The sequence below is a fragment of the Methylobacterium hispanicum genome (genome assembly GCF_022179285.1).
In the GTDB taxonomy this organism is placed as follows: Bacteria; Pseudomonadota; Alphaproteobacteria; order Rhizobiales; family Beijerinckiaceae; genus Methylobacterium; species Methylobacterium hispanicum.
In genome coordinates, this window is sequence record NZ_BPQO01000006.1 from 1 (window position 1) to 50,977 (window position 50,977).

73 protein-coding genes and 2 pseudogenes (1 of these 75 cut by a window edge) are annotated in these 50,977 nt (G+C 67.7%); 16 read left to right on the forward strand and 59 right to left on the reverse strand.

Features of this window, described 5'->3' with window-relative positions; translation table 11 throughout:
* Nucleotides 1–157, forward strand: a pseudogene (locus tag MFF56_RS08270) (cytochrome o ubiquinol oxidase subunit IV); the annotation flags it as partial.
* A gap of 232 nt (nucleotides 158–389) precedes the next feature.
* On the opposite strand, the pseudogene MFF56_RS32095 reads toward MFF56_RS08270, so the two are convergent.
* Nucleotides 390–593, reverse strand: a pseudogene (locus MFF56_RS32095) (transposase); the annotation flags it as partial.
* Between the two features lie 472 nt (nucleotides 594–1,065).
* On the opposite strand from MFF56_RS32095, the gene MFF56_RS08280 reads away from it, so the two are divergent.
* The 3 genes from MFF56_RS08280 (at nucleotide 1,066) to MFF56_RS08290 (ending at nucleotide 2,531) form a co-directional block, all read left to right on the forward strand.
* The gene (locus tag MFF56_RS08280; RefSeq protein WP_238229928.1) at nucleotides 1,066–1,452 is read left to right on the forward strand and encodes a hypothetical protein; all 387 of its coding nucleotides are present in this window, start codon (nucleotides 1,066–1,068) and stop codon (nucleotides 1,450–1,452) included.
* Between the two features lie 516 nt (nucleotides 1,453–1,968).
* Nucleotides 1,969–2,232 carry a hypothetical protein gene (locus tag MFF56_RS08285; RefSeq protein ID WP_066923828.1) on the forward strand — a complete coding sequence of 88 codons (264 nt, stop codon included), beginning with the start codon at nucleotides 1,969–1,971 and terminating at the stop codon, nucleotides 2,230–2,232.
* Nucleotides 2,229–2,531 carry a hypothetical protein gene (locus MFF56_RS08290; protein ID WP_238229929.1) on the forward strand — a complete coding sequence of 101 codons (303 nt, stop codon included), beginning with the start codon at nucleotides 2,229–2,231 and terminating at the stop codon, nucleotides 2,529–2,531. Before MFF56_RS08285 ends, MFF56_RS08290 begins: the two co-directional genes overlap by 4 nt.
* Before the next feature lie 34 nt (nucleotides 2,532–2,565).
* Here the strand turns inward: MFF56_RS08290 and MFF56_RS08295 are convergent, their stop codons facing one another.
* The 20 genes from MFF56_RS08295 to MFF56_RS08390 form a co-directional block, all read right to left on the reverse strand.
* Complete coding sequence (locus MFF56_RS08295; RefSeq protein ID WP_066926203.1) at nucleotides 2,566–2,781, reverse strand: helix-turn-helix domain-containing protein; 216 nt, start codon at nucleotides 2,779–2,781, stop codon at nucleotides 2,566–2,568.
* Between the two features lie 225 nt (nucleotides 2,782–3,006).
* On the reverse strand, nucleotides 3,007–3,261 hold the full coding sequence (locus MFF56_RS08300) for a DUF6894 family protein (RefSeq protein WP_066926200.1): 255 nt from the start codon (nucleotides 3,259–3,261) through the stop codon (nucleotides 3,007–3,009).
* Between the two features lie 514 nt (nucleotides 3,262–3,775).
* Nucleotides 3,776–4,024 (reverse strand): DUF6894 family protein, encoded by a 249-nt coding sequence (locus tag MFF56_RS08305; protein ID WP_066926197.1) that lies wholly within the window; start codon nucleotides 4,022–4,024, stop codon nucleotides 3,776–3,778.
* Nucleotides 4,025–4,300: 276 nt separating this feature from the next.
* Entirely contained in the window at nucleotides 4,301–4,864 is a 564-nt protein-coding gene (locus MFF56_RS08310; protein WP_066926195.1) for a hypothetical protein, read from the reverse strand.
* Entirely contained in the window at nucleotides 4,861–5,169 is a 309-nt protein-coding gene (locus tag MFF56_RS08315; RefSeq protein ID WP_156453953.1) for a hypothetical protein, read from the reverse strand. The genes MFF56_RS08310 and MFF56_RS08315 overlap by 4 nt, the downstream gene beginning before the upstream one ends.
* Nucleotides 5,170–5,197: 28 nt before the next feature.
* Nucleotides 5,198–5,413, reverse strand: a complete 216-nt coding sequence (locus MFF56_RS08320; RefSeq protein WP_066926189.1) for a hypothetical protein — start codon at nucleotides 5,411–5,413, stop codon at nucleotides 5,198–5,200.
* Between the two features lie 2 nt (nucleotides 5,414–5,415).
* Entirely contained in the window at nucleotides 5,416–5,637 is a 222-nt protein-coding gene (locus tag MFF56_RS08325; RefSeq protein WP_066926184.1) for a peptidoglycan-binding protein, read from the reverse strand.
* Nucleotides 5,634–6,173: a hypothetical protein gene (locus MFF56_RS08330; RefSeq protein ID WP_066926181.1), complete on the reverse strand. Its 540-nt coding sequence runs from the start codon at nucleotides 6,171–6,173 to the stop codon at nucleotides 5,634–5,636. The genes MFF56_RS08325 and MFF56_RS08330 overlap by 4 nt, the downstream gene beginning before the upstream one ends.
* A 64-nt stretch (nucleotides 6,174–6,237) precedes the next feature.
* Entirely contained in the window at nucleotides 6,238–6,384 is a 147-nt protein-coding gene (locus MFF56_RS08335; RefSeq protein ID WP_156453952.1) for a hypothetical protein, read from the reverse strand.
* The gene (locus tag MFF56_RS08340; protein ID WP_066926179.1) at nucleotides 6,381–7,079 is read right to left on the reverse strand and encodes an NlpC/P60 family protein; all 699 of its coding nucleotides are present in this window, start codon (nucleotides 7,077–7,079) and stop codon (nucleotides 6,381–6,383) included. Before MFF56_RS08340 ends, MFF56_RS08335 begins: the two co-directional genes overlap by 4 nt.
* 36 nt (nucleotides 7,080–7,115) lie before the next feature.
* A complete protein-coding gene (locus tag MFF56_RS08345; RefSeq protein ID WP_066926176.1) occupies nucleotides 7,116–7,463 on the reverse strand; it encodes a hypothetical protein in 348 nt (115 codons plus the stop codon).
* Nucleotide 7,464: 1 nt separating this feature from the next.
* Nucleotides 7,465–7,980: a hypothetical protein gene (locus MFF56_RS08350; RefSeq protein WP_238229930.1), complete on the reverse strand. Its 516-nt coding sequence runs from the start codon at nucleotides 7,978–7,980 to the stop codon at nucleotides 7,465–7,467.
* 11 nt (nucleotides 7,981–7,991) lie between these two features.
* Complete coding sequence (locus MFF56_RS08355) at nucleotides 7,992–8,588, reverse strand: hypothetical protein (RefSeq protein ID WP_238229931.1); 597 nt, start codon at nucleotides 8,586–8,588, stop codon at nucleotides 7,992–7,994.
* Entirely contained in the window at nucleotides 8,585–9,199 is a 615-nt protein-coding gene (locus MFF56_RS08360) for a hypothetical protein (RefSeq protein ID WP_156453589.1), read from the reverse strand. Before MFF56_RS08360 ends, MFF56_RS08355 begins: the two co-directional genes overlap by 4 nt.
* Nucleotides 9,192–9,563 (reverse strand): hypothetical protein, encoded by a 372-nt coding sequence (locus tag MFF56_RS08365; protein ID WP_066920424.1) that lies wholly within the window; start codon nucleotides 9,561–9,563, stop codon nucleotides 9,192–9,194. Before MFF56_RS08365 ends, MFF56_RS08360 begins: the two co-directional genes overlap by 8 nt.
* A 2-nt stretch (nucleotides 9,564–9,565) precedes the next feature.
* Nucleotides 9,566–10,615 (reverse strand): phage late control D family protein, encoded by a 1,050-nt coding sequence (locus tag MFF56_RS08370; protein ID WP_066920426.1) that lies wholly within the window; start codon nucleotides 10,613–10,615, stop codon nucleotides 9,566–9,568.
* A gap of 7 nt (nucleotides 10,616–10,622) precedes the next feature.
* The gene (locus MFF56_RS08375; protein WP_066920428.1) at nucleotides 10,623–10,856 is read right to left on the reverse strand and encodes a tail protein X; all 234 of its coding nucleotides are present in this window, start codon (nucleotides 10,854–10,856) and stop codon (nucleotides 10,623–10,625) included.
* A 4-nt stretch (nucleotides 10,857–10,860) separates the two neighbouring features.
* Nucleotides 10,861–11,307, reverse strand: coding sequence for a phage tail protein (locus MFF56_RS08380; RefSeq protein WP_066920431.1), 447 nt, complete (start codon nucleotides 11,305–11,307; stop codon nucleotides 10,861–10,863).
* A 3-nt stretch (nucleotides 11,308–11,310) separates the two neighbouring features.
* Entirely contained in the window at nucleotides 11,311–13,800 is a 2,490-nt protein-coding gene (locus MFF56_RS08385; RefSeq protein WP_066920433.1) for a phage tail tape measure protein, read from the reverse strand.
* A gap of 107 nt (nucleotides 13,801–13,907) precedes the next feature.
* The gene (locus MFF56_RS08390; protein ID WP_066920435.1) at nucleotides 13,908–14,213 is read right to left on the reverse strand and encodes a hypothetical protein; all 306 of its coding nucleotides are present in this window, start codon (nucleotides 14,211–14,213) and stop codon (nucleotides 13,908–13,910) included.
* A 32-nt stretch (nucleotides 14,214–14,245) separates the two neighbouring features.
* Here MFF56_RS08390 and MFF56_RS08395 point away from each other — a divergent pair, with 32 nt between their 5' ends.
* Nucleotides 14,246–14,548 carry a hypothetical protein gene (locus MFF56_RS08395; protein WP_066920437.1) on the forward strand — a complete coding sequence of 101 codons (303 nt, stop codon included), beginning with the start codon at nucleotides 14,246–14,248 and terminating at the stop codon, nucleotides 14,546–14,548.
* Between the two features lie 23 nt (nucleotides 14,549–14,571).
* On the opposite strand, the gene MFF56_RS08400 is transcribed toward MFF56_RS08395, so the two are convergent.
* Both MFF56_RS08400 and MFF56_RS08405 read right to left on the reverse strand, forming a co-directional pair.
* Entirely contained in the window at nucleotides 14,572–15,102 is a 531-nt protein-coding gene (locus MFF56_RS08400) for a phage major tail tube protein (protein ID WP_066920439.1), read from the reverse strand.
* 49 nt (nucleotides 15,103–15,151) lie between these two features.
* Nucleotides 15,152–16,435, reverse strand: a complete 1,284-nt coding sequence (locus MFF56_RS08405; RefSeq protein ID WP_066920441.1) for a phage tail sheath protein — start codon at nucleotides 16,433–16,435, stop codon at nucleotides 15,152–15,154.
* Nucleotides 16,436–16,750: 315 nt separating this feature from the next.
* On the opposite strand from MFF56_RS08405, the gene MFF56_RS08410 reads away from it, so the two are divergent.
* Nucleotides 16,751–17,446: a hypothetical protein gene (locus MFF56_RS08410; protein ID WP_156453590.1), complete on the forward strand. Its 696-nt coding sequence runs from the start codon at nucleotides 16,751–16,753 to the stop codon at nucleotides 17,444–17,446.
* A gap of 48 nt (nucleotides 17,447–17,494) precedes the next feature.
* Here the strand turns inward: MFF56_RS08410 and MFF56_RS08415 are convergent, their stop codons facing one another.
* The 27 genes from MFF56_RS08415 to MFF56_RS08545 all read right to left on the reverse strand — a co-directional run bounded on the left by MFF56_RS08415 (nucleotide 17,495) and on the right by MFF56_RS08545 (nucleotide 36,950).
* Nucleotides 17,495–17,944 carry a DUF4376 domain-containing protein gene (locus MFF56_RS08415; RefSeq protein WP_238229932.1) on the reverse strand — a complete coding sequence of 150 codons (450 nt, stop codon included), beginning with the start codon at nucleotides 17,942–17,944 and terminating at the stop codon, nucleotides 17,495–17,497.
* 1 nt (nucleotide 17,945) lies between these two features.
* Nucleotides 17,946–19,835 carry a hypothetical protein gene (locus MFF56_RS08420; protein WP_238229933.1) on the reverse strand — a complete coding sequence of 630 codons (1,890 nt, stop codon included), beginning with the start codon at nucleotides 19,833–19,835 and terminating at the stop codon, nucleotides 17,946–17,948.
* Between the two features lie 4 nt (nucleotides 19,836–19,839).
* Nucleotides 19,840–20,577, reverse strand: coding sequence for a hypothetical protein (locus tag MFF56_RS08425; RefSeq protein WP_066919526.1), 738 nt, complete (start codon nucleotides 20,575–20,577; stop codon nucleotides 19,840–19,842).
* An 11-nt stretch (nucleotides 20,578–20,588) separates the two neighbouring features.
* Nucleotides 20,589–20,930: a hypothetical protein gene (locus tag MFF56_RS08430; protein ID WP_066919528.1), complete on the reverse strand. Its 342-nt coding sequence runs from the start codon at nucleotides 20,928–20,930 to the stop codon at nucleotides 20,589–20,591.
* 7 nt (nucleotides 20,931–20,937) lie between these two features.
* On the reverse strand, nucleotides 20,938–21,519 hold the full coding sequence (locus tag MFF56_RS08435) for a phage tail-collar fiber domain-containing protein (protein WP_066919530.1): 582 nt from the start codon (nucleotides 21,517–21,519) through the stop codon (nucleotides 20,938–20,940).
* A gap of 10 nt (nucleotides 21,520–21,529) precedes the next feature.
* Entirely contained in the window at nucleotides 21,530–22,195 is a 666-nt protein-coding gene (locus MFF56_RS08440) for a phage tail protein I (protein WP_066919532.1), read from the reverse strand.
* Complete coding sequence (locus MFF56_RS08445) at nucleotides 22,195–23,286, reverse strand: baseplate J/gp47 family protein (protein WP_066919534.1); 1,092 nt, start codon at nucleotides 23,284–23,286, stop codon at nucleotides 22,195–22,197. Before MFF56_RS08445 ends, MFF56_RS08440 begins: the two co-directional genes overlap by 1 nt.
* Before the next feature lie 16 nt (nucleotides 23,287–23,302).
* On the reverse strand, nucleotides 23,303–23,719 hold the full coding sequence (locus MFF56_RS08450) for a GPW/gp25 family protein (RefSeq protein WP_197430468.1): 417 nt from the start codon (nucleotides 23,717–23,719) through the stop codon (nucleotides 23,303–23,305).
* 4 nt (nucleotides 23,720–23,723) lie between these two features.
* Nucleotides 23,724–23,918, reverse strand: coding sequence for a hypothetical protein (locus MFF56_RS08455; RefSeq protein WP_066919536.1), 195 nt, complete (start codon nucleotides 23,916–23,918; stop codon nucleotides 23,724–23,726).
* A gap of 14 nt (nucleotides 23,919–23,932) precedes the next feature.
* A complete protein-coding gene (locus tag MFF56_RS08460; RefSeq protein ID WP_066919538.1) occupies nucleotides 23,933–24,586 on the reverse strand; it encodes a phage baseplate assembly protein V in 654 nt (217 codons plus the stop codon).
* Entirely contained in the window at nucleotides 24,583–25,377 is a 795-nt protein-coding gene (locus tag MFF56_RS08465; protein ID WP_066919540.1) for a hypothetical protein, read from the reverse strand. Before MFF56_RS08465 ends, MFF56_RS08460 begins: the two co-directional genes overlap by 4 nt.
* On the reverse strand, nucleotides 25,374–25,787 hold the full coding sequence (locus MFF56_RS08470) for a hypothetical protein (protein ID WP_066919542.1): 414 nt from the start codon (nucleotides 25,785–25,787) through the stop codon (nucleotides 25,374–25,376). Before MFF56_RS08470 ends, MFF56_RS08465 begins: the two co-directional genes overlap by 4 nt.
* Nucleotides 25,787–26,089 carry a hypothetical protein gene (locus MFF56_RS08475; protein ID WP_066919544.1) on the reverse strand — a complete coding sequence of 101 codons (303 nt, stop codon included), beginning with the start codon at nucleotides 26,087–26,089 and terminating at the stop codon, nucleotides 25,787–25,789. Before MFF56_RS08475 ends, MFF56_RS08470 begins: the two co-directional genes overlap by 1 nt.
* Before the next feature lie 11 nt (nucleotides 26,090–26,100).
* Entirely contained in the window at nucleotides 26,101–27,132 is a 1,032-nt protein-coding gene (locus MFF56_RS08480; protein WP_066919546.1) for a major capsid protein, read from the reverse strand.
* 3 nt (nucleotides 27,133–27,135) lie between these two features.
* Nucleotides 27,136–27,516 carry a head decoration protein gene (locus tag MFF56_RS08485; RefSeq protein ID WP_066919548.1) on the reverse strand — a complete coding sequence of 127 codons (381 nt, stop codon included), beginning with the start codon at nucleotides 27,514–27,516 and terminating at the stop codon, nucleotides 27,136–27,138.
* A gap of 13 nt (nucleotides 27,517–27,529) precedes the next feature.
* The gene (locus MFF56_RS08490; protein WP_238229934.1) at nucleotides 27,530–28,057 is read right to left on the reverse strand and encodes a hypothetical protein; all 528 of its coding nucleotides are present in this window, start codon (nucleotides 28,055–28,057) and stop codon (nucleotides 27,530–27,532) included.
* Nucleotides 28,058–28,186: 129 nt separating this feature from the next.
* The gene (locus tag MFF56_RS08495; RefSeq protein WP_066919552.1) at nucleotides 28,187–29,089 is read right to left on the reverse strand and encodes a S49 family peptidase; all 903 of its coding nucleotides are present in this window, start codon (nucleotides 29,087–29,089) and stop codon (nucleotides 28,187–28,189) included.
* Nucleotides 29,086–30,615 carry a phage portal protein gene (locus MFF56_RS08500; RefSeq protein ID WP_156453539.1) on the reverse strand — a complete coding sequence of 510 codons (1,530 nt, stop codon included), beginning with the start codon at nucleotides 30,613–30,615 and terminating at the stop codon, nucleotides 29,086–29,088. The genes MFF56_RS08495 and MFF56_RS08500 overlap by 4 nt, the downstream gene beginning before the upstream one ends.
* 4 nt (nucleotides 30,616–30,619) lie before the next feature.
* Entirely contained in the window at nucleotides 30,620–30,868 is a 249-nt protein-coding gene (locus MFF56_RS08505; RefSeq protein WP_066919554.1) for a hypothetical protein, read from the reverse strand.
* Nucleotides 30,869–30,870: 2 nt separating this feature from the next.
* Nucleotides 30,871–32,742: a phage terminase large subunit family protein gene (locus tag MFF56_RS08510; protein WP_238229935.1), complete on the reverse strand. Its 1,872-nt coding sequence runs from the start codon at nucleotides 32,740–32,742 to the stop codon at nucleotides 30,871–30,873.
* Nucleotides 32,726–33,304 (reverse strand): hypothetical protein, encoded by a 579-nt coding sequence (locus MFF56_RS08515; protein WP_066924892.1) that lies wholly within the window; start codon nucleotides 33,302–33,304, stop codon nucleotides 32,726–32,728. Before MFF56_RS08515 ends, MFF56_RS08510 begins: the two co-directional genes overlap by 17 nt.
* Nucleotides 33,305–33,403: 99 nt before the next feature.
* Nucleotides 33,404–33,766 (reverse strand): hypothetical protein, encoded by a 363-nt coding sequence (locus MFF56_RS08520; RefSeq protein WP_066924894.1) that lies wholly within the window; start codon nucleotides 33,764–33,766, stop codon nucleotides 33,404–33,406.
* Nucleotides 33,763–34,203 carry a hypothetical protein gene (locus tag MFF56_RS08525; protein WP_066924896.1) on the reverse strand — a complete coding sequence of 147 codons (441 nt, stop codon included), beginning with the start codon at nucleotides 34,201–34,203 and terminating at the stop codon, nucleotides 33,763–33,765. Before MFF56_RS08525 ends, MFF56_RS08520 begins: the two co-directional genes overlap by 4 nt.
* Nucleotides 34,204–34,346: 143 nt before the next feature.
* Nucleotides 34,347–34,568 (reverse strand): hypothetical protein, encoded by a 222-nt coding sequence (locus MFF56_RS08530; RefSeq protein ID WP_066924898.1) that lies wholly within the window; start codon nucleotides 34,566–34,568, stop codon nucleotides 34,347–34,349.
* A gap of 2 nt (nucleotides 34,569–34,570) precedes the next feature.
* The gene (locus MFF56_RS08535) at nucleotides 34,571–35,176 is read right to left on the reverse strand and encodes a hypothetical protein (protein WP_066924900.1); all 606 of its coding nucleotides are present in this window, start codon (nucleotides 35,174–35,176) and stop codon (nucleotides 34,571–34,573) included.
* A 74-nt stretch (nucleotides 35,177–35,250) separates the two neighbouring features.
* Nucleotides 35,251–35,541, reverse strand: a complete 291-nt coding sequence (locus MFF56_RS08540) for a hypothetical protein (RefSeq protein ID WP_066924902.1) — start codon at nucleotides 35,539–35,541, stop codon at nucleotides 35,251–35,253.
* A gap of 446 nt (nucleotides 35,542–35,987) precedes the next feature.
* Nucleotides 35,988–36,950, reverse strand: coding sequence for a calcium-binding protein (locus MFF56_RS08545; protein ID WP_197430680.1), 963 nt, complete (start codon nucleotides 36,948–36,950; stop codon nucleotides 35,988–35,990).
* 1,076 nt (nucleotides 36,951–38,026) lie between these two features.
* Between MFF56_RS08545 and MFF56_RS08550 the strand changes: the two genes are divergently transcribed.
* Complete coding sequence (locus tag MFF56_RS08550; RefSeq protein ID WP_197430681.1) at nucleotides 38,027–40,654, forward strand: Ig-like domain-containing protein; 2,628 nt, start codon at nucleotides 38,027–38,029, stop codon at nucleotides 40,652–40,654.
* A 69-nt stretch (nucleotides 40,655–40,723) separates the two neighbouring features.
* Here the strand turns inward: MFF56_RS08550 and nusG are convergent, their stop codons facing one another.
* From nusG to MFF56_RS08585, 7 genes are all read right to left on the reverse strand, one after another.
* Complete coding sequence (nusG, locus tag MFF56_RS08555; RefSeq protein WP_238229936.1) at nucleotides 40,724–41,179, reverse strand: transcription termination/antitermination protein NusG; 456 nt, start codon at nucleotides 41,177–41,179, stop codon at nucleotides 40,724–40,726.
* A gap of 268 nt (nucleotides 41,180–41,447) precedes the next feature.
* Nucleotides 41,448–42,404: a DUF7146 domain-containing protein gene (locus tag MFF56_RS08560; protein ID WP_066924910.1), complete on the reverse strand. Its 957-nt coding sequence runs from the start codon at nucleotides 42,402–42,404 to the stop codon at nucleotides 41,448–41,450.
* On the reverse strand, nucleotides 42,385–43,863 hold the full coding sequence (locus tag MFF56_RS08565) for a DEAD/DEAH box helicase (protein ID WP_066924912.1): 1,479 nt from the start codon (nucleotides 43,861–43,863) through the stop codon (nucleotides 42,385–42,387). Before MFF56_RS08565 ends, MFF56_RS08560 begins: the two co-directional genes overlap by 20 nt.
* A complete protein-coding gene (locus MFF56_RS08570) occupies nucleotides 43,860–44,486 on the reverse strand; it encodes a helix-turn-helix domain-containing protein (protein WP_082773223.1) in 627 nt (208 codons plus the stop codon). The genes MFF56_RS08565 and MFF56_RS08570 overlap by 4 nt, the downstream gene beginning before the upstream one ends.
* Entirely contained in the window at nucleotides 44,483–44,746 is a 264-nt protein-coding gene (locus tag MFF56_RS08575) for a hypothetical protein (RefSeq protein ID WP_066924914.1), read from the reverse strand. Before MFF56_RS08575 ends, MFF56_RS08570 begins: the two co-directional genes overlap by 4 nt.
* 86 nt (nucleotides 44,747–44,832) lie before the next feature.
* A complete protein-coding gene (locus tag MFF56_RS08580; RefSeq protein ID WP_066924916.1) occupies nucleotides 44,833–45,165 on the reverse strand; it encodes a hypothetical protein in 333 nt (110 codons plus the stop codon).
* A 3-nt stretch (nucleotides 45,166–45,168) separates the two neighbouring features.
* Nucleotides 45,169–45,531, reverse strand: coding sequence for a hypothetical protein (locus tag MFF56_RS08585; protein ID WP_156453885.1), 363 nt, complete (start codon nucleotides 45,529–45,531; stop codon nucleotides 45,169–45,171).
* Nucleotides 45,532–45,727: 196 nt separating this feature from the next.
* On the opposite strand from MFF56_RS08585, the gene MFF56_RS08590 reads away from it, so the two are divergent.
* On the forward strand, nucleotides 45,728–46,012 hold the full coding sequence (locus MFF56_RS08590; protein ID WP_066924922.1) for a hypothetical protein: 285 nt from the start codon (nucleotides 45,728–45,730) through the stop codon (nucleotides 46,010–46,012).
* Between the two features lie 5 nt (nucleotides 46,013–46,017).
* On the opposite strand, the gene MFF56_RS08595 is transcribed toward MFF56_RS08590, so the two are convergent.
* A complete protein-coding gene (locus MFF56_RS08595) occupies nucleotides 46,018–46,248 on the reverse strand; it encodes a helix-turn-helix domain-containing protein (protein WP_066924925.1) in 231 nt (76 codons plus the stop codon).
* Between MFF56_RS08595 and MFF56_RS08600 the strand changes: the two genes are divergently transcribed.
* On the forward strand, nucleotides 46,247–46,492 hold the full coding sequence (locus tag MFF56_RS08600; protein ID WP_066924927.1) for a hypothetical protein: 246 nt from the start codon (nucleotides 46,247–46,249) through the stop codon (nucleotides 46,490–46,492). The two genes, MFF56_RS08595 and MFF56_RS08600, sit on opposite strands and share 2 nt — an antisense overlap.
* A 454-nt stretch (nucleotides 46,493–46,946) precedes the next feature.
* On the opposite strand, the gene MFF56_RS08605 is transcribed toward MFF56_RS08600, so the two are convergent.
* Nucleotides 46,947–47,189: a transcriptional regulator gene (locus tag MFF56_RS08605; RefSeq protein WP_082773224.1), complete on the reverse strand. Its 243-nt coding sequence runs from the start codon at nucleotides 47,187–47,189 to the stop codon at nucleotides 46,947–46,949.
* 80 nt (nucleotides 47,190–47,269) lie between these two features.
* Between MFF56_RS08605 and MFF56_RS08610 the strand changes: the two genes are divergently transcribed.
* The 7 genes from MFF56_RS08610 to MFF56_RS08640 all read left to right on the forward strand — a co-directional run.
* On the forward strand, nucleotides 47,270–48,046 hold the full coding sequence (locus tag MFF56_RS08610) for an XRE family transcriptional regulator (RefSeq protein ID WP_197430683.1): 777 nt from the start codon (nucleotides 47,270–47,272) through the stop codon (nucleotides 48,044–48,046).
* Nucleotides 48,047–48,194: 148 nt separating this feature from the next.
* Nucleotides 48,195–49,037 carry a phage antirepressor KilAC domain-containing protein gene (locus MFF56_RS08615; protein ID WP_082773226.1) on the forward strand — a complete coding sequence of 281 codons (843 nt, stop codon included), beginning with the start codon at nucleotides 48,195–48,197 and terminating at the stop codon, nucleotides 49,035–49,037.
* A gap of 137 nt (nucleotides 49,038–49,174) precedes the next feature.
* Nucleotides 49,175–50,023 (forward strand): hypothetical protein, encoded by an 849-nt coding sequence (locus MFF56_RS08620; protein ID WP_156453886.1) that lies wholly within the window; start codon nucleotides 49,175–49,177, stop codon nucleotides 50,021–50,023.
* On the forward strand, nucleotides 50,020–50,469 hold the full coding sequence (locus MFF56_RS08625; protein WP_066924933.1) for a hypothetical protein: 450 nt from the start codon (nucleotides 50,020–50,022) through the stop codon (nucleotides 50,467–50,469). The genes MFF56_RS08620 and MFF56_RS08625 overlap by 4 nt, the downstream gene beginning before the upstream one ends.
* Nucleotides 50,466–50,753 carry a hypothetical protein gene (locus MFF56_RS08630; protein WP_238229937.1) on the forward strand — a complete coding sequence of 96 codons (288 nt, stop codon included), beginning with the start codon at nucleotides 50,466–50,468 and terminating at the stop codon, nucleotides 50,751–50,753. The genes MFF56_RS08625 and MFF56_RS08630 overlap by 4 nt, the downstream gene beginning before the upstream one ends.
* The gene (locus tag MFF56_RS08635; RefSeq protein WP_066924399.1) at nucleotides 50,750–50,950 is read left to right on the forward strand and encodes a hypothetical protein; all 201 of its coding nucleotides are present in this window, start codon (nucleotides 50,750–50,752) and stop codon (nucleotides 50,948–50,950) included. The genes MFF56_RS08630 and MFF56_RS08635 overlap by 4 nt, the downstream gene beginning before the upstream one ends.
* Nucleotides 50,947–50,977, forward strand: partial view of a hypothetical protein gene (locus MFF56_RS08640; protein ID WP_066924398.1) — the beginning only. The gene runs 674 nt beyond the window's last position; the window shows 31 of its 705 coding nt (coding positions 1–31); it begins with the start codon at nucleotides 50,947–50,949; its stop codon lies off the right edge, out of view. The genes MFF56_RS08635 and MFF56_RS08640 overlap by 4 nt, the downstream gene beginning before the upstream one ends.

Consider the following 50,977-nt stretch of genomic DNA (forward strand, 5'->3'; position numbering starts at 1 on the left):
CTTCCTGCATCTCGGCAGCGGGCCGGACCAGACCAACAACGTCATGGCCCTGGCCTTCGGCCTGCTCATCGTCGCCCTGGTGCTGGTCGGCTCGCTCTGGATCATGGCCCACCTCAACGGGACCATGATGCCGATGAGCCCGCGCCTGGGGGGCTGAGGCCGCGATGCGGGCACGCCCATGAGCGCCACCCCATGAGCGCCACCCTCGCGCGCCGGGTCCGCTGGGAGGCGGTCCTCGACCGCCTGACGCCCCCGGCCGGCGCCTGGTACACCGCCAAGATGCCGCGCGCGTAGTCTCAGTTGCGGCACCGCGAGCGCGGCTCGCTGCAGCAGGACGAGCGCCAGATCGACGGGGTAAACGCGGTGCGCCTGTACGAGGCGCTGTCCCGTCGGCAGCGGCTGCCGTCCAGGCAGCGGCGATGATCGTAGCCCTTGTCGGCGTGCAGCTTGTCGGGCTCGCGCCGTTGGCGACCGGGCCGACCGGTACGGACACCCGGCACCGCATCGAGCGTGGCAGCCAGCATGCGGCTGTCGTGGCAGTTGGCCCCCGTGAGCCTCAGGCCGAGCGGCGTGGCCCTGGCGTCCACGACGAGACAGGTCGTCGGGGACGAGAGCATCCAGGGCCTTCCAACCCGCTCACGCCGGTTTTGTCCCACACTCTGAAGCTCGTTCAGGGGACGTATCCCGGGGGAGGCGCTGGTACCCTCATGGTTCGCGGCCCGGACATTCATCCGATGAAGTCCATCAAGGGCCGGTACAAGCCGGCTGCGAATGTGGGCTAAGGGGAGGGCTGTCAGGCCGCGCTGAAGCTAAAAACCCAGTGCAGGCAATAACTCAGCTCGAGTGGCTGGCGGAGGTAGCGTCCGTCGCGTGAAAGGTTATGGCTCGCTAAGTAGTTGCTTATTATAGATTTCTTCAAGCGGGTTTGGGTTTGTGTAGGACGTTGAGTAGGACGTTTAGTCGGACGCTCAACGTGCAAAGAAGCACCTGTCTCGATGGGCCAGGCGTCGGGGCTGTGGCCCGGCGGGCATAGCGGCAGGGCAGGGCGGTCCGTATCCCGCGCCGATGTCCGCGCACCTCGCCCCCGTCCCGACCTCCGACCTTTACACCTGGCGCTCCGGCATCGAGCGCCTGAGCCCGGGGAAGAGCCCGTGCCCCGGCCTCTACGGTGAGCAGTGGCAGAAGACGCACGCTGCTATGCTCGACTTCCTGGAGCGGTTCGGCGCGCAGGCGGTGGAACTCGGCTGGACCGACCTCGACCTGTTCTCGGTCCATGCGCAGCACGGCACGATCCGCGGGGACTATTGCGGCGCTCTGGTGCCGATGCCGGGGCCCGTCGAGTTCATCGACGCCGACCGGATCAGCTTCGGGCTGCTGACCTACTACCGGACGCAGGTCGGCAACCCGCACCCGCGCCTGCGGGGCGTGCCGATCTGGGCGTTCAAGGGGTGAACGGGCTCATTCGCCAGCTCCGACACTGGCAATGATCTCGATCTCGTCCAGCTCCTCTGGCACCTCATGCTGAGGCGTCACCAAAATCTTCGTGGCTCTGAGGCCGCGTCGAGGTCGGCTTTCCCGGCGTGCAATTTCGAGGTTAATCGCCGTTGTGATGAATTATAGCGGCTCTTCACCATGCCTTAGTACAGATTTGAGCGCTGCTAATTCGGCTGGCGTGAGTGAGATTTTGCTTTTTACCACGATTGCTCCCTGGCTCAGGGCCTAGCGTATCCGCTTAGGGGTACAGCAAGTCTCAATCCGCCTTCGTCGTCCCCCCGAAATTCCCTCATCACGCCCACGCGACTCTGTCAAACACAATACGTCGCCGCACTCGACATTTCCTCATCGCATGACAAGTGGCCCTTCTCACAGCGAATATTAATGTAATTCACTTGCGGTTGGGCTGGCCGAGTTGCGGATTGGAGCCAGGAAGCACGGGCCATTACCGAGAGACGGCGCTATCCTCACGCCATGGCTGACCAGAAGATCACGGGCGCCCTGCGCAAGGCTGCCATCGTCACCGGCAACGAGATCAACGCCGCGGTCGACGCGGTGCTGGCGAAGCCGAAGACCGGGCAGTACCCGATCGGCGGCGGCTACCTGCTCGACCTCGCTGCGGCCGTCGAGGCGCATAGCTTCTCCGCGAAGGCTCTCGCCGATCCGGAGGCCAAGCCCGGTTGGCGGAGGACCATGGCGCGCACCGCGATCCTGATGGCGCGGCCGGAGAAGGCGTGATCACCTGGCGCCGGACCTTCGATGACGCGCCCCACGATTTCGTCGCGGAGCGGGACGGCCTCACGCTCGGGCGCGTCTATCGGCACAGGCCGGGCGGGTTGGAGCGAGAGGTCTGGTTCTGGACCGCGAGCGGGCTCCTCACGACGGCCGCGGAGATCGGCAAGGTGTACGGCGAGGCGCAGACCCGCGAGGAGGCGATCGGCGCGCTCCTTGATGCCGTGGAGCGAGCGCGGGCATGGAGTGAGCGCACCGGCAAGCCCTATATGCGGCCGAACCCGCCAGGATGGCTGCGGAGCTGACCCCGATCAGGCGCTCGGACTACGACGCACCGACCTACCTCAGCAATTCCTCGGTCTTGATTCCGAGCGTCCCGGCTAGCCTCTCGGCCGACACGGCATCGAGCTTGGTCAACTCGCCGAGTTCGGTTTGTTCGATCGTAGCTAGGGGAACATTGGCCAGCTGAGCCAGGCTGTCCTGATCCAGAGCGAGGCGCTCACGAGCGCGGCGCAGGGTGCTGGCAAGGGTGTTGATGGAGGGCTGATCTGTCATGCCCCCCGGTACGGACGCCCAGCGCGGAAAGTTTCAGCAGGGCTGGGCGCCGTGATCCGGCAACTCGCGGCAGTGCCAAAGATCCGGGAGGGTGCGCCTTGGGTTACCCAGAAGCGCGCCGAGGTCGGTCAGCCTAGGCGCCGGGCGCCGGCGAGGATGAAGCTGTCTTGGATGCCGTGTTGAGGCGGTTGGATAAAGCAAACTTCCTGAATATTAAGGCGGCTCTCACGGTATATCCAACGGTTTCATGACCGGAGAGGGCGTCACAAAGAAATCCAGCCTGAATAGAATGAGTCCTGTCGTGTCCGTCACTTCCATTCGCCATTCCGGACCAAGGCTCTCTAGCCTCGCCCCTTCCTCAAGAAGCACGCCCGCATAACGAACAGCCTCTCGCCGCGCGAACTTGGTGTCCGGCAGCTCGACCCCCTTTTTGTCGAGCAGGGTCACACCGTCATAGACGTTGAAATGATAGCGAGGCATGCGTTGCTCCCGGCTGTAGCAAGGCGGGAGCGCGCGTCTCTCTCAGCCGCCGGCGCCCGATACCGTGGCCGACGATGGCGAAGCGTAACAGACTTGATACTCCGCCACAAACGAAGTGCCGCACGGGGCGTGAGAACGACAGAATATTCAATAAATGCCCACCGCGGCGCTGAGCCGGGCGGGCTGAGCGCGAGACCTACGAGAGTTTTAGCCGTCGAGCGATACGTCGGAGCATGGGCAAGTTCTGCCGGAAGTTTGGCAGATCTTGTTCTAAGCCGCCTGGGTCAGTGATGCGTATATCCCAGCAGCCTTCAGTAGCCCACCTGTCCCCCAGCACCACGGCGCTACCGGCGTTGAGTCGAAATGCTTCGCGCGGCCCCAAAGTCGATGCGGCCGATATCGTGAAGCGCACAATCTTCTTGATCATCATCGACGCTCACGAATAGAGGACGATAAGTAATGCGCCTCAGCAACGCAAATCACAACATAAAATAAATTGCGCCGGGAGTGGCGATCACGTGGCAAGCGGAATTTTCCACTCCCCCGCGAACGTCACAGTCGCCACGTAGATCTCTTGCCCGGTTTCATCACGAACGATGGCCCGCAGCACGCGATGCTCACCGTCCGGCAGTGCGCAGTGCGTCATGGAGCCAAGGACCCGGTGCGCTTCCGTCCTAGCTTTCCTCGGACAGTCGAAGCCGGCCTCTGCGTCCCCCGGCACGAAATCGCCAGCGTCATCGGTGTCGACTGTGTAGAGCGGCATCCGAAACTCGTCAGGTGTTGGGTCGTACGGCACCAACGCGATGACCCTGGGTGGGTTCGGCCCGGCGAGACTCCGGCACGAGAAAGCCCACCGCGGCGAACCGGGCGGGCTGAAGTCGTACTCTAGGCTTGGCGCTGATGGCGCTCGAAGCTTGTGCGGGCCTCGCGCGTCATCCCGGCGGCCCGCGCGCGGCGACCGCCCCGCCGATGATCAGCCCGGCCAGCAGGCAGATCACAGCGATGACGGCGGTGAGGTCCTGATCGGGCGCCGGGCAGTTCATGGCGCCCGCTCCCGCGGCAGGATCTCGAACTCCAGCGCCGGCAGCATCACCACGATCGACCAGCCAAGCGCGCGCTGCAGCGGGTTGCAGTCGTAGGCCAGCACGCCGAGGATCCGCCCGCGGCCGGGCATCGCGTCGAGCGGCACGAAGGGCCCGATGATCTCGGTCTCCGAACCGACCTCGCCGTAGGCGTCGAAGCGCTCCGGCTCGAAGTCGAGGCGCCGCCCCATGCCGTCGATGATCCACCAGCGCCGGGTGAGCTCGCACTGGCGGACCCGCACGCGCGAGCCCTGGATCAGCAGGCGCTCGCCCGGCCGGACCTGCTTGTCGGGGTTCACGATCTCCCGCGAGATCTGCCTCACCGGAGGCTCGCGATCGAGGACCATGCTGGCCACCCAGATCAGGGCCGCCAGGATCATGCCCCAGTAGACCCAGTTCAGCAGACGCTCGTAGAGAGGGGTCTGGCGCGGGGCGTGCGACAGGGCGAGTGCGCGTGCGTACAGGTCGACGTCCTCGGGCTTGGGCTTGAGGGGTTCGGGAACGGGTACGTGCTTGATCATCGCGGGGACACGCCTCCCTTCACGATGACGAGGCCGAGCAGCGCCACCACGACGGCGCCGATGATGATCTTCACCAGCCAGCCGATGTTGTTGTTGAGCTTGTCGACGTCGTCCTTGACGTTCTTCAGGTCGGCCTTGCTCGCATAGTTGTTCTTCACCTCCTCGAAGAACCGATCCAGCTTCTTGTCGAGCTGTGCGACCTGATAGGCGAGCAGCCGCACGTCGCTCTTGATGTCGCCCTGCCCGGACAGGACGGGCGTGTCGGTGGATTCCTCCGGCAGCGTCGGCATCGCGTTCCCGCTCATGTTGTTGAGGTCTTGCTGGGCCGGCTGATCAGCGCCCCGCAGTCTCGGGCGCGCATACGGCCCGCCACTTCGCGTTCAGGCTGCGCAGCTGCGCGCGCGTCTCGGCTGTGTCGGTCCGGCTGTAGCGGATCGGGGCCTCGACGGTCTGGCAGAAGCGAGCGGCGTCAGGCACCGCCGGCTGCGGGCAGTGGATCGTCGCCTGAATAACGATGAAGGCGAGGCCGGAGATGGTGCATCCGTCCATGGTCAGTCTCTCAGATCGCGTGGATCGTCCTGCGCCTCGGCCGCGGCGGCACCCGCGGCTCGTGCTTTCTGTTCCTGACGCTCGGCCTTGCGGAGGCCGTCGACCCGCGCGGTCGCGGCGCCGAGATCGCGCATGGCGACCTCGGCCCGCTTGTTGGCGAGCCACTGGTTGAAGATCTTGGCGATCAGCGTCAGGACGGCTGTGGCCCACCACGGGAGGGTCACGTCCGTGCACCAACCTGCGCGGCCGCGGCGCCGGCCACCTCGCTGCCGATCGCGTCCGGCTCGAGGCTGAGCATCCGCGTCAGCTTCTTCGCCACCTCGGCCTCGCCTCCGGCCTGCTTCAGCACCCACGCGCTGATCGCGTTCACGCTGGCCCGATCGGTCGCCCTGGACAGCGCGGCCGCCACCACCGCGGAGCCGACGTTGAAGCTGAGGGTCTTGTCCCGGGCAGCGCCGGCCACCTCGTTCAGGCCGAAAGCGAGCCACTTCCGGAGGGTCGATTCGACCAACGCGTCGGTGAGCAGCATCCGCGCGGGCGGGAACAGCTTGGCGAGGATGGTGCCGATCCCTGCCACCAGGATCGGCACGAGGATCTCGGTGACAGTCTGGGCGATGGCGACCACCCACTGCCCCCACGGCACGATCACGGCGGTGTCGCCGACGGTGGCGACCTCGGCGGCGAAGGCAGCCACCGGGAAGCCGATACAGAAGACGGCACAGGCGAGCGCCAGCGCCGCGAGGAGAACCTTGCGGGTCATGTCGGGTCTTTCGGTTGTGGTGGAGGGTTGCGCGGCTCAGCCCGGCCGGCGTCGGGATCTCAGGTCACCGCCGGGTGAGGCGGTCGAAGAGCCAGAGGCCGAGCCGCGCCCATGGGGACGGGTTCGGCGGATAGCGGACCGGCGGCAGGGGCGGCGGCTCGCTCGTCCGGCGCGGGGCCGGCGGGAAGATGGGGCGGCGGTCGTCGGTCACGCCTCGCTCACGCCGGAGCGCGCCCCCGCGATCGACGTCGGCAGCTTCGAGGCGACCGGCAGCGGCACATCGGACGGCCAGCGGAACGCGGTGAACTCGGACCGCTTGAACGCTGCGACCGAGACCTTGTCGCCCTGGTTGCCGCCGAGAAGGAAGATCTGGTCCTTGTTGGCGCCGACGACGAACCCGACGTGGCCCTGCCAGGACGAGTTGCCCCGCTTCTTGGTGGCGATGCAGCCCAGCGCCGGGTCCTTCAGGCCGACGCCCCAGCCCTCGAACGAGCGGGCGGCGAGGCTGCGCGAGCCGCGCCGGCCGGCCCGCTCCAGCATCGCGTTGGCGAAGGCGGCACACCACGCGGTCGCGTCGTCCTTCACGCCCGCGAAGCCGGCGTCCTTGAAGTAGGCGACCACCTTCGGGTTGTTCGCCTTGCCGATGCCCTCGACGATGCCGAGGTCCTGGCTCGCCAGGGTCAGCCACGCGGGCTGCTCTGGCTCGGACCGGCGCTCGCTCACGTCAGCGCCCTGAAGGGCTTTCACCGTGAGAGGTCCGGCGATGCCGTCAGCCACGAGCCCGGCCGAGCGCTGGAACGCCATCACGGCCGCGATGGTCCTCGGGCCAGCATCGCCATCGGCACCAGACGCGCCCAGGTCATAGCCGCGCGCGATCAGAGCGCGCTGGATCTCAGCGACGTCCATGATTGATTCCTTGTGGTGGTGTGAGGCAGGCGCCGCTCAGCGCGTGGCGACGACGCTGAACGCCATGGTGGAGAGGGCCAGGGCGACGTTGGCCGTCAGGCCGATGCGTACTTGGTTGGTCGCGACGACCCGGGCCCAGGCGATGTTGAGGCCGGCGGGGATGTCGGCGGCCGGGGTGACGGTGATCGGCTCGCCCGCGAGGAGGGCGTCGCCCGTGACCGCCGGCACAACGGTGAAGGTCGTGGTCGAGGCGGCGAGGAGGAGCGTCAGGGCGGGCAGCGTCGCCACGCCCGTGAAAAGGGCGTTCGGACCGGAGACCGTGTCGCCGGCCGGCAGCTCGACGTTGCGGCCGCCGATCCGGCAGAGCGGACGGCGCGCGGCCATGTCAGGCCGCCTTCACCACGTAATCGTCGGGCTCGAACGCGATCTCGGTGGTCGAGATGCCCGTGCCGATGAACTGGTCGATCTTGCCCGCGCCGGTCACGGGCGTTGCCGTGAAGCCGCCCGGGGCGGTCGCGAGGTAGTAGCGCTGGCCCGGCACGATGCCGGTGAGGCCGGTGATCTTGCGGCCGAAGTAGACCGTCACCGTGCCGCCGGAGGTGGCCGCGTCCAGCACGTAGCCGTTGGCAGGCTTGCCCTCGGCCGAGGCGTCGGCCTTCCGGACGCTCTCGGCGCCGGCATTGTTCCAGACGCTGACGAGGTTCGTGGCGGACAGGGCCTCGCTCGCGGTGAGCACTTTCCCGTCGGCGCCGTAGCCCACCGGCATAACCGAGGCGTCGAGGTGGCCGCTGTCGTCGAGCGCGGGGATGTCGCCCGCGTTGGCGGCGCCGGACGACGTGACGACGCCCAGCACCTCGCGCCAGACGCCCGCGACCCGGCGGGCGAAGCTCTTTGCAGGCATGGTGATGCTCCCTAGGAGGCCAGGAAGTACGGTTCCTGGATCCCGACCAAGAGGCGGGTCGGGGACGCCGCGACGCCGACCTGCAGGACCGCACCGGCTTCGGGCGCGGTCTGCGTGAGGGCGCCGGCCAGGCCGAGGAAGACCGGCCCGATCTCGAAGGACCACGACGGCTCGTCGAGCGCGCCCGCGGTGCGGTAGGCCGGGACGATGCCGGCCTCGCACGCCGACTCGGTGATGCCGAGCACGGCCGCGACGCTCGCCGGGTCGTCGCTCGAGGCGTAGCCGATGCCGACCGCGGTCACGCTGATCACCCGGTGGCCGGACAGCGCGATCGGCGCGGGCACCGTGACGGCCTGCTCCGGGCGCCGCCCGAAGACCTCGTCGAGGTAGATCAGCGCCTCGGCCGGCGAGAGGAAGCCGAAGCCCGCGCCGTCGGCGAAGTCGGCGTAGGTGCCGCCCGCCAGCGTCTTGTCCTGGCCGACGCGGCGGATGTGGATCCGGCCAGCGTCGTCGAGAAGCGCCCGCAGCGTGCGCGGGGCGAACGGCTCCTCGTGGCTGCTGATCCAGATCACGTCGCAGCCGGCGTCGTACCAGACCGCCGTCCTCACGGTCGGCCCCAGATCGAGGCGGGCGCGACCAGCACCGTCTCGCTGATCGTCGTGATCGGCACGGAGCTCGTCAGGTAGAAGGCGCAGCCGTTGGCGAGGAAGCCGGCCAGCGCCTGGACCCGGAGCCGGAAGGTGACGCGCTCCGGCTCCAGGGCGGCGGCGAACAGGCTCTGCGTGTCGGCGGCCACCGGCCCGAGCGCCGAGCCGACATCGGCCTCGAGCCGCACCTCGCCGCCCGCCACCTGCGCGGTCACGATGAGGTTGATCTGGAAGTCGTAGAGATCGCCCAGCGCCCGGGCCGCCACGCGGTTATCGACCCAGAAGGCGTGCCCGTCGAAGGGCGGGTTGAGGTAGTCCTGAACGCTGGTCGGCTCGAACAGCACCGGCCCGCGCACGCCCGGCTCGAACGTGTCGGAGGCCTCCAGCATGCGCTCGGTGTAGGTGATCTGGCCGAGTCCGTAGGAGCCGACCGGGCCCGCCCCGCCCGCCGGGCCGCGCGGGCCCACCGGGCCGGTCTCAACCAAGATGGCGGCGGGCAGGCGCGGCGCCGGGACCATCACCACCGGCGGCGAGGCGGGGACCGGCACGTAGACGATGCGCGGCTCAGTCACGGCGCAGCCCCGACATGACGCTGAGCGTGCCCCAGACCCAGGTCCGGCGGCGGTCGCCGATCACGCGGCGCAGCTCGTAGCTGTGGACCCCGCGCGGCAGCTCCAGGCTCTCGCCCGCGGTGTAGGCCCAGGCAACGGTGCGGGCGGACACATCCACGGTCAGCGTGGTCACCGGGTCCTCGGAGCGCAGCACCATGTCCGCGCCCGCGCCCGCCCAGCGCACGGTCAGCTCGAACTCGGACCCGGCAAGGAGGTCCGGCGTGCTCGCGTCGCCGAAGCACCACTTCACGGCCGGCTCATTGTCGCCGCGCCAGATGACGATGTCGCGCTGCGGCGGTGTGATCGGGGCGGGGGAAGCCGTCATGGTCAGCCCTCCGAGGTCTGGCCCGCCTTGCGGGAGTCCTTGCCGGCCTTGTCGTCCGGCTGCTTCAGCTCGAGCTTCGTCGTGGCGCCGCCGCCCTCGCCTGGGCGCAGCGTGTGGGTGACGCTGGCGATCCGGTAGGTGCCGTCGATGCCGGCGCGTGTGCCGGATACGATGCAGGTGCCTTCGGCCCGGGCCTGCGGCTCGATGTCGATCTCGACCGTGCCGCCGCCCTTGTCCCGCTCGGCCTCGGTCTTCCGGCCCTCGCCGCGCGCCTTCGCGTCGTCCTTGTCGCTGCGCTTGCCCCGGAGCACCGCCGAGGCGCCGCCCGTCGCGCCCGAGGTGTCGATGTCCACCTTCTCCTCGAAGAACTTGGCCGTCTTTCGGTCGAAGCCCTGGACGCGCACGTCGCGGTAGACGGAGCGGGCCTCGAACGGCTCGATGTCCACGTTGAGCAGGTTGCCCGGGTTGGTGGCCTGGATCGTCGGCAGGGGCTGGCCGCTGGCGGTGACGCCCTTGCCGCGCTTCACGAAGACGGCCTTGTCGCCCTGGATCTTGAAGGCGGCCCCGTACTCCCGGGCGAGGCGGTTGCCCTCGTGGATGAACGACCGCCCCTCTGGACCGCGCCACGGGCTCTTCATCTTGCCGAGCTGCTCGTCGACCTTGATCCCGGAGAGCCCCGCCTTTTTGGCGAACTCCTCCAGGTACTCCTTCAGGGTCGCGTCCTCCTTGGCGAAGTGCTTGCCCTCCTTGGCGCCCTTCTCCGCATCGAAGCCTTTGGCCGAGATGATGAGCCGGCCGCCGTCGCCCTTCGCCAGGGTGTAGCGCGGGCTCTCGGTCTTCCCCTCGAACACCTTCACGCCGAGGATCGACACGCTCAGCATCAGGCCCTTCTTGAGCATGATCAGCCGCCCGTCGTCGGCGAGCGTGAGCCGGGCCGTGTCGCTCTCGGTCCCGTCCTGATCCTGGACCTCGATCTCCATGACGTAGGGGTTGAAGCGCGAGGTGTAGTTCTGGCCGTCGAGCGTGATGGCCCAATCCACGGTGAGCGGCATCGCAGCCTCAGTCGAAAAGGGAGACGGCAGTCACCGACAGGCGCCGCTCTCTTTCCGGCGGCAGGTCCGGGATCAGGACGGGCGTGCCGACCGGGATGTAGGGACCGAACGCAGCGAGGCCCGGGTTCAGCGCAAGCGTCTCGGCAAGTCGCGCCGAGGTGGCGCCGCGTCGCTTGCCATGGCGCCAGAGGAGCAGGTCCAGCGTGACCTTCTCGCCCGCTACGCGGATCGTCGTCGGCATCGCGTCACCCGAACAGGCTGATGAACTGGGACAGAAGGTCGGTCGAGGACCCGAGATCGGGCTGTCCGACCGGCTCCAGCTTCAGCTCGTGCTCGATCTGCTGCCCGATCCCGCCGGTGTGCGGGCCGATTGCGCTGTGGGTCTCGCTGACGCTGATGATCCCGTAGAAGCCGAACACGCGCCCGTCCGCCCGGGTGACGAAGACGGCCTGCCCGGAACGGCACAGGCTGTGCGCGAGATCCAGGCTCGACAGGCCGGCGATGGCGTTCCGATTGAAGGGATGCAGCGTGCCCTTCAGCGTCAGCGTCTCCTCGCCCTCGCCCGTGAACTCGCGGTCCGGGCGGCGCCCGAGTAGCTCCTTCTTCGCCCAGGAGGCCGACGCCTCCCGGGACCACTCCTCGATGTTGTACGGGCGCCGCGAGATGGTGAGCGGGCCGACCTGCCAGAGCATGCGCTACCCCATCCCTGTATCGGCGAACGCGCCGGAACGCGCGGAGGCGACCTTGCCGGTGCGCCCCATCGCGCCGCCCGCGTTCGCGGCTGCCGTCGAGAGGGCGCTGACCTTCGCTGCCGCGCCGTCGGCGCCGCTGTTCACCTGCGAGATCAGCCCGAGCACGCGCCCGAGCTTCTCGATGATGCCGTCCACGGGGGCGCTGTTGACCGGCGGCGCGATGGTCTTCTGCCCGACCTCGTCCATCTTGGTCCCGAGCTCGTCGAGCTTGGTCTGGGCGCCCTCGACCTGAGAGGTGTCGACCTTGGGCGCGATCGTCTGCCCGGGCCCGAATGCATCATCCACGTTGCCGTAGAGGGTCGGCACGCTGGCTGGCCTGCGCGGCGGCAGCGGCGTCACGGCCGGCATGGGCTTCCGCCCGGAGAGATCGATCGGGAAGGCCTCGTTGAAGGCTGTGCCGTTCCGCGAGCCGCCGCCCTGGCCGATCGGGCCAGTCTGCCCCTGGATCGGTGTTGTCGGTTCCTGCAACATGCTCGGCGGACCCTTCCGGAAGCCTGCCGTCTCCATGTCGAGATCGCCCTGCGCACGCTTGGCCGCCGCGAGCGCCGCCCGCTTCGATCGGAGCACGCCGTCGATCTGCTCCTGCAAGCGCCCGGTCTGCCGCATCGTCCGCTCGGTCGCGGTGATGTCGTCCTCGATCGCCTTGATCTGGCCGGCCTGCTCCTTTTTCCGCTCCGGCAAGGTCTCGGCCAGCTTCTCACGCGCGGCCTCGCCGGGCAGATCCTTCAGGAATTTGCCGACGCCGAGCAGGCCCCCTTTGTTGTAGGCCTCGTTGATGCGCTCGATCGCCTGCGCGGTGCCCTCAAGCGCCTTCGCGACGCCCTGGATCCGGTCGCTGGTACCGAAGGCCGAGTCCATGAACCGGGCGCCGGCCTGGCCGGCGCGCTGGGCCGAGTTGCTGAGCCGGTCGAGGGCCGACTGCGAGTCCTTCGTGACCTGCTGCAGATCTTTTGAGACGGTGCCGGCTGAGGTCTCGCGGATCGTGGCCGAGAGCTTTTGCCACTCGCCCCGATAGGTCATCAGGGCCCGCACACCGCGACCGAACTCTTGGTCGGCGATGAGGTTCGGCAGTTTCGAGAGGTCGCCCTTCAGCGCCAAGTTCGCGGCCTCCTCGAACACCTCGATCAGGTTCCGCCCCTCCTTGCGCCCCTTCTTCATGGCCGCCTCAAGATCGACACCCATCTTCTTGAAGCGCTTGACCGTCTCTTCGCTCTCCATCTTCTGGAAGATGTTGGTCAACGAGGTCGCCGCCTCCTCGGATGAGCCGGTGCCCTTCCGGATCACCTGCAGCATGGCGACGATGTCGGAGAGCCCCTGCTGCCCGGCGAAGCCGACCGCCTTCGCGGCCGGCGACAGGCTCGGCAGGTAGCGGGCCATATCCTTCAATTCGAACTGCCCGGCCTTGCCGCCCGCCGCCATGATGTCGAAAGCGGCCTGCATCTCCTTGCCGGCGATATTGAAGTTGGACCCGACCGAGTCGGCCGACTTCGCGATGTCGTCGACCTCGGAGCCCGTCGCAGCAGCGGTGCGCGCCACGGAGGGGAGGAAGTCCATCGCCTCCTTCAGGCTGCGCCCCTGCGCGACGAGCGCCTCCAGACCGCCGACGAGGCGATCAACTGGCGTGGCCGTCTCTTGTGCCAGGTCATGGACGCTGGCGCCGAGCTGGTCGATCTGCGGCCGCGCGGCGTCGGCCGTCTGCCCGATCATGGTGATCCGGCGGTCGAAGGCGGCCGCCTGCTTGTAGGTGGCCGCCGCGGTGTAGGCCGCCGCGCCGGCGCCAAGGAACCGCCCGCTGGCCAGCCCCAGGCCGCCCGTGACCCCGCGCCGGCCAGGCGCCCCGGCCTCTCGCGCCTGCGAGGCGAGCGCGTCAGCCGCGCGCGCGCGCTTCTCTGCCCGTGTCTGCCGATCGAGCGCCGTCGCTGCGGCCTGCGCCTTCGCCGCGACGGACGATTGCGCCGAGGCGAGCGACGTCATCGGGACACCGAGCGCTGCCAGCTCGCGGCGCAGACGCTTGGCCGCCTCGGCCTCCGCCTCGAACGCGCTGGCGGCCGAGCGCACCGACGCGCGGGCGCGGGCCTGCTCTCGCTCCAGCGTCCGCACGGAGCGGGCCGCCTCCTTGTCGCCGGCCGCCGAGAGCTTACGCGCCACCTCCAGCTCGCGGCTGATCCGCTCCAGATCCTGGCGCGCGCCGTTGAAGGCAGTGCGCGAGGTGCCGAGCGTCTTCATCCGGTTCTGCAGCTGCGCCAGCTTCTCGGCCTGCGCCTGCGCGTCCTTCAGGTCCTTCGTCAGCTTGTCGAGCGCGGGCGTCGCCATGCCCTTGCCGAGGCGCTTCCCGGCCGCGGCGACGCCGTCGAGCGCGCCGGCCATGCCCTTGGCCGGGCCGGAGACGCGATCGACGAGCTGCGCGATGAGCTGCGCGGTGCGAGATGCCATGCGGGGTTCTCAGCCTTCAGCGTGCCACTGCGCGATCCGGACGGCCTCGGCGTGCCACGCGAGGATCTCGGACCAAGGCTCCGGGCGGAGCGCCGGGAGCGGGGTACTCAGGAGGTGGGCGAGGTCTGCTGCGAGGGTTCGCCACTCTCGCCAGGCTGGCGAGCGAAGGCGAAAGGGTCGAGCGCTTCGATGACCGCCTCCATCTCGGCGGCGGCGATCCGGCCGACGGCTTCCTGCGGCCAGCCGCACTCGACCGCCAGCATCGCGACGAGCGCCGCGGTCGAGGATCCGGTGTTCGCCAGCACGGTCTCGTGCATGGCGACGCCGGCAAGCGTCGCGCTCTCCATTGTCAGCACAGCGAACTGCCGTCCGTCTTTCAGCACGACGGGCTTGGCGAGGGTGTAGCTCGGCATGCTAGATCCTGGATGCAATCTGGAGAAAAGCTGTGTCGAATGAGTTCGCCCCGAAGCCCCACGATTGGGGTGGCTTAGCGATCATCGCGCTCGTAAACGCTGGGGCGTTCTTCATCATTTCCGGGGAGATAAGCGGAGCTGCCGCCTATAAGACCAGCACATCCGGCTCGGTTTCCATCGCGGAAGCCGCCTACATTGGCTCTCTCTGGACGAAGTCCCTTACCTATGTGGCGGCTTTGCTGGCCTTCAACGTCTTCGCGTTCGGGGTCGGGATCTGTGCGAGGATCACTCGAATGCACCGAGCGATCCTTTGGGCGGCCGACAAGGGCCGGTAGGAGAGCGACCGCCCCGCGGCTGATCAGATCCCCAGCGCCCGGCGGGTGGCGGCGAACCAATCCACGCCGCCCGACCGGGCGATGTTCTCGTCGTCGTCGAAGTAGAACAGCTCCTCGCCGTCGATGATCAGCTCGTAGTGCGTCACCTCCGCGAAGGTGTGGTTGCAGCCCATGAGCTCGCCGGGCGTGTTCTCGTCCGGCTCCCAGGTGTTGACCACGCCCTCGATCGTGGCGCGGGCCGGCACCACGCCGCCCTTCCGGACCCGCATCGAGCCCGCGAAGACCCACTTCTCCATGGCGGCGCCAGAGACGAGGCCGAAGTTCTTCAGCACGTCGAGGTCTGGGCCGTGGGTGGCAAACTTCGGCTCCAGCGCCTCGATCTGCGGGTAGCTGAGGTTGAGCTTCGCAATCGAGCCGCCCGACATCATCTCGGCCGTGACGCGGGTGAGCGCGGGCAGCGCCATGGTCTTGATGATCTTGCGGCGCGAGGAGTCGGGCTGCGTCGCCCGCCGCACGTCGATCGCTTCCATGATGTAGGGGTACTGCGCGGGCATCGCGGTCGTCCTTCAGGCTGATGCTGGGGGAGGAGGGCCGGCGGCCCGCTCAGAGGATGGCGGCCGCGTTGATGCGCGCGGCGATGTCGGCGACGAGGTCGTTCACGGCCTGGCGGTAGCGGCGCACGTTGCGCTTCGCGACGCGGAACACCGGGGCCTCCTCGATGCCGAGATCGGTGGTCAGGCGGCCGGCCCGGACCTGCTCCGGGCTGTTCTGGTCGGGCTTGAACTCGACCTTGTAGCCGAGGATGTCGTCGGCGGCCTTGTGGTCGCGCAGGTTGAACTTGAGCGAGTTGATCCAAGCCTCGGCATTCGAGGCGCTGATCTTGCGGCCGAGGAACAGGCGGGTGATCCGCATGTGCTCGACGTCGATGTAGTCGGCGCCGCGCACCTGATGGATCTGCTGCCAGAGGTCGCCGTCGCTGGCGCAGTTGTCGGTGCCGATGAAGACGAAGCCGCCGTCCGCGATGGCGCCGTCGATATCGACCTCGCCCTGCGTGACGATCGAGACCTCCGCGGCGAGGAGCTGCTGGCCTTCGACCGATCCGTCCCGCAGGTCGAACGGGATATCGCGGGACGTGTTCACGAGCCCGTAGATCTGCCGGTTGGCGAAGGGCTCGAACGGCTTGCCGCCGCTCTGGAAGTCCACGCGGGTCATCAGGCCGAGGATGCGCGGTGCCATGGGGCGGGTGATGACGGTGGTGCCGTCGGTGTCGAAGACGCGCGCGGCCACGCCCACCGGCAAGATGCGGTCCGAGCCGATCTTCTCCCGAGCATCGATCGCAGCGTCGCGCGAGGAGTCGTCCACGTCGACCACGGCAACGGCGAGGAGCGCGGAGAGCACCTCCGGCAGGGCGGCGATCACCGGGTTGGCGTCGGTGCCGGTGCGCTGCGCGGTGTAGCCCGGCACGCCGACGAGGCGGGGTGTGGCGTTGATCTTCTGGGGCGCGTACTTCAACGCCTCCAGGCCCTTGATCACGTTCGCCATGGTGGCGGCGAGCTTCGCGGCGGCATCCGCTCCCGTGCCTTCGGCACAGCGGATTACGGTGATGTCGGCCGCTTGCGAGCCGGGCGCGAGCTGCGCGTTCACGGCCCGCACCGCGTCGGCGAGGTAGCCGCTGCCGAGCTTCGACGTGAAGGTGGTGTCCGAGGAGGTGAACCGCACCGCCTTGTAGGAGGCGAGGTCGGTGCTGACGCCGGCCGGGAACAGGATGTCGTCCGCGCCCGTGGAGGTCGAGACGAAGGCGATCTTCGAGAAGTCGATCGGTCCGGTCGCCAGGGGCTCGTCGGAAAAGCGCTGGTCGATTGTGCCGAAGACGGGAGCGGTGGCCATGGGTGGTGTCTCCACGCTGAGAGGCCCCACCGGCGAGCCCGGCAGGGGTGAAGGGCGGCCCGGAGGCCGGTGTCAGGAGCGGGTTTGGTTGTTGCTCCGTCCCGATGGTCGTCAGGAGCGCAACGGCGACGATTGAGTTAGGACAGGGTAGAACGACGGCGGCCGCTAGTTGCACGCCGGGAAGCCGCTCGCCAGAAGGGTAGCCGCTTCAAGGGAACACATTAGGTCAGAGACATCCGCATGGTCCTCCCACGTCACGTCTTGATCGCAACGCCAGCCTATGGAGGCATGGTGACGATACACTTCCACGAGACCGTGACCTCTATCGTGAGGGCGGCTCCAAGCTTCCGTGTCCCGACGAAGATTTCCCAACGCCTAATCAGCATGTCCGTCCTTGATCTTGCTCGCAATATTCTCGCGAGCTACGCTTTGGCCAACCAGGATATCACGCATCTGTTTTTTGTTGATGCCGACATGGGATTTGGGTCGAGCCTGCTGGAGAAGATGCTTGATTTCGACAAACCTGTTGTCAGCGCAATATATCCGGCCAAGCAGCTCAAGGCGGAGCGGGTGAAAGAGATGGCTGTGTCCGCGCAGAGCGCGGAACGCCTGTTTTCTATGGCGAATGACTTCGTCGCACCAACTGTCATCACGTCGGAGGGGTCGAACGGACCCATTCTTCAGGTGTCAGACGAGGGTTTTACCCGCGTACATTCAACAGGAGCCGGAGTCCTGCTCATCAAGCGCGAAGTTTTGGAGCGAATGAAAGAGATCCCCGGGCTTTGGGCCCCAGGGTTCCAGGGAGGGCCGGGATGGGCGAACGGTCTCCTCCAGGCTTTCCGCCCAATCGAGAGCAAACACGGAGCATTCTACGGTGAGGACTACTCTTTTTGCCATCGCTGGATCGTCGAGTGCGGTGGTGAGATCTGGGCAAACGTGACCGAAGACATCACGCACGTGGGGCAATTTGCATTCACGGGACGTTTTGCCGACAAGCTTCGGCCGTCATAACGATTCCGAGCCAGCCCGAGGCTTGGGCGTCCAAACGTTCGAGCAGGCTCAAGCCGGCCACAACGCGTCATCCGCAACGTTCGCGATGACCGCACCCGCTCGGATACGAGCCTTCAGCTCAGTGCCCGCGAAAATGAGATCCTTTTTCCGCGTGCCCATCGTGTCGCCCATCTCGATCACCGCCTGGGCGTCCATGGCGACGAGCGTGTTGTCCTCGGCGATCCAGCCGAACGGCTTGCCGTCGCCGTACCAGAAGATGTCGCCGATCTGGGCGCCGGCCGCTGCCGCCCGCGACGCCCGGGCATAGGCGTCGCGGATGTTGTCCTGGTCCTTCGGGCGGGACTGGAAGTGGTGGCCGTGGCACGCGAAGCCCGCTTGGGTGCGGCGCTCGACCTCGGCATCCACCATCGCGCAGAGCGCATCCACGCTCGGTCCGGGCGGCGCCTCGCCCTCGGGCGTGAAAATCGCGTCGGAGAGCGGGTCGATCGTGCTCGGCATGTCAGAGGCTCAGCGCTGTCGTGGCCGCGGTCTCGCCCGTGGCCGTCGTCGGAGCCGTGCTCGTCTGGGCGCCGAACACGGAGGATGTGGTGCCTGCGCCGAGGTTGTAGGTCGTGATCAGGCCGCCGTAGCCGGCCCCGCCACCCTTGCCGACCGCCCCCCCGACCGTGCTGGTGCCGCCGCTTCCGCCGCTGCCTCCGCTCACGTCCAGGCAGTTCGTCGCCGTGGCGCCGGTCAGGAAGCGGTAGACGACCTGCAGCCAACCGCCCGCGCCGCCAGCGCCGCCGCCGCCGCCGCCGGCCGCGTTCGGCACCGACGTTCCGTTCGCCCCGTTGCCGCCGCGGGCACGGATGGCTGCAGCCGCAGTCGAGGCACCGCGGTTGATGGTGCGAGCGAAGACGAACACGATACCGCCGCTCGCACCGCCGCCGCCGCCAGCGCCGCCGCCATTTGTCCCGCCGTCACCTCCGCCACTGCCGCCGCCGGCCCCACCCGCGCCGCCGCCCGTGACGGGGCCGGCCGCCGAGAGAGGATCAGTCGCGGCACGTCGTGGCCGGAAGAGCGAGGTGGCGAGCGTGCCGGCGCGCGCCGACCCGCCTGCGAAGCCCGAACTCCCCCCCGCACCGCCCGTGCCCGTACCCGTGCCGCCCGCAACGACGGTTCCTGCTGTGGCAGCGGAGCCTTGACTGCCAGTGTTGGTTGCGGGGCTGCCCGGCGCACCGGTTGCGCCCGCCACGCCGCCGCCGAGTGAACCAGAGGCAAGCGCCGAGGCGCCCGTCTGCGTCGTTGCGGCCGCTGCGAGCCGCCCGATGTAGCCCGAGGTCAGCCCCGAGATGTTGAGCGTGCCCTTCACGAACAGGCGGTGGCCCGCCGTGTCGATGATCGCCGAGCCCGAGAGCGTGACGTTGTTGTAGAAGGTGTCCCGTGTCAGGGTCGTCGTGCCCGAGGACGCCGTCAGGTCGCCGTCCGAGCCGTCGCCGAACCACATCAGGTCGTTGGCGGGCGCGTCACTCGTCGAGAACTGGGTGACCGATTCCTTGACCCGAGCAGGGTTCATGACGGTCGTGGTGTCGGTGCCGTCTTGCGCCTGCGCGGTCGTCGAGAACTGCGTGCTGTCGAGAAGCCGCCGGGTGGCGCTGTTCAGGTACAGAAAGGCGCCGAGCCCGCTCCGATGCCAGCGCTGCCCCTCGACAGGCGAGCTGGGATCGGCGCCGACCGGGGTCAGCACCGTGCCCGAGAGGAAGGTCTGGAGCGCCCCCCAGCTCTGGGCGATGCCGAGGAAGGCGAAGATCCGGGTGACGCCGCCGAGATAGCCCTTCAGCGTGCCGCCGTTGTTCCAGATCGCGCCTTCGGTCGCGGCGGACGGATCCGTGCCCGTCGGCAGCACGATCGAGGCGCGCCCGGCCGCTGGCGCGACGAAGCTCTGCTGACCCGTGAAGGCGCGCGAGCCGTCCTGCGCGATGAACCCGGTGGTGTCTGGAGCCGGCCCGCGGATGTCGACTGCGTTCGCGATGTTCGGGACGAGGCCGCCAACGCCGACATAGAGGCCAGAGGCCGGAGGCGTGCCCTGCCCCCCTGTCCAGCCGGAGACCTGGAGGACGCGCCGCCCTCCATCGGTGGCGACCCCGAACTGCGGCGTCCAGCCGGCATTTCCCTGTGCGCCGATCGGACCGACGAGGTCGGGCCCGGGCACGTAGCCGGTCGGGCCGAGCAGATCGAGACGGGTTCCGACCCAGCGGTGCGGCACCCGCAGCGAGGTCAGGGCGCGGGAGACAAGGTCGATGAGGGCCTGCGCGCGCGAGGCCTGCTCGGCCGCCGTGCGGCTGGCGGCGTCCGCATTCGCGAGCGCGAGGGTAAGCTGCGAGAGCGCAGTCGAGACCGCGTCGGCCATAGGGCTACCACTCGATGACGATGAGGCCCGGCCCGCCCTTATTGGGCGCTACGGGAACGGTGCATACGATCTGGGTGCCGGGCGAGAGGCCGGAGATCTCCTTCAGGCAGAAGGCGCCGCCCCCGCTGCCGTAAACCGTGGCGCTGCCCTGGCCGGTGTTCGGCAGGACCCCGCCAGCGCCGCCGCCGGGCAAGCCGCCCGCTCCACCGGCGTCGAGCAGCGCCGAGCCGGCCGCTCCCGCTCCGCCGTTGCTGCTCCCGCGTGGGCCGCAGCCCAGGAAGTCGATGCTGTCGAGCCAGCCGCTGCCCCCAATCGGGCCGCCGAAGGAGCCGGGCAGGAACAGATTGCCGGGCGAGCCTCCATTGTAACCGGCGGCGGCCGCACCGTTGCGGTTGATGTCGCCGCCGGTTGCCACGCCACCCGCGCCCGGGCCGCTCGTCGTTCCGGCCTTGCCGCCGCCGGCCGTGAAGTAGGTGCCGAACTGGACGTCGCCGCCGTCGATACCGGCGTTGTTGTTGTTGTTGCCTCCGCCGACGCCCCAGGCCCGCACGCGGATCCTGTTGCAGCCGCTGGGCACGGTCCACGTACCCGTGGCGCTGATGAAGGCGATCTGGCCGGCCCCGTAGGGCCCCGTGTAGGGCCGCAGTGCAGTGGGCAGGCCCGGGCCGTTGTTGAGGCCGGGAAAGCCGGAGCCTGACGAGGCGGCGGTGCTCGACTGCAGGCGGGAGAGGATGCGGTTCATCGGCGTGCGCCTCAGCCCTGGAGTGCGAGGAGGTTGGCGGAGACGCCGACGGCGGACGCCTGGACGAAGACCTTCCAGCCGTCGCCCATCGGGATCGGCCAGCGCGCGAGCACGCCGTTCGGCTCGAGCGGCGCGTCCCACTCGACGTAGTCGGCGAGCGCAGGCGCGTTGACGCCGGCCTTGGTGATCGCGACGCGGACCGAGATCGCGGAGCCGGTGCGGTTGCAGAGGTTGAGCTGATGCGTGCCGGCCGTGACCGCCTGGCCGTTGGCGCTGTTCGCCGAGGCGGTCAGCTCGGTCAGAGTCGTCGCGGCGAGGTCGGCCGCGAACTTGTTGGCGACGAAGTTCGACATGCTGTCCTCAGAAGCTACCGATGTGGAGGAGGCGGCCGGGCGAGACCACGGCCTGGATCGCAGCGGCCACCCCGTGAGGGTGGGTCATCTTGGTCAGGAGCTGACCGTCGATCGTCTCTTGATCGGTGGCGAAGGGCGGGATCGCCTGGAAGACGAAGTCCTGCGTCGCGAAGGAGCCGGGCGAGGCGTTGATGAAGATGTTGGCCGTCTCCGAGACCACGATCACGGCCTGGATCGTCAGCTCGTCGAAGGCGCCCTCCGCGATCGTGAGCTTCTGGGTTTCAGGGGTTGAGCCGACGAAGAGAAGGAGGCCGTTCGCGTCGATTAGGCCGAACTCGCGGATCGTGAACCCGCCCGTGTTCTGGTCCACGATGCCGGTGACGGTGACTTGGTTGCCGGAGCGCACCGCGCTCTGGATCCCGAGAGTGGCGCGCGGGCCGTAAAGGGCGGTCTGCGTCTCCAGCGGCGTGATCGCCGCGCCGTTGCCATCGCCCACGACGAGCGAGGAGAGCGTGAGCGGGGCCGTGCCCGCGATGGCGGCCGCTATGGCAGCCTGACCCTGGAGGGTCGGGATCACGGAGAAGGCCATCGGCGTCCCGTCAGGTCGGAGAGGTGATGCGCAGGGTACGGCGCAGGAACAGGCCGCCGCCGACGAAGGTCAGGCTGGGCGGCGGCGTGAGCGTGAGGATCTTGAGCGCCTGGTAGATCGCGAGCCGGCGCCGGGTGGACGGCACGGCGCCGATGAAGGCGCTCCCGCTCGACCGCCGGGCGGGCCGCACCCGATCCAGCTTGGTGTGCGCGTTCTTGGCCGCGTTCGCGGTCGCCACGAGCCGGGAGAAATCTGCGGCGTACCAGGGCAGATCCGTGCCGAGGTCTACGGCAAGGTCGAAGGTGTAGGGTTGGCGGTACGAGGGCGCCTCGAACCACTCGACGATGGTGATCCCGAACTGGAAGGGGCGCAGCGCCAGGTCGAGGGCTGGGCGTGTGCCCTTGACCCGGTGATAGGCGAAGGATCCCGCGACTGCCTCGCGCCGCTGCGCAATCGACCACCCGGAGGAGTAGGCGTCGACCGAGCGCTCGGCGGCGAGGTGAGGCAGCCACGGCTCGGGGCAGGTCGCAGCGAGCCGCGCGGTCGGGATCAAGCCCACGGGATCGCGAGCGACGAGGTCGGCATCGACCGCGTCGATGGCGCGCTCCCAATCCGTCGCGCCCGGCGGGAGGAGCGAGACCGTCCAGATCGGCTCGAAGACGGCGCGCCACCACATCACACGATCTCGACCGTGAGGGAGACGTCGCCCAGGATGGCGATCTGGTTGTAGGCGACCGCAAGATCGGTTGGTGGCTGCGACACGACCACGTTGGGTATTGTCGGGAGCCCATCGGCGTTCGCGCAGGACAGCGCTGTCTCTAACCCTGAGAGCGTGCGCGCGACGCCCGAATATTGCTGCGACACCTCGTAGGCGGCGAGGTTGGCCCGCGCCTGTGCAAGCAGAGCATCGGCATCGGCGCCAGCCGGTATGTAGAGGGTCGCGGCCACGCCGTAGGTCAGCGGCTGGTTCGCCATCACCGAGACCTTGGCGCCGAGCGGGCGCACCGATTGTGCGTCGCGCGCGGTGCGGACGCGGACCGCGCCGGTCTCGTCGATGACGAAGAAGGCATCGAGGCGCCGCGCGACCGCGTCGAGGACGCCCGCCGAGGGCACGCCGCCGGGAAGGTTCGACTGTACGACGACGTAGACCTCGCCGGCGGGCACAAAGCCGTCCTCGGGACCATAGACGCCGACGCCGCGGACGAGGACGTTCGGATGCGCCTGACCCGCATGGTAGGCGTAAGCCCCCTTCGGCCCGGCCACCGAGAGGGCCTCCCAGGCGAGCAGGGCGGAGGAGCGCAGCGACTCGTCGTCCTCGTACCAGGCGGCGAGGATGCCGGCGGCCTCCATGTAAGGCTGCCACGTCCAGAGCGGCGGGACGTCGTCGGGCCGAACGTTCGGCTCCAGGACCAGCGTCGGATCCTCGGAGGCGATCGAACGGCGCACGGTCATGTAATCGGCCGCGCGCTGATCGAGCATCGGTCCCGTGGCCGACCCGAGGAAGGTCTGCGCCACGGCCTCGTCGATCATCTGGCGGCGTAGAACCGTGCGGTGCACGGCCACGCGGGTGACGCGCACCGCGGGATCGGAGTCCACATTCGCGACGTCGTAGGCGATGCCCGCCGCCGCCATCTCAGCGAGCAGCCTCGCCTTGGAGGTGTCGAGGAGCGTGTCGAAGGCCTGCGCCGCCAAGGCGGGAGGAGGTCCGAGCTTGAGCAGCGCCGGCGCAGCGAAGCGCGCCGTAACGGGCGTCGGGGTCAGAGCCATAGCCGCGTCTCCCCGCTCAGATCGGAAGCTCGTCGAAGAACAGGCTGCCGTCGCCGTTGACCCCGATGCCGATGAAGCGGAGTGCGGCTTCCTCGGTCAGGTCGCCGAGATGCCCGTTCGGGCGGTAGGCGACCTGCATGACGAAGCTCACCGTGCCGACGCGGACCTCCTCGTCGGACGGCGCGACCCTGACGCGGACGACGCGCAGGCGCGGTTCCCAGATCACGATCGACAGCGCAAAGACGGCGGACGCGAGCGCGAGCAGGTTGGGCGTGATCCGGCGGCCGAGAAGGCGGCGCAAGCCGCCCCCGAAGGTGCGCAACGTGATCATATCGCCGATCTCGGTCTCGAAGATCACGTCCACCGACTGCAGCGTGTGCTCCCAGCCGGTGAGGGGCTGTCCGGTGAAGCGGTTCAGGCCGTATGAGGTCACGGTGCTACCGGGCGCGGTCCGGCTTCTGCGCGGCCGGGGCGAGCGCGGACGCCTTTTCCTCGACCGGCGTAATCCGGCCCATGTCGCGCTCGTAGAGCGCCTCGGCCTCGGTCAGCTCGATCACGTCGCCGACCTTCGTGCCATGCGGGAAGGCGTCGAGGTTGGCGGTCTCACCAACCCGATAGCGGGTCTTCGTCATGGTGCTGCTCCTGCTCAGGGATCCGGCTGGCCGGTCTTGGCGGCGCCGCTCTGCACGCCGCTGTGGACGTGGCCCTTGCCGATGCTGCGGTCGTCGTGCTTGACCGCGCCGTCCTTAAAGGTGGTGCCGTCCTTGGTCAGCTCGACCGCCGCGCCCTCAGTCTTCTGGACGATGCCGTCCTTCGTGATCGTGTGGCTGACACCGTCCACCGTGTGGATGATGCCGTCCTTGCCGAACTTGTACGAAGTCTTGTCGCCCCAGGAATAGGTCACGCCGTCCTTGTTCGTGACCTTGCGGAACTTGTCGCCGTAGGTCTCGACGTGCTCGTCAAGCTTCTCGGACGGCTGCTTGTTCTGGTCGGAGAACCCACCCTTCGGCACGATGAAGCCCTGGCGCGGATCGCCGCCCGGGCAGATCGCGTAGACGATCTGGCCCTCGGGCATCGGCTGCCAGGTCTTGTGCGTGCCGCCCTGCTCCGGGTGCGGAAACCACGGGCTCGGGATCGGCTTGCCCTCGGCGTCGTTCCCGAAGTTGATCTGGTAGCCCTTCTGCGCGTCCGCCTTCTGGATCGTGCCGACCCGGACCGTGTTGGCCTGGACGTGCTTCACCTCCTGAAGCTCGTGGCTCAGGGCCTGCACCCAGCGGAGCAGCTCGTCGAAGTCGCTCACGGCGCGGCCTGGATGATGAGCGGCGACCGGCCGGCCATGTTGTAGGTGAAGCGCTGCGCGAGCGGCTCACCGACCTCGCGGAACAGCGGGCCGAGCCCGAGGGCGCGGTAGGAGCGGTTGGTCAGGCCGAGCTCGATCTGCGCTCGGTGCCAATCCGGGAGCAAGTCGCCGATGATCATGCTTCGGACCAGCCGGACGTCGTCGGCCAAGCGCTCGTCGGCCGCCATCATCTCGAGCAGGGTCGCGAACGGGCCCTCCGGCTCGGTGCCGAACTCGGGCTCCGGGATCGTGCCGCACTCGAACACGTACTGCCGGGCGGCGTAGCGCACGCCCTGCTCGGTGTTGGCGCCGCGGGTGACCGCGCCCTCCTTGGGCCAGCACGCGAACTCCTTCAGCAGGTCCGACCAGGGGCCGCCTACTGCGATCTCACGCCAGATCTGGCGGCCGATCATGTTGAGCGAGGTCTCCAGGCCCTCGTCGGTGTGCGGGATATCGAGGCGCAGGGCCGTGCCGCCGCCCTGCTCGGCCGGCACCTCGACCTGCGTCAGGCCGCCGACGGCGACCTCAACCACCACGTTGATGGTGCGGTCCGCGTCGAGCAGCTCCCAGCGCTTGCTCGGGAAGCTGATCTTCTCGTCGTCGGTGGAGACGACGAGGAACGGCTTCACGCCGGGCTTGATCATCTCGGCGATCGGCTGGACCGCGGAGTCGTAGACCCGCCCCTCGGCGAGGGTGCGGTCGACAAGGGCGGCGCCGAGACAGGTACGGATAGCGTAGGCGACGATGCTCACTTGGGCGCCCCGCTCGTTAGCTCCAGCGAGGCCTCGCCGCTGTCGCGAAGGCCGGCTCGCACGATGGTGAAGGTCGGCGTGTCGGTGCGGTCGAGCAGCACCACGCGATCATTCGCCTGCAGCGCGTAGCCGAGCTTCACGAGCTCGCCCGGCGAGATCCGCATGGTGTGGGCGGTGGTGGCGATCCGCGTCATGCTCTGGAACTTCGAGCCCTCGCGGTTGCCCTCCAGTTCGCCCGTGACCGGCTTGGCCCGGTAGCGCCCGACGATCTCCCGGACCTCCCGGATCGGGTCTGCGCCGCCCTTGCCGCGCCAGCCTGCGGAGGCCTGCGGCAGAATGCGGACGCGCTCGCCCCGGAAGCTGTCGAGGGCGGCTTGCCGCGCTTCAGCCAGTCCCGAGGCGAGTGTCATCAGGCGGCCGAGCTCCGCAGAGCCGCGATCACCTCGTCCTTGTTCTTGGCCTTCGACACGTCGATGCCGCGCTCGGCTGCGAGCTTGTCGAGCTCGGCGCGAGTCATCGCGTCGAGATCCGGCTCGTCGCCGACCGGCGGCTCCCCGGGCAGCGCTCGCGGATCTCCCGGAACGGCATGGCCGGAGGCGAGCGCGGCCTTGCCGTGCTCCTCCGGCAGCTCGCCGATCCAGCCGCGCGGCGCGGTGATCTTCTCGCCCCGCTCGTTGCGGTACTCGAAGGCCTTCTTGATGCGCACGTACATGCCGGCCTCCCTCAGGTGCGGGTGAGCTTCACGATCACGTCCGGGCGCAGACAGATCGGGAGCACGTTGGACTCGGTGTGGATCTCCTGACCCTTGCCGTGCGGCAGCAGGTCGGTGGAGACGAACACCTTGGTGGAGGGGGCGATGTTCGCCTCCTGGATGCTGTCCGGCGGCGCCACGTAGCGCTTGAACAGCGGGGTACCGAGCGGGATCGCGATGGCGTCGTTCTCGCCGACGGCTTCGCGGGTGACGAAGGTGCCGTCCGCCTGCCGGTAGCGGAAATCTTCGTCGATGCGCTCGATGGTCAGGCCGGCGAAGACGAAGCTGTCGGCGACATCGTCGCGGGCCGGGTTCGGCGTCGGGCCGGCGTAGGCCTTCAGCGCCTCCCGCACGCTGGTATGGCCGACGTAGCGGTCGAAGAACTCGCTACCGGCCAGCACGCGCACGCCGCTCGCCGGCTGGCCGCGCAGGGCCTTCCGGATGATCGACTTCAGCGCGCGGTTCTTAGCGGCCACGTCGGTCGCGGTGTTGTCGAGGTCGAAGTCGACGACGCTCTGCGTAATGTCGAAGGTCTCGAACAGGTCGCAGAGCACTCGGCCGGACGCATCGACCACCAGGCCGTTCAGGGCGCCCCAGTCGAGGTGGTGGTGCGTGGCGTCGTGCTTCGCCCGGATCGCCTCCAGCTTCCCGTTGTAGACGTTGGCCAGCGTCTGCAGGACGTAGCCGTTGCCGTAGACGAGCAGGTTCTGCAGGTCGGACGGCGTGATGGCGTCGTCGAGCGGGAAGTGCGGGATCCGGACCAGGGCTTCCTGGCGATCGATGCCCATGTTCTTGTTGCCGGGTCCGCCGCGCTCGCGGGCCGGGATGATCGTGATTTCGCCCTCCTCGATCGCGATGCGGGCGTAGGTCGTGTTGATCGGCGTATCGGTGAAGATCCCGAGCTGCGCCGGACGACCGGTCGCGTACTGCGGGATGTTGATGCTCTCGGTCAGCCGGTCGTCGGCGAACTCGGGCGCGTTGAGAAGATCGAGCGGCGTGGCCATCGGTCAGACCCCCATGCGGGCGACGACGCCCTTGGCTTCGAGAGCGGCCAGGGCGGCCGCCTGCTGGGTTGCGTTGATGCCGGCAGGCCACTCCAGGGCCTGGAGCACCACTTCGGCGTGGCGGGCGAGGATGACGACGCGCTGGTCGGCGCTGGTCGCATCGACGTTCTCGAGGAGGACCGCGGCGGCGGTCTGCGATCCGTCGCTCGCGGCCGGCGCGAGCGGGACGAGCTTGCTGGACGCGGCGATGCGGCCCAGCACCCGGCCGGGCCGAAGGATGCCGGAGCCGCTGGCGAGAATGCCTTCGTCGCGGCTGATGCGACCCCGACCCTCGTTCTTCACGACGTCGGCATCGGTCTTATAGGAGAGAGACTTCAGAGCCATCGAACGATCCTCCTCAGGCCTTGACGCCGTGGCGGCGCTTCATGTCGGCGACGAGATCGACGGGCTGGGTCGCCCCCCGGCCCGCGTCGCCAGCGGCGGGCTTGTGGGACGAGATCGAGGTCTTCTCGTCGTTCGCGACGAGCTTCTCGAAGAGCGCGGCGCGGGCTTGCTCGACGGTCTTGCCCCCGGCGATCAGCTCGGCGCCGAGCTCGGCCGAGATCGACGAGTCCCGGCGGCGCGCCAGCGCGACGAGGTCGTTGATCTGCTCGGCCGCGCCAATGCGCTCTTTGGCCTGAGCCACGGTCACGCCCTCGGCGAGGAGCGAGGCCGCCATGCTCGGCACGCCGCCCTCGACACAGAGCTTGGCGATCTCGGAGGCGTCGGCGCGGGACACGGTCGTGCCCTGGCCGCGATCGGCCTCCGCCTCGGCGGCGGTGATCCGCGCGTCGAGGTCGGTCACCTCCCGCGAAGAAGCGTCGAAGTCGCGCTGCTCGTCGTCGGTCATGGAGCGGCCGCGCGCGGCGGTCGCCAGTTCGTTCATGCGTGCGGAAGCCCTCGCGCGATCGCGACGAAGGCCAGCGAGATCGCCAGGCATTCCTGTCTCCGTTTTTCTGGCAGGGAGGGGCGCGGGTGACGCCCGGTACCGGCCGAAGCCGGGATCTGCTTGCGGCTACGGCCTCACGGCCCGCGCGACGCGCTCGTTGGCGGCGGTCTGGGCGAGGTCTCGGAAGCTGCGTTCGTAGGTCTGGACGCGGTCAGCCATGCCGGCGGCCACCGCGTCGGCGCCAACCTTCACGCCGCCGGCGCCGAAGTCGGTGCGCACCCGGGCTGGCGTGGTCTTCCGGCCGCGAGCCACGTCGGCGATGAACTGGCTCTCGATGCTGTCCAGCAGCGAACGGATCTCGGCCGCGCCCTCCTCGGACTGCGGATCGGGCCGCTTGTTCGGCGCACTGGACGAGACGATCTCGATGGCGAGGCTGCCGGAGGCGTCCGGCTCGACCTGCTTCGAGATCGCCGCTACCACGCCAATCGAGCCGACGATGCCGGTCTTCTCCACGACAAGCTCGCCCGCGGCCGACGCGAGCCAGTACGCGGCCGAGGCGCAGCTGCCGGTGACGTGGGCCAGTACCCGCTTTTTGCCACGCATGGCGTAGATCTGATCGGCCAGCGCGTTGATGCCGGTGGGCGAGCCGCCGGGCGAATCCACCATCAGCAGCACCGCGCCGACGTCGGCGCTGTCACGGGCGAGCTGCAGGTCTCGTCCGAGCATGGCGGCCGAGGTGCCGGTGCCGGACATCTCCGTCATCAGGTTGGCACGCGGGAAGATCGGGCCGACCACGGGCACGATGGCAACGCCCTCGCGGGTGAGCATGGCGTAGCGGGCGCCGTCGAGGCGCTGCGCGGTCGGCCCGGCCGCGGCCTGCAGATCGAGGCGGAACCAGTCTTCGCCCTCCGCCGAGCGCCGGGACGCGCGCCCGTCGCGATCGAGGGCGGCGAGCGAGGCCATGAACTGCAGGTAGTCCGGTCGGATGGCCCAGGGCTCGGCCGTTAGGGCGCGCAGAGCTGCGGTCATTCATCGTCTCCGGGCGGTGACGGCTCCGGCGGCTCGGCGGGGGCGCCGGGCGGCGGGCGGATCCCGAGTTCGTCGGCGCGGTCCTGGCCCTCCTTGCGGCGGGCATCGACCTCCTCGGGATCCTCGCCACGCGCCTCAATGACGTCGTCGCGCGAGGTGACACCCATGGCGATGTCGAGTTCGTCGGCCTTGCGGTCCTTCAGCGGATCGACCCAATCCCACTTCGGGGGCTGCCACTTCACGGTCGACAGGGCGGCCCGCTCGCGGGTGAAGCGCGTGGGTCCGAGGCCGGGGATCGAACCGGCCAGCGCGGCGGTCTCGATCCAGCGCGCCCAGATCGGGCGGCACATCTGGAAGACGAGGCACTGGTGCTGGAACTGCGAGACCCGGCGCTTGTGCTGCAGTTCGATCCCGCGCTGAGACGAGAAGTTTCCCTTCGAGGGATCCTCGGTCAGGGCGATGTAGGGGACGCCGCAGGCCGCCGCGATCGCGAGCAGGTTGCGGTACATGAAGGCTTCGTAGGAGCCGCCGACGTCGGCCGGGCTCGAGTTCTTGAAGTCCTCGCCCGGATTGAGGACTTGCAGGGTACCGGGTTCGAGATCGGCCAGCGCCGTCTCGATGTCTGGGGCTGTCAGGGGGCCCGTGTCGAGCAGGTCCAGCACATCCTCGCGGATCGCGACCGGGGGCGCCTCGCCGATAGCCGCCTTGGTGATGAAGCCGGCGAACATCGCCGCGGTGCGCTTCCGGTCGAGCTCGGCGTCGTCGTAGCTGTCGAGGAGGTACAGCCGCACCATCGCGGGGGTGAGCTGCGACTGACCACGGATCTGGCCCGCCTCCAGGGGGCGGTAGATGTGGAGCACCTCGGACGCCGGCACGACGGTGCGCTCGATGGCGCCGATGCCGCCACCGATCTCGGCCTCACCGGGGCGGCGCTTCAGGAAGTGATAGGCGACGCGGCGGCCGATGCGGTCGAACTCGATGCCGTGCCGTACCTCGTTGCCGACCTGGGACTGGATCACCCCGTAGGAGAGCGGCAGCTGCTCGCTCTCAATGACCTGTAACTGGAGCGGCACGCTCAGGCCGTCCTCGGGCCGCCGCGTGCGGAAGCGGATGAAGACCTCGCCCGAGACGAAGAGCGAGCGCGCGACGAGGGCCTGCAGGCCATAGAGATCGGTCAGGCCGTCCGCGTCGCACTCGTCGGTCCAGCGCAGCCACGCATCCTTCAGCGCGGTCTTGAGGTCCTTGTCGGCCAGTACCGGCGAGGGCGTGATCCCGTCGCCAACCGCTGCGGCGACGAAGGCCTCGGTCGCGGCCGAGGCGTAGGGGTTGTCCCGGACGAGCTGACGGGCGCGGGCGCGCAGGACCTCGCCGCCGCGCGCCTGCAACGCGTTGATCGTCGCCCGCTCAGCCGTCCAGCCCGCGAGGCGCCGCGAGGCGCGCGACGCCTCGTAGCCGAGCCCGGGGGCGAAGGTGGCCGAGGTGGTCTCCTGGGCGGGAGCGCCGAACAGGCGGGACAGGAAGCCCACGCGCTCAGTACCCCTTCGACGCGACGACGCGGATCGAACGCACCCGGTTGGCGCGCGGGACCGCGCCGTCCATCACGTCGACCTTGGCCTGCAACTCGGCGCGCTCGCGGCGCATCTGGCCGAGATCCCACTTCGCCTGCTCGTCCTCCTCGCGCGACTCGGTGAGGCCGGTGGCGAGGTGGCGGTCGATCTTCGCAATCCGCGCGACGATCTCACCCCGGATCTCCTCCGGGGTCTGTACGGGTTCGGCCATGCTCAGCGTCCCATGTAGGAGGAGCGGCGGACCGCGCGGGCGGGTGGGGGCGGTGGCGGCCGGCGTGGGCCGGTCTCACCGAGGCGCCGGACACGGGCATCGAAGTCGACGGGCGGCAGCACGTAGCGCGCCGCGAAGGCGTAGACGGTGGCGTCGAGTGCCTCGGCCGCAGCGTTCTTGATCCGCTCGAAGCGGCGGGTGGGTCGGCCGCCGACGCGCCGCACGACACGCCGCTCGGCGCACAGCTGATCGAACCAAGACAGCGACAGGCTCGACGAGAACCGGACCTGATCCGGGTAGCGGGCGAGCTTCGTGAAGAGGATCTGCTTCACCTCGTCGATGCCGACGATCCAGAGCCGGCCCTGCCCGCCGATCGCGCCGCCCGAGACCTTGCCCTTCGACGCCTCGATCACCGGGCGCCGACCCCAGACGCCTTTGATGGCCAGCACGTTCCGGTGGAGCCGCGGCCAGCAGAAGGCGTAGACCGCCTCGACCGTGCCGCCGTCGCCGGAGTCCACACAGGTCGCCTCAATGCCGAGGCCGCCGCCGAGCGGGTGCTTCCAGCGCTGCAGCAGCAGCTCGTCGAGCTCGCGCCAGACGTGGCCCTCCAGCGTGTTGCCCCAGATCACGAAGTGGCCGAGCGCGTAGGCCCGGCCCTCACGGTCCCAGCCGTAGATCACCGCCTCCAGGCGATCGGGCTGCACGTCCACACCGCAGGTGAGGAGCAGCACGGCCTCGGGCAGCGCCAACATCTCGCCGTCCGGCATCTTCACGTTCAGGCCGATCGGCTCGGCCCTGGCGGCCAGCACGTCGGCGGTCGTCATGTCGACGCTCTCGGACCAGCCCTCGCCGAGCAGCGTGTTGCGGAAGGTCCGGAGGCGGTCCGGGTCGTTGTGGATTTCGACGTACTCGGCCGCGAGAGCGGACCAGGACGCGTTGACGTGGGGCGAGATCAGCGCCGAGAGCGCGAAGCCAGCGTGGCCCTCGACCTCCGGCCGCGTGGCGCGCCAGCGCCCGTTCGCGACCATCTCGGCTTTGAACCGCTCCGGGATCAGCACGCCGCAATGCGGGCAGGCCCAGGAAGCGGTCTTCGTCCGGTGGGCCGTCACGACGCCCTGCGCGTCGCGCTCCTTCTCCCACTCGATGTGCTCCCACTTCGGCTCGGCGAACTGCTCGCACTCGACGCAGCGGATCTCGTAGATGCGCCGGTCGCTGGCCTCGTACTCCCGGCAGATCGTCGAGGTGTCGGCGTCGGTCGGCGTCGAACCGCGGATGATTTTGCGGTTCGGGAACGAGAGGGTGCGCTTGATGGCGAGGTCGAGCGCGTCGCCCTCGTTGGTGACCTCCATGCCGTCCTCCTCGTCGATGAGGAGGATCCGGACGGTATGGGCGCGGAGGTTTCGCGGCGAGCGGGCGGCGACGATCTTGAGAGAGCCGCCGGGGAAGCGGCGGTGGCGGATGGTGTTGCGGCCGGTCTCGTCGGCCGCGGTGGCGAGGATGCCGGTGACGCTCGGCGTGGCGTCGAAGATCGGCTCCAGGTCCGAGACGATGTAGTTCCGGCAGTCGTCCTCCGTGGGGAGGAGGGTCAGGATCGGCGCCGGCTCGTTAGCAACGTAACTCGCCGTCGCCCCGGTCAGCAGCGTCGTGTAGCCGACGCGCACGCACTTCTTGACGGTGACCCGCTCGATGGTCGGATCCGTGATCGCATCCGCGATCTCGCGCTGGAACGGCCAGAGGCGGACCGGGCCGGGCTTGGCGGCCAGCCCCTCGGGCAGCCGCATGTAGCGCTCGATCCACTGCGACAGAGGCAGGCGCGGCGGCGGCCGGAGCTTCGCCAACGCCTCCGCGACGGTGCGGTCAAGGAGCGTCGTCACCGGCACCGGCCGTCATGACATCCCGCACGACCCGGTCGATCACCGATAGGTCGTGCTTCGAGAGGTGGCTCAGCTCCAGGGCGATGTCGCCCGGGATCGCGAGGAGCCGGGCCCGCAGCTTCGCGGTCTCGTCGGCCCAGCGCCGGCCCGCGGCCTCGGCATCGATCAAGCGCTCGGCCTCCTTCGCGTGGGCCTGATCCCGCTGCCAGGTCTGGACGATCTTCTCGGCCGTCCTGGCGTGGTTGAAGGTCAGCTCCTCGCCGTCGGCGATCACCACGCCCTCGGCCCGCAGGATCGCGCGGACCCGGGTGGTCGCCAGTTGCGCCTCGACCGTCGCCTGGGCCAGGACCGTGGGCGCCGGCTCTTCGGATGGGGTCTGCGTACCCTGCGAACCGGTGCGCACCCCGGTACGCGCCGGGTCTGTCGATCGAACCCAGGCCGCCCGAACTGCCTCAGGATCCAGCGTGCCGTCGGCCTCCACGGAGACGCGGCCCGTCTTGATCGCCTTCCGGATGGCGGCCTCGGTGACGCCGATGATCTTGGCGCACTCGCGCCGGCTCACACCCAATGCGAACCTCAAAAATCAGGGCTGCTGAGAGCCAAAAATCGGGAGCATCTCTGCCCGCAAGGGGGCGGGGTGCCGTCGGAGGACCCGTGCCCCTCAGGCCGCGCGGGCCATCGCCTTCGATCGCCGCTCATCCATCAGGTGGGCGACGTTGACACCGAGGGAGCCTGCCTGCCCGACCTGGATCATGTTCAGCCCGAGGTCATCAGGCTCGACTGCGACCAGCCTACGGGCGTGACTGCAGGCTGCGGAAAGGCTGTAGTCTGGGACGAGATCGGCGATCACGACGAGCATGGCCACCTCTCTGTCGGTGAGCCGAAGATGGTTGCCCGTACCTGCGCCGCTCAGCTCAGGGAGATGACCTCGCGCGATCCAGTTCCGCACGGCCAAGACCGAGATGCCGTAAGCGGCGCAGGCGGCAGCCAAGCTGTGCTTGCGGTCTGTCGCGTTGGCGATCACAGCCTTGGCATCCCGTCAGATGACGATAGGAGCGCGACAGCCTCGTCGTAGGTAAGCTTCGCCTCGTTCTCTCTCCAAGCGGAGATGGCCTCCCTGAGCCTCCGGCCCAGCAAGTAGGCCTTCCAGTGCCCGAGGTCCGCAGCGTGGCTGCCTGGGCGCTTCGCCTCGTACTCGGCATCGTACGGGGTTATGTCTTGATCACGGTCGTCGTTGCTCTTGAGAAAGCTATCAAGCAACTCAGTAAGCCCGACCCGAAAGTAGGTTTCTTCCCATTCCGCATCACGAAGCCGCATTATCAGCTCGTCTGCTGCGTCGCTTCCGTTTTCTTCGTAGCTCGTCAGCTCCAGCTTTGAGCTCTGAATGCCTCTCACGAACTCAAGCACCTTAGGCGTGACGATCACGCCCTGGATCTCGTCGTCGATTGCAAGCTGCTGCATGGATCGTCCTCATCGACGCCCGGACAGCCACGCCCGGCGCGAACACAGGGGGAGCTTGCGCTCCTCCGGGGTCGATGAAGCTCGGTGAACTCCATCGCGCTCATCCCCGTGGCTGCGGGGAATTGCTTGGTGAGGCGTTGGCCTCAGCAGCTCTCGCCTGCGGTCTGGATGCCGATCAGGGCGCACAGCCGATCGGCGCCGTGTGCGGGGACCTTGGCGAGCACGTCGAGGGTGGTGGCAGCTACGTCCTCGACTGCGAGGAAGAGCCCACAATCGCTGCCGAGCGCCTGCAGGCCCTGCTCTTCGTAGGTCTGCCGCGAGATCTCGGTCAGCAGGACTGTGCGCCCGTCGTGCGGTCCGTTCATCGTCAGAGCCCCGGCATCCCCATCAGGTGTCCGATCTCGTGGGCGACACGGGCCTCAAGCTCGGCCCCCATGACCTGCATGAACGCTGCCTCGGTGGCGCCCTGCAGCATCTCGTCCGGGATGTAGACGCCGGAGTTCTGCAGCTCGGCCTTGCCCCGCCACGCGTGGTTCGGGTCGATGTTCTTGAAGACGTGGCCGCCCATCACGGGGCCGACGCGGTTCGGGAAGCGACCGCCATGAGTGAAGGTACCGGCGAACATCTGGCGGCGCCCCCGGGGCTTGGCCGAGACCCCGCCCTTCACCTCCTTCGGGTCGAAGAACTTGAGGCTGATGTCTCCGCCCTTGGTGCTCAGCGTGTAGGTGAGGCGCCCGCCGTACCCGAACTGCTCGGCCGCTGCCGTCGCCCGGTTCACCTTCACGGCCTTCACGATCACCGAACGCTTGAGGCCGGTCTGCTTCGTCAGGTTGCGGATGACCTGGGTCTTCGCCTTCACGCCCGTGTGGTTGAGAGCGCGGGACAGGGCGATCGGCGCGTTGGCGCCGAGCACCCCGAGCTGATTGGCGAAGCGCTGGATGAGGCCATCGCCGGTGAAAGTCAGGGCTGACATGGGAAACCTCGACCGCTGCCTCTTTGCCTCTCGGTACACGCGCGGCTATCGGCGCGGGGCAGTCCCGGGCCGCCTCACATTCCCGGTGTGCTGGTCGTCAGGCTCTCTGCGTACTGAAGGGCTTTCAGCACGGCCTTGCCGATGCGATCCGCCTCGTCCTCCCCAGCCGCATTCGCCAGAACGACGGCCACCACACGCGGGACGGATAGTGCCTCGGCGTCGACGGTGACCTGAAGCTCATCACCGTAGGGGGCCTCGATCCGACGCAGGGCAACCTCCAGGCCTGCGGCTTGGCCGAAGACTTGGAGCGGAGGATCGCTTGGATTGGGCCTTGCTCCAAAGCCGGCGTGAATCACCTCAGCCATAGCCCATCCTGTGTGTCCGCATGGGTCGATCCGTCTCTGGCGACCCTCGCTGCTTCCACACACGCAACGCGCGGGGCTCGAACAAGGTCATGGAGCTTCGGCATATGCTTCGGCCCCGAGCACCGCGAGTTGGTTGGCGAAGCGGCCGAGGAGGCCGTCGCCGATGAAGGTCAGGGCGGACATGGCGCCCTCCTCGAAGATCTTGTGCAATCGTCCCGTCTCGCGGGACGCTCTCGGGGACCAGCCTCCAAAGTGGAGAGGCGGTGCTGTCCGCCCCCGAAACGGCCCACGTCAATCCCATCACGAGAGAGCAGGCGGCTACATTCGTAGATTTACCTGAATCACCTTTGCCGTGCAATGCTAGTCGCGGTATTTTGTTGCTCTCGGAGGGCGGCGTGCGTTGTAGGCCAGCCCCCCTGACCAGAAACGGTGTAGTGCTTCTGGCTTTAGATGAACCAGCTCGCACTCACCTGCGACGGAACGATGTTGGCGAGCGTGATGGTGCCGCCCGCATAGCCAATCTGCGTCTCGCCCCACATCGATGTCAGGACCTGATACGGCCTGCCACCCAGATCGATCCGGTCGCCATCGGCCGCGTTGAAATCGCCTATCAGATCCTGACCGGCATCGATGCCGAAGACGAAGAGATCCGCGCCGCGATCGCCCCGTAGGATGTCGTTGCCGCGATCTCCGTAGATCACGTCGTCACCCTGGCCGCCGTAGATGAAGTCGCTGCCCTGTCCACCGTAAAGCGTGTCGTTGCCGGCGTTGCCGAATAGGAAATCGTCTCCGAAATTTCCGTAGACCTCGTCATCGCCCTGGCCGCCATAGGCGAAGTCGATGCCTTGACCACCGTACAGGCTGTCAGAGCCTTGGTTGCCGAACAGGACGTCATCGCCCTTGTTGCCAAAAAGCTGATCGCTCCCGTCGAATCCGAACAGGGTATCGGCGCCATCGAGCCCTGTCAGCAACTCGTCCGCGGGCGTTCCCTGAATCAGATCGTCGATGCTCGGGTTGGTCAGGCTATCGGTGACGAGGATGTAAGCCTGCCCCGCCATGCTCGCGACTTGTGAGGCGGAGTAGTAGGCCTGATTACCGACGTTGTCGTAGACCGTGGCGCCCACGATGTCGTAGCGCCCAGGCGCCGCGAACGAGTAGACGCTGAACCCGCCCGTGATCACTCCTTCATTGAGAGGGCTTTGCGTTTCGGCATTCACGCCGATCCACTGAAGATTGAAACCTGCCCACTGGGCTAGGGGCCGGCCAAGTTGCAGGGACACGCGCTCGACGCCAGACCCTTCGTCACGAACGCTGGCGGTGATGCTGCCAGAGCTGCTCCCAGTCGAGACGTTGATCACCTTGGAAAAGGAGAGCCCCAAGAGGGTCGGGTTCGCGTTGTCGCCAGCCATGGTACGTCTACCTAAACTTCTGCGTGCCTCGCTTAGCGCTTAGGTTGAAATCCGGCCAGGGATAATGCCACGGCGAGCAGAGATGGCCGCCTCTCGAACGGGCCGTGCGACATTCCCGCCACGCTCGCCTATGTGATCGCCCATTTTGGGAGCGGCGCCTATTCGCGGGCAGGCGGCACCGAACTCGGACTGCCAATCGTCGAGGGGAGTCGGACGGATGCGGTGTGGCTAGGTCGTGAGGCGACCGAGCAAGCCCTTAGCCCCGACGCCCTTAGCCGCAACCATTGAGCCCAGCGTTGTCCGGCCCCCCGACTGCGGGAGGTCGTGCTGCGGAGGCGCTGGTCGTCACGCTGCATGATCTGGCGGGCTGACCCATCAGAAATTACAGAGACCCGACGTTGCTGCCAAGCCATCCCTGGCTGGGGAAACTCCGAGATGCGAACCAAATGCCGACTTTTAATAACCGTCACGCTCAAATAGCCCTACACTGCACAGCGCTGCATGTTGCTTGGCAGCAACACATCTTAATCACCTTATCGAAAAATTAATTAATTGTTTACAGATTGAACCTCTCCTCCCCCCAAACGGGGAAGCAGAGCTAAATCATGGTTGCCGTAAATGTCGCCGTAAGCACAAGCAGCCCTGCCGGAGATGCCGCCATCGCGGTGCAGAATGGCGGTAGCGTTGCTACGAATGATACAACAGGTCAGATTTCTGGAACCTACTTCTCAAGCTATCGGAGCAATACAACTTACTACAGCGTGGACATAACAGCCTCTGGGGGAGGAACCTTTAGTATAGGCGATATTAGCGGAATTAATTCCGGCACTCAGAACGATTCTCTGCTCTTCCAGGGCCTTGACTCTGCTGGATCTGTCATCTCAGGATACAACATAACGGTATCATTCAATCCGACCGACGTGAATATCAGCTATAGCTCTCTCACAACGTCGCTAAATTTCAATAATATAACAACACTTCGCGTCCTTGCCATAAATAATTATGGCGGCCCTTTCTATTTTGACTCAGCTGACTTTACCTCGATATCTTCCGGTTCCGGGCCGAGCAGCCCGAGCGTGAGCTCAATATCCCGCGTTGGCGCCGCCGCTGTCGCCGCCGCAGCCACGGACGTCGATTATACCGTCACTTTCAGCGAAGCTGTAACCGGTGTCGATATCAGTGACTTCAATCTCACTGGCTCAACAGGTACGGCGAGCGGCACAGTCGCTTCCGTAACCGGAAGCGGGACAACCTACACCGTCACAGTCAATGCCTTGGCTGGCGATGGAACTCTGCGCCTCGATCTCAACGGCAGCGGCACTGGCATTCAGAACGCTGCGAACACCGCCATTGCTGGTGGATACACCGCTGGCCAGACCTATACCCTGGACCATACCGTCCCAGCTGCGCCTGGCGCGGCACCGACTCTGACCGCCCTTTCTGACAGCGGCCCGGCGGGTGACGGTATCACCAACGTTACGACACCGACCCTCACCGGTACGGCCGAAGCCGGTGCCACTGTCACCCTCTATGACACGGACGGCACCACCGTGCTGGGTACCGCAACGGCTAACGGCCAGGGGGCCTACAGCATCACATCGAGCAGTTTGGCACAGGGCAGTCACAGTCTCACCGTCAAGGCTACCGATGCTGCCGGTAACACAAGCGCCGCGTCACTAGCCTTCACGCTGAGCATTGATACGGCCGCACCGGCCACGCCTGGCGCGGCACCGGGCCTCGCGCTCGCTTCCGACAGCGGTACGGCGGGCGACGGCATCACCAATACTACTACGCCCATTCTTAGCGGTACGGCCGAAGCGGGCGTAACCGTCAAGCTCTACGACACGGACGGCACCACCGTGCTGGGTACCGCAACGGCTAACGGTCAGGGGGCCTACAGCATTACATCGAGCACCCTGGCTCAAGGCAACCACACCCTCACCGTCACGGCCACCGATGCCGCCGGCAACATCAGCGCCGCATCCCCGGCTCTCATGCTGACCATCGACACCGCCGCACCGAGCACCCCCAGTGCGGCACCGGCTCTTGCGCTCGCCTCCGATAGCGGCGCAACGGGCGATGGCATCACCGTTGTCACCACACCCACCCTCACGGGTACGACCGAGGCCGGCGCAGTCGTCAGGCTTTACGACACAGACGGCACCACCGTGCTCGGTACCGCTACGGCCAACGGCCAGGGGGCCTACAGCATCACGTCGAGTACGCTGGCCCTGGGCAACCACAGCCTCACCGTTAAGTCCACTGACGCCGCCGGCAACGTCAGTGCTGCATCGCCCACCTTCGTCCTTACCATCCAGGCCCCGCCTGCCCCACCGAGCGACCCCGGACCGACGCTGGTAGACGGCGTGGCGGTCACCATGACCACGCAGACCCTGCCGGACGGCAGCAGCGTGCCAGTCACCACGGTCCCGGTGGTGACGGGGGAGCGCACGAACAGCGACACTGCCTCGTCCGCCGCCGACATCCCGCTCGTCACCGGCGCGGGGGGCACCACGCAACTCATGGCGCAAATCCCGACCGGCTACGGTCTGCAAGCCATCAGTCCTGCGACCTCCGGGCTCGACGGCCTGATCGCGGCGATCAAGAGCCGCACCACGGCTGGGTCGACCGACCAGGGCGCCCTGACCGGCAGCGGCTCAGGCTTCCTCGGTGCACTGGCAGCCAGCACCAACCTGACGGTGCGCACGATCGTGCCGAGCGTAGCCCCCGGTGCCACTACGGCACCGGCCCAGCCTCTGGTGATCCAGGGTCAGCCACTGGCGCAAGACAGCGGCCAGCAGCAGGCGATCGTGCTCGATGCCAGCCAGCTCCCAGGCGGCAGCGTGGTCGAGCTGCGCGACATCGACTTTGCAGCCGTCGTCGGTGCCATCACGGTGCGGGCGCCGGCCGGTACGGCGACGACAAGCAGCACCGGTGGCCTCAGCGCGGTGGGTGCGCTCACCGTCGCGCCGGACCCGCTGCGCATCTACGGCGACAGCGCGGCCCAGACCTTCATCGGCGGCGCGGGCAACGACCTGCTCGCCGGCGGAGCTGGCACTGACACGCTGCTGGGCGGTCAGGGCGGCGATCTGATCTACGGCAACCTCGATGCCGACCTGATCTACGGCAACCAGGGTGCCGACACCCTGTTCGGTGGTCAGGGCGACGACCGGGCCTTTGGTGGCCAGGGCGACGACCGGATGTTCGGCGACCAGGGCAACGATGTTCTGCTGGGCGACCAGGGGGCCGACATCATCCACGGCAACCAAGGCGAGGATCTGCTCTACGGCAACGAGGGAACGGACACGCTGTTCGGCGGGCAGGGCCGGGACACCGTGTACGGCGGCCTGGATGCGGACGTGGTCTACGGCAACCTCGGGTCCGACGTGCTGTTCGGCGATCTGGGAGCCGATACCCTGTACGGTGGTCAGGGCGACGACGTGCTCGTCGGCGGGCTCGGGGACGACGTGCTGTCGGGTGATCTGGGCGCGGACCGCTTCGTGTTCGGGGCTGGCAGCGGTCGGGACCTGATTCTCGACTTCAACCAGACGGAGGGCGACCGGCTCGCATTAGGTGGTCAGACCTACACGCTGAGCAGCGCCGGGAACGGCAATGCCGTGCTGACGCTCTCGGGCGGTGGCACGATCGACCTCGCCGGCATCCGCGCCGATCAGGTCAACGCGAGCTTCTTTGTCACGGCCTGAGTTTCAGAGGCTAGCATCGGACGAAGCAGAAGGCCCGCCATCTGTGTGGGCCTTCTCGCACTGGAGCATTCATACAGCTTGCACATCCGCCATGCCGAGCTCCACGGCCGAGGGGCGGCCGAAGATGCTAACCGCCACTCGTAGCCGATCCCCAGGCAGGATTGCCTCGACGGTCGCTGGGAAGCTCGCGAATGGCCCCGTCATCACCACGACGCTGGATCCGACCCTGACGCCGACGGGCTGAACGATCTCGCCGGCTGCGAGGGCATCGATGAAGCGCTGTAGATCCCCGGGATCCAGGCGTGCCGGGCGCCGCACGATCTGCTGGACGTTGCCTGCCAGCCCGGCTTCGGCTTCCGGATGCGACACGATCTCGGCGATGCCGGGCTGGGACCGGACCTCAGCCAGATGCGCCTCGTCCCGCACGCCGATGAACACCGTGCGGATGATGAGCGGCGTGTGCCGGATGACGCGGCGGCCGCGGCGTACGACGACCTCGGAGGCGCGGGGCAAGAAGGTCGCCACCTCGATCTCCCGTAGGGCCCGACGGGCGCGATCGCCCATCCTTGGGGCGGTGCGGGCCATGTGCCAGAGGAGGGAGGTGTCGATCACCTCGGAGGCGCGGCCGCGGATGGGCTCGGCTGCCGAGGTCTTCTGGCCGGGCGTGGGCGATCCAGCCAGCGGGATCCCGGCCGCCTTAGCAGCCAGCCTCTCGGCCCGACGCTGACGGCGCACCTTCAGGCGCTGACGCTTGTTCAGGCGAGTCATGCTCGAATCCTCTGGTGCTGATCCATCAGGCCGTGACCGCGAGGGCCAAGGCGTCGTTGTCGGCCCGCTGCCGGAGCCAGACGTCGTTCCAGTCGGTGCCAGCCTCGCGGGGCAATTCGACCCGAACACTGCGGTCATGGACGGCGAGGCGGTGGGCGAGCGCGTAGGCGGAAGCCTGTCCACCGAACTTCCGGTCCGTGTCGCCGAACACGACGATCTTGCGAGCCTGCTCGGGCGGCTGCCACTTCGCGAGCATTGTGGAGTTGGCCGCGGCCCAGACCGGCAGCCCGAACAGGGCGGCGGCCGCGAGCGCGGTCTCGATCCCTTCCGCGATGCCCATGATCTCGGCTGGCGGAAACAGCCTGATAGCGGCGCCGTCCGGGACCGTGCCCGGCATCAAACGGCGCGGGACTTCGACGGCGGCCTTCCGCCCGTCCCGGGTGAGATAGGTCCGGTGGAGCGTGGCGGCTGCGCCGTCCGGGCCTGCCACCAGGGCGATCATCGCCGGATGATGACTCGGCTGGTCGTCTTGGTAGATCAGGCTGTCGACGCAGCGGAGACAGGTCGGCACGGTGACAAGGCCGACCCGGGCGCGGAGGTAGAGCGCCACAGGATCTTTCGGCTGAACCACGCCAGCGCGACGCCAGAGCCGGTTCAGGGCTTCGCGCTTGTCGTCGGGGGAGCGCTCAGGCCGCGCACGCGCAATTGGCGCGTCGGCGATCAGCGGATCCAGCCGCTCGGCCAGCTCCTTGAACTCGATGCCGAGCACCCGCATTGCGAGTGCCGGTCCGTCCCCGGCACCGCAGTTGTTGCAGATCCAGGTACCACGCCCCTCCTTGTCGTCGAAGCGGAAGCGGGTCTTGCCCGCGCACATCGGGCAGGGACCGTTTTTGCTGCCGGTGAGGAAGCGGGCATCCACCCCGATCTGGGATAGCAGACTTGCCCAGCGGCCGCGGGCACGATCACGCAGAGGCGCGTGCATGGCTGCCCCCTCTACGCTTGGCGGACGCGATCTGCCGGTGCTTCAGCCAGCCGAGGATGAACTGATTTGGCTCGCGTTCCGGCGCCGTGCGGTAGTGGTTCGGCCAGACGCCGGTCAGCTCGCGAAACTGGTGCGATGCCCAGCCCGGGGAGTAGCCGCGGCGTCGGCCGTAGAGCTTGAGCTGGCCGTAGATCTCGGCCTTCTCGTCGGTGCGGGCCTTGGCGCGGACCGGGCGCATTTCGACGAGATCGCCGTCCTCGCACACGATTTCGGACTGCTTCTCGGGCTTGAACCCGCAGGCGGGACACTTCGGGCTCTTGGCGGGCTTCAGGAAGGCGCAGGACGGGCACTCCTTCGGCAGGGCCTCGAGGTGGCGCTTGCGGTCCTGCTTCTGCCGCTCCCGGCCGTCGTCGAGGGCGTCGTGGTGGATGTCGGTGACGAAACCGAGCCGCAGGTGCGTGTCGGAGTGGTCGAGGATCAGGCAGTCGTCCTTGCCCGGTGCCGTACGCAGGCCCCGCCCGATGATCTGGACGAACAGCATCTCGGATTTGGTCGGCCGGGCCAGCACGATGCAGCGCACGTCGAGGTCGACGCCGGTGGTGAGGCAGCCGACGCTCGCGATCACCCGCAGCTCGCCGGCCGTGAAGCGGCGGAACAGCGCCTCCCGGTCGTCCGACTTGGTGAAGGCGTCGATGTAGCCGCAGGCGACGCCCGCCCGCTCGAACTCGCCCTGCAGGTGCCGGGCGTGGGCCCGGTCGACCGCGAACACGAAGGTCGGACGGTTCTCCCCGCGCTGCTGCCAGGTCCGGACCACGTCGGCGACGAGCTCGGGGCGGTTCATTGCCTCGCCGAGGTCGCCCTCATGGTAGTCGCCGGCCACGGTGCGGACGCCGTCGAGGTCGGGGTGCGAGGGGGCGTAGACCCGGAACGGGGCAAGGTAGCCGGCCGCGATCAGCTCGGCCGTGGTGGTGACCTGAATCAGGTCGTCGTAGTGCCGGCCCAGACCCTTGGTCCAGGGCGTGGCGGAGAGGCCGACGAAGGGCACCGCGGCCCAATCGGGCGCGGCCATCCACGTGCCCAGCATCTCGAACCAGCGGTGGGCCTCGTCGATCACCACGATGTCGAACGGCGGGATGGCGCGGCGCTGGAGCGTCTGGATCGAGGCGACCTGAACCGGACGGTTGGCGTCCGTCATCGGGTGGCTGCCCTGGATCACGCCGACGTCGTGGATGCCCTCGGCGAAGAACGAGCGCACGGTCTGGTCGATCAGGCTGATGGCCGGGACCACGAACAGGACCCGCTTGCCCTTGGCCCGTGCGCCCCGGACGATCGCGCCGGCCACCACGGTCTTGCCGAAGCCAGTGGGGGCCTGGAGCATTGGACGGCGCCGTCCGGCGATCAGCGATTCCCGCAGCCGGTCGATGATCCGGACCTGATGCGGACGAAGGTCCCGGCTCATCGAGCGCCTCCCGCCTCAATCTCGGCAACGTCGAGTTCTTCCCAGGCGTCGCTGTCCTGGCCGCAGGGCAGAGGGGGGCCGAAGGCGTCGTCGCCGAACGGGTCAGGGGTGAGCCCTGCAGTGGGGGGGGCCTCGCGTAGTACCTTTTCCTGAACCCCTTCCTCGCGGCTAGGTAATAGGTTCCTTTGGTTTCCTGTTAGGTTCTTTCCCCGGCAGGATCTGCCGGTAAGGTGTCCTTCATCTGCCGCTAACCCGTCCTTTATCTGCCGGTAACCTGCCGAGCCCTTAGCGGCATCATCTGCCGGAAACTCGGGCTCAGCCGAAGCCAACTCCGGCGCGGCCAGCAGGTCGAAGTCGTGGCCCATGTTCAGCGTGATCAGGTCGGCCGCTCGGCCCCCGAAGCGATTGCCGCGCGGCTGCCGGGCGATGACGCCGGCGTGGGAGAGTTCGGCGAGCGCCAGACGGATCGTGCGGACAGCGTAGCCGGTATCGTCGGCGATCGTGGTCTGAGACGGCCAGCACTGCCCGCGCTTGTCGGCACGATCGGCCAGGGCGATTAGGACAGCTCGACAGGTGGCACGCACACGCTGGCGCTTGGCCCATTTTCCCGCGGCGACGCTCATTGGGCGCCTCCCCGAATGGAAGCGGTGACGAGGTCGTCGGCGGTCCGATAGGTGCGCTCGGCGGCCTCGGGGAAGCTCGCGGCCTTGGCGATGGTCGAGCTTCCGTAGCGGAGCAGGCGGTCACCGAAATCGACCACCATCCGGTAATCGCCGGAGGCCTGTGCCCGCTGGACCAGATCCTGGCGGAGGGTGCGAAGGGCGTCGTCGGCGGCGTCGTAGAGGCTGCGGTCGGCGCAGAGACGTGGCTTTGTCTCGGACATGACGCTCCCGTTCCGGAAACCGCTGGCGCGGCCGGTGAAAGAGTTCGGGTGAGGGGCGACGGTCGGGCGGCGCGGGCTGCTACGGATCAGGGCGGTGCGCGGACCTCGGCGCGGGACCGGGCCTTGGGCTTCAGGTGACCGCGGAAGGCGCTCTGCGGCGCCGTCTCCGGCTCGCCACAGCGCTGGCGCAGCAGCCGCAGGCAGGTCGCGGTCTGGCGGTGGGCTAGCGCGCGCTGGCGGTTGGTCTCGGCCGCGATCGTCAGGCCCTCAGCCTCGCAGCTCAGCGCCAGCCGGCCGTCGTTGGCGGCGCGCTTCTCATGCCAGCGGATCAGCCGGTCGATCATCTGGACCGGAGGAACGTCGAGCCGGTCGTCGCCGGGCTCGATTTCGCAGAGGTCGTCGCGATCCCAAACGCTCACGGATCACTCTCCCTCAGCCAGACGCCGAGTGCGGCCAGCGAGCGCCCGAAGCGCATCAGCATCCGCCCCACCGGATCGCGGAGCCAGACGGGACACGCGTTCCGCAAGCGCCTCGAAGTCCGAGGCCAGTCCTGCAAGCTCATCCGCTCTCTCCTGGGCCCTGACTGCACGCGCGGCCCGTATGGCTTCGATCTCGGCGGCCTCGACCCGGCGCGCCTTGCGGTACCAAAGGTCGAAGGCGCGCCAGTACGGCAGACCAGCATACCGAGCCGCCCGCGCGATCTGCGCCTTGACCGGATCGTGGCGGTCCGGAGCCCGACCCAGCGCGCGCAGACCTTCGGACGCCTCAAGGATGAAGGCGGGCACCCGCGCCTCCCAAGACTTTTGGGACATCTCCCAACGCTCCTCCGCCACGATGCTGATCGTGGTGGTGGATCCGCTGAGGAGCACGGCCCCGACGACGACGGAGAGAGCCCCGAACCCGAGGCGCGCGTGATCCTGGCAGATGGGCGCGCAGCGGGTGGCCGGAGCTCGGTGAGGAAGAGAGCGAGGGCGAGCGTGAATGAAACGGGACATCAAACCGGCCGGTGGACCGGACGAGACGGAGCTGGTGCACATCCAGCTCGACTCCCTGGACCGGGAGTTCGACAGCGATCTGGGCTGCCCGATCTACGAGACGGTGTTCTCCTGCTCGGGCCCGGAGGGCCACGCGGAGGCCTTCATCACCGTGGTGGCCGGCGAGGTGACCACGCTGGATATCGTGCCGCAGGCGATGAGCGACCTGCACCGGCTGTTCGCGGTGCTGGCCGAGCAGACGAGGGCGTGGCGCATCGATCCGAAGGCGTGATCGTCTCACGACAGGGCCTCCGGCTCCGGGGCGGCGTGGTGCTTGTCCTGGCGCGGCTGGAGATCGTGCGCCCGGACCTGACCGCGGGACAGGGCCTCGATCCGTGCGGCAACCCGCAGTGACGTGCCCCGATCCCGGAACCGGAGCTTGCGCACCGTGAACTCGGACAGACCCACGGCGGCGGCGACATCGGCGTCGCTCAGGCCCTCACGGCGCATCCATTCGGAGAGCAGCATGGTGTCAGCCTTCGCGGTGACGGTGCCGGCCTGCGCCCCGGCCGAGCTGCCGACCCAGCGGCTGGCCGAGGCCCTGGCCGTGCTGATGGTCGATCTGGTCGGAGCGATTCCGCTCGGTGATCGGTGCGCAGTTCTCGAGAGACTGGCGAACCGGTTGGATGACCGGGGGCGTGTCGCTGGGGGCAGCGAGGCGGCAGTCCTGCTTGGGGCGCTTGCCGTGGCGCTGATGCGGCTGGAGGGGTGAGGTCAAAATCTGAGACGACATTACGCCCAACTCCGGGAAATGATCGAAGACAAACGAAATCGGCGCCCTATAACCGCCCTGTATCAAATGAGAGAGGGCATTTTAAGATGACAGCCACAAAAGAAGGCAAGCTCGAAGGTATCCAAATGGAGGGGTCCGCCACTGCGCCAATCATCTCTTTTGATGAGGCTCCGGTGTTCGGCTTGGTCCCTGGGATTGGTAGAGTAACACTCGCAGCATACGTCCAAGACTACAGACCGGACGGTAGTGTCTTCCAACGACAAGTCGCCGTGGCCCATTTGCGCGGCAACGCGAACGCCTACACCGCGCTCGCCAATGCGATCGCCGGTATGGCTTTGCTTGATGCTGGGGGGCCTAAACCCGAAGGTCCAACCAACTAAGCGTAACTGACCAGTCGGTTCGGTTCGTGCGGCCTGAGGTGGCAAGATGGGCATTAAAGGCGAGCTTCTTCAGTTGCGCGAATGGCTCGCTTTCTAAGCTTCGGTGGCGGATAGAGATCGGGGCGGAGTTCATATCGTGGGACGCGCGTTAGCCTCTCAACATCGAGGACGCGCCCAGATGGGCACCGCTTCCACTGAGACACAGCTTGGACCGTAAGGCGCAACGCCAAGGCTAAGCCTGTCACCCCCGATTGTGTCTCTATCGCGCGGCGAAGCGCAGGATCGCGTTGTGCCATGGCTTATCAAGCAGCGCTTGTTCCTATAAGTCAAGTGCTGCTTGGTTGGTTTTCTCAAGCACCTCTTTATGAAGGAGCGCATGAGCGACGATACGTTCCCCACCCGGCTGCGCCAGAAGCGAAAGGAGAGAGGCCTGACGCAAGGAGAACTCGCGAAATGGATTCACGTAAGTCCACAGGCCGTATCGCAGTGGGAAACCGGACAGGCCGGTGCGGATCACAAGAATATTGTTGCGCTCGCAGAAAAGCTTTCCGTCGACTGGAATTGGCTTGGGTATGGAGCCAACACAGAAAATCCTGACATCTCCGTACAAAAACACGTATTCGAAAATAGGAATTCGACCTATGCAGTACTATGCAGTAGAGAAGAAATTGCAGGGTGGGCTCTAAAGTTTCCAAAGCTAGATGTTGATCCGTTTGACTATATTGATCTATTGAGCGCAGAGACTGGCAAAACCGGCGGTTACGAAGCATTAGAATTGAGATTTGCCTCTGCAGGCTACAATTTGGCGACCGAGATATGTACTGATAGTATGTCTCCCATGTTCTCGAGGGGTGATATTGCTATCTTTGATACCGGCATATCGCCGATACCAGGTGACTATGTCCTGGCATATATCGTCCATAACAAATCTGTAATGTTGCGAAAATTAAGAATTAGAACCGACGAAGGAGGGAGCAAGTATCAAGAACTTGTTCCTCTAAATGAAGACTATCCTGTCACTACCATCAAGACGCCAAAAGCTGGCCGAATCCTCGGCACCCTCATTGAGCACCGTCGCTACCGCGCTCCTCCGGGTGGCGTCCAACGTGTGCCGTTGCATCTAAGCAAGACAGGCTTGGAAAACGACACTTGATAAAAAAATCAAGCCGTGCTTGATTGGCTCACCGCTTCAACGGTGAGGCTTACTCGTGCTCGCACACCACCTCGTCATCCTCGGTCCGTTGCGATACCGCGTCATCCCCTGGCCATCAGATCATCGGTTCCGAGGGCGGGCATGAGCTATGTCGAGCCATCTCACCGCCCAAGTTGCAAGTCTACCCGCGATCAAAAAGCGTCACGTAGCGGGTACGCTCGTCCAGACATCGGACGCCCGCGAGTTGCACGGCCTGCTCAAGGTCGGCCGCGACTTCACCACCTGGATCAAGGGCCGGATCGCACAGTACGGCTTCGTCGAGGGTGTCGACTACGTCGTCACCGGGAATTTGAGCTCCCCAGTTTCGGGGAGCGCAAAAGCGCGGCCACAGCTGGTCGACACGTATCACCTCACCCTCGGCATGGCGAAGGAGATCGCCATGGTCGAGAACAACGCCGAGGGGCGGCGGATCCGACGCTACTACATCGAGTGCGAGCGGCGTGCGCTTGAGGCCGCGTCCCAACCGGCGCTGGATCTCAGTGATCCGCACGCGCTCCGCGCCCTGCTGCTGGCCCATGCTGAGCGCGAGATCGCGTTGGAGGGCCGCGCCCGCGAAGCTGAGGGTGCGCTGGCGACCGCCGCCCCGAAGGCCGAGGCGCTCGACCGGATCGCCGACACGACCGGCCTGATCCTCCTCAGCGACGCCGCCAAGACCCTGGGCATGCGGCCCAAGGATCTGATCGCGTGGATGCTGGAGCACCGTTGGCTTTTCCGGCGGCGTGGAACCGGTCGGCTCGTCGGCATGCAGGAAAAGCTCAACGCCGGACTTCTGGACGAGTGCCCTGTGCCGGCCGGCGACGGCCGCACCGAGGTTCAGGTCTACGTCACTCCGGCTGGGCTGACCCGCCTGTCCGTGGCGATGGGGATCGCACAGGGCAGCCTAATGCTCGACTTCGGCTCGAACGCCGGAGGCCGTGCCCGCCAGCACTGAACCTCTTTCCGATCTTCCCGGGGCATCCCGCCCCGAGATGAAGCGGCCCCCGCCGGTCTGGACCACCAGCGGAGGCCATACACCCCGAACCCAAGGATCGAGCTATGGAACAGAGTGTTCGCTCTGATAGCACCCGCATGCCCGCTTACCAGGGCTATGCTGCATCCAAGATGGATGCGCGCTGCGATGCCGCGGTGATCGCGATGCTGACGGCGCCCGCTTCGGCCTCACCGGACCTTTCGGTGGTCGATCCGATCTTCGCTGCCATCGAGAAGGACCGTGCCCTCGCCGCTGAGCACATCCGCCTTCTCTCCATCTCCGGCAGCAAGCCCGACGACGATCCGTCTTGGGAGCCGACGCATGACGCCAGCGACGCACAGTGGGAGCACTGGCGCGAGGCGCTGCTCAAGACCGTGCCGACGACAGCTGCCGGCTGCGCTGCTCTGGCCCGCTACGCGAACGAGTGGGTAGAGCGTGAGGGCGTCGGCCTGGACGAGGACGGAGCGAAAATCTTCGATCTGATCGGCCGCAGCCCGTTACACACGGCGCCGTGCCCTCCCGCGAGCCCGGACCCTGTCTACGCTGCCATCGCGGCCATGCACGCAGCCGACGCGGCTTACAGTGCCTGGCATGCCGAGTACGAAAGGGTTGGTCTTGATGCGGCCGGTGGCTTCGAGGCCGAGGCCCCACTGATCAACGAGCAGACCAGAGCGGAGGAGGCAGCGCTCGCGACCGTGCCAGTCACCTCCGGCGGGCGGGCCGCGCTTGTCACCTTCACCGACCTCTGCATCGCCAGACGCGGCCATACAGACGGCACCGCTCAGGAAGGTGAGGACACGGTCTTCCACTGGGCCTACCGGGCGCTCGCCAGTGCCATTCGGGGCGAAAGCCCACAGTCGGAGGCCGAAGACGCCGAGGCGCTTGGCCTCGTGGACATCAAGGCAGCCCTGACCAACGCCCCAGCCTGGACGGGAGAGCAGGCATGAGCGCCGCTGCCGGCGACCGCCCCGTGCGTGGCATCAACACGATCGTCCTTAGCGACGGCCGAGAGATCCATCTCGACGATGTCGTCACCGCGGCCGAGGGGCAGGCGATCCTCGACGACGTCGACCAGGGCATCGACGCCATCGAGCGTCAGCTCACCAGCGGCATCGGCCCGAACGATCCGGACTGGCGCCGCCGCGCAGAGTTGGCCCTGAAAAGGAAGCGCCGCAGTCGGCCCCGAATCCAGCAGCGGATTGGCGAGCTGCGCCGGGCCGAGCGACAGGCGGCGCCATTGCCATCCGGCACCACCTCGCCCGCGGACGGCAAGCGCAAGGCCTTCGTGACGGCGGCCTACGAGGTGCTGGGCCACGAGGTCTGCACGGAGGTGTGGGCTCGCGCTCAGGAAATGCGGCCGGAGATCTTCACGGACGGGCAGGTGCCGGCATGAGCGCCCGCCGTCACCCTTGCTACCTCATCGACGAGGATACGACTGACTACGAGTGGTCGGCCACGAAGCTGGACGAGCTGCTGGCTGATCCGGAGGTCGAAGGCCTCGCCGCGGACATGCTGTCCTACGGCTTCAAACGGGGCGAGTTCGACCCGGACCCGGTCTACCGCCAGTGCCGGCGGGAGTACCGCCGCAAGGAGCCGGCCGCCCTGCTGTTTTTCCTTGCCGCTCGTCTGTTCGAGCGGCTTCAGGCCACGGCACGGTCGACGGGAGGCGCGTCATGAGCGACCGCGCTACCCAACTCGCCCGCTGCCTGATGGAGGAAGGCATCCGCTTTCCGGTGGGGCAGGACGGCAAGATCGCGCCGGGCTCGATCCGGACTTTCCTCGCCGACCGCTTCCCCGGCATCAGCCAAGCCGAGGTCACCCGCGGCGTCCTGATCGCGATCGAACTCGCCAAGCTGGATCGGGGGCTGCGATGACTACCCCCGATCCTATCCACGCCGCCA

Excerpts from the sequence above, each read along its gene's own strand:
- MFF56_RS08345 (WP_066926176.1), bottom strand. The coding sequence starts at position 7,463 with ATGGCCGCGCGCCGTCCGCTCTGCCGGATCGGCGGCCGCAACGTCGAG.
- MFF56_RS08320 (WP_066926189.1), bottom strand. The coding sequence starts at position 5,413 with ATGGACGGATGCACCATCTCCGGCCTCGCCTTCATCGTTATTCAGGCG.
- MFF56_RS08475 (WP_066919544.1), bottom strand. The coding sequence starts at position 26,089 with ATGTACGTGCGCATCAAGAAGGCCTTCGAGTACCGCAACGAGCGGGGC.
- MFF56_RS08625 (WP_066924933.1), top strand. The coding sequence starts at position 50,020 with ATGAGCGCCGCTGCCGGCGACCGCCCCGTGCGTGGCATCAACACGATC.
- MFF56_RS08295 (WP_066926203.1), bottom strand. The coding sequence starts at position 2,781 with ATGACAGATCAGCCCTCCATCAACACCCTTGCCAGCACCCTGCGCCGC.
- MFF56_RS08340 (WP_066926179.1), bottom strand. The coding sequence starts at position 7,079 with ATGGACGTCGCTGAGATCCAGCGCGCTCTGATCGCGCGCGGCTATGAC.
- MFF56_RS08605 (WP_082773224.1), bottom strand. The coding sequence starts at position 47,189 with ATGGCACAACGCGATCCTGCGCTTCGCCGCGCGATAGAGACACAATCG.
- MFF56_RS08560 (WP_066924910.1), bottom strand. The coding sequence starts at position 42,404 with ATGCACGCGCCTCTGCGTGATCGTGCCCGCGGCCGCTGGGCAAGTCTG.
- MFF56_RS08285 (WP_066923828.1), top strand. The coding sequence starts at position 1,969 with ATGGCTGACCAGAAGATCACGGGCGCCCTGCGCAAGGCTGCCATCGTC.
- MFF56_RS08310 (WP_066926195.1), bottom strand. The coding sequence starts at position 4,864 with ATGATCAAGCACGTACCCGTTCCCGAACCCCTCAAGCCCAAGCCCGAG.
- MFF56_RS08445 (WP_066919534.1), bottom strand. The coding sequence starts at position 23,286 with ATGGCTCTGACCCCGACGCCCGTTACGGCGCGCTTCGCTGCGCCGGCG.
- MFF56_RS08405 (WP_066920441.1), bottom strand. The coding sequence starts at position 16,435 with ATGGCCACCGCTCCCGTCTTCGGCACAATCGACCAGCGCTTTTCCGAC.
- MFF56_RS08400 (WP_066920439.1), bottom strand. The coding sequence starts at position 15,102 with ATGCCCGCGCAGTACCCCTACATCATGGAAGCGATCGACGTGCGGCGG.
- MFF56_RS08420 (WP_238229933.1), bottom strand. The coding sequence starts at position 19,835 with ATGGCCGACGCGGTCTCGACTGCGCTCTCGCAGCTTACCCTCGCGCTC.
- MFF56_RS08635 (WP_066924399.1), top strand. The coding sequence starts at position 50,750 with ATGAGCGACCGCGCTACCCAACTCGCCCGCTGCCTGATGGAGGAAGGC.
- MFF56_RS08425 (WP_066919526.1), bottom strand. The coding sequence starts at position 20,577 with ATGAACCGCATCCTCTCCCGCCTGCAGTCGAGCACCGCCGCCTCGTCA.
- MFF56_RS08505 (WP_066919554.1), bottom strand. The coding sequence starts at position 30,868 with ATGGCCGAACCCGTACAGACCCCGGAGGAGATCCGGGGTGAGATCGTC.
- MFF56_RS08470 (WP_066919542.1), bottom strand. The coding sequence starts at position 25,787 with ATGACACTCGCCTCGGGACTGGCTGAAGCGCGGCAAGCCGCCCTCGAC.
- MFF56_RS08630 (WP_238229937.1), top strand. The coding sequence starts at position 50,466 with ATGAGCGCCCGCCGTCACCCTTGCTACCTCATCGACGAGGATACGACT.
- MFF56_RS08330 (WP_066926181.1), bottom strand. The coding sequence starts at position 6,173 with ATGACCCGCAAGGTTCTCCTCGCGGCGCTGGCGCTCGCCTGTGCCGTC.
- MFF56_RS08525 (WP_066924896.1), bottom strand. The coding sequence starts at position 34,203 with ATGCAGCAGCTTGCAATCGACGACGAGATCCAGGGCGTGATCGTCACG.
- MFF56_RS08435 (WP_066919530.1), bottom strand. The coding sequence starts at position 21,519 with ATGGCCTTCTCCGTGATCCCGACCCTCCAGGGTCAGGCTGCCATAGCG.
- MFF56_RS08545 (WP_197430680.1), bottom strand. The coding sequence starts at position 36,950 with ATGGCTGGCGACAACGCGAACCCGACCCTCTTGGGGCTCTCCTTTTCC.
- MFF56_RS08615 (WP_082773226.1), top strand. The coding sequence starts at position 48,195 with ATGTCGAGCCATCTCACCGCCCAAGTTGCAAGTCTACCCGCGATCAAA.
- MFF56_RS08365 (WP_066920424.1), bottom strand. The coding sequence starts at position 9,563 with ATGACGGCTTCCCCCGCCCCGATCACACCGCCGCAGCGCGACATCGTC.
- MFF56_RS08300 (WP_066926200.1), bottom strand. The coding sequence starts at position 3,261 with ATGCCTCGCTATCATTTCAACGTCTATGACGGTGTGACCCTGCTCGAC.
- MFF56_RS08620 (WP_156453886.1), top strand. The coding sequence starts at position 49,175 with ATGCCCGCTTACCAGGGCTATGCTGCATCCAAGATGGATGCGCGCTGC.
- MFF56_RS08610 (WP_197430683.1), top strand. The coding sequence starts at position 47,270 with ATGAGCGACGATACGTTCCCCACCCGGCTGCGCCAGAAGCGAAAGGAG.
- MFF56_RS08305 (WP_066926197.1), bottom strand. The coding sequence starts at position 4,024 with ATGCCGCTCTACACAGTCGACACCGATGACGCTGGCGATTTCGTGCCG.
- MFF56_RS08530 (WP_066924898.1), bottom strand. The coding sequence starts at position 34,568 with ATGAACGGACCGCACGACGGGCGCACAGTCCTGCTGACCGAGATCTCG.
- MFF56_RS08590 (WP_066924922.1), top strand. The coding sequence starts at position 45,728 with ATGAAACGGGACATCAAACCGGCCGGTGGACCGGACGAGACGGAGCTG.
- MFF56_RS08495 (WP_066919552.1), bottom strand. The coding sequence starts at position 29,089 with ATGACCGCAGCTCTGCGCGCCCTAACGGCCGAGCCCTGGGCCATCCGA.
- MFF56_RS08455 (WP_066919536.1), bottom strand. The coding sequence starts at position 23,918 with ATGACGAAGACCCGCTATCGGGTTGGTGAGACCGCCAACCTCGACGCC.
- MFF56_RS08415 (WP_238229932.1), bottom strand. The coding sequence starts at position 17,944 with ATGCCGAGCACGATCGACCCGCTCTCCGACGCGATTTTCACGCCCGAG.
- MFF56_RS08575 (WP_066924914.1), bottom strand. The coding sequence starts at position 44,746 with ATGTCCGAGACAAAGCCACGTCTCTGCGCCGACCGCAGCCTCTACGAC.
- MFF56_RS08595 (WP_066924925.1), bottom strand. The coding sequence starts at position 46,248 with ATGCTGCTCTCCGAATGGATGCGCCGTGAGGGCCTGAGCGACGCCGAT.
- MFF56_RS08490 (WP_238229934.1), bottom strand. The coding sequence starts at position 28,057 with ATGAACGAACTGGCGACCGCCGCGCGCGGCCGCTCCATGACCGACGAC.
- MFF56_RS08440 (WP_066919532.1), bottom strand. The coding sequence starts at position 22,195 with ATGTGGTGGCGCGCCGTCTTCGAGCCGATCTGGACGGTCTCGCTCCTC.
- MFF56_RS08380 (WP_066920431.1), bottom strand. The coding sequence starts at position 11,307 with ATGCTCTGGCAGGTCGGCCCGCTCACCATCTCGCGGCGCCCGTACAAC.
- MFF56_RS08480 (WP_066919546.1), bottom strand. The coding sequence starts at position 27,132 with ATGGCCACGCCGCTCGATCTTCTCAACGCGCCCGAGTTCGCCGACGAC.
- MFF56_RS08600 (WP_066924927.1), top strand. The coding sequence starts at position 46,247 with ATGGTGTCAGCCTTCGCGGTGACGGTGCCGGCCTGCGCCCCGGCCGAG.
- MFF56_RS08375 (WP_066920428.1), bottom strand. The coding sequence starts at position 10,856 with ATGCCGACGACGATCCGCGTAGCGGGCGAGAAGGTCACGCTGGACCTG.
- MFF56_RS08350 (WP_238229930.1), bottom strand. The coding sequence starts at position 7,980 with ATGCCTGCAAAGAGCTTCGCCCGCCGGGTCGCGGGCGTCTGGCGCGAG.
- MFF56_RS08430 (WP_066919528.1), bottom strand. The coding sequence starts at position 20,930 with ATGTCGAACTTCGTCGCCAACAAGTTCGCGGCCGACCTCGCCGCGACG.
- MFF56_RS08485 (WP_066919548.1), bottom strand. The coding sequence starts at position 27,516 with ATGGCTCTGAAGTCTCTCTCCTATAAGACCGATGCCGACGTCGTGAAG.
- MFF56_RS08280 (WP_238229928.1), top strand. The coding sequence starts at position 1,066 with ATGTCCGCGCACCTCGCCCCCGTCCCGACCTCCGACCTTTACACCTGG.
- MFF56_RS08570 (WP_082773223.1), bottom strand. The coding sequence starts at position 44,486 with ATGAGCGTCGCCGCGGGAAAATGGGCCAAGCGCCAGCGTGTGCGTGCC.
- MFF56_RS08390 (WP_066920435.1), bottom strand. The coding sequence starts at position 14,213 with ATGCCGAGCTACACCCTCGCCAAGCCCGTCGTGCTGAAAGACGGACGG.
- MFF56_RS08535 (WP_066924900.1), bottom strand. The coding sequence starts at position 35,176 with ATGTCAGCCCTGACTTTCACCGGCGATGGCCTCATCCAGCGCTTCGCC.
- MFF56_RS08565 (WP_066924912.1), bottom strand. The coding sequence starts at position 43,863 with ATGAGCCGGGACCTTCGTCCGCATCAGGTCCGGATCATCGACCGGCTG.
- MFF56_RS08540 (WP_066924902.1), bottom strand. The coding sequence starts at position 35,541 with ATGGCTGAGGTGATTCACGCCGGCTTTGGAGCAAGGCCCAATCCAAGC.
- MFF56_RS08385 (WP_066920433.1), bottom strand. The coding sequence starts at position 13,800 with ATGGCATCTCGCACCGCGCAGCTCATCGCGCAGCTCGTCGATCGCGTC.
- MFF56_RS08315 (WP_156453953.1), bottom strand. The coding sequence starts at position 5,169 with ATGAGCGGGAACGCGATGCCGACGCTGCCGGAGGAATCCACCGACACG.
- MFF56_RS08370 (WP_066920426.1), bottom strand. The coding sequence starts at position 10,615 with ATGCCGCTCACCGTGGATTGGGCCATCACGCTCGACGGCCAGAACTAC.